This is a genomic window from Haladaptatus sp. DYF46, assembly GCF_021083305.1.
GTDB lineage: Archaea > Halobacteriota > Halobacteria > Halobacteriales > Haladaptataceae > Haladaptatus.
Genome location: NZ_JAJFAY010000001.1, coordinates 1596567 through 1650737 on the forward strand (window position 1 = coordinate 1596567; position 54171 = coordinate 1650737).

The following is a 54171-nucleotide window of genomic DNA, read 5'->3' on the forward strand; positions in this document are numbered from 1 at the left end:
CGAGGAGCGAACCGAGGACCACCCCGAACTGACGGTCGCGCTGGAAAAGTGGGGGCACCGAGCCGCCGTGATAGAACTCCATCCGGAAACCGACCGAACGACCTCGGCACGTCGCGGGAGGGGAAACTGTTTGACTGCGCACGAGAGAGTGTCGGACATGTTCGAGAAATCTTCGTGGATTCGCCTGCCGCGGAACGTCGTGGTGGGCCATGGCGTTCTCTCGGAGACGACGGCGGCCATCGACGAACTGCATCTGCACGGGACGCCGCTCCTCGTGACGAGTCCGACGCCGAACGAGGTGGCGGGACGACGCGTCGCGGACCAGTTCGAAGAAGCCGGGTGGGGAGTCGAAACCGTGGTCATCGAGGAGGCGAGTTTCGCGTCCGTACAGCGGGTCATCGACGTGGCGAACGAGGTGGAACCGGGCTATCTCGTCGGCGTGGGTGGCGGGAAGGCCATCGACATCGCCAAGATGGCGAGCGACGAACTCGGGCGAGGGTTCGTCTCGATTCCGACGGCGGCGAGTCACGACGGCATCGTCAGCGGGCGGGGGTCGGTCCCGGAGAAGGACACGCGCCACAGCGTGGCCGCGGAACCGCCGCTCGCCGTCGTGGCGGACACGGAAATCATCGCGGACGCACCGTGGGAACTCACGACCGCGGGGTGTGCCGACATCATCAGCAACTACACGGCCGTCGAGGACTGGCGGTTGGCGAAGCGGCTCCAGAACGTCGAGTTCCACGAGTACGCCGCGACGCTGGCGGAAATGACCGCGGAGATGCTGGTGGACAACGCCGACACCATCCGACCCGGGCTGGAGGAGTCGGCGTGGGTCGTCGTGAAAGCGCTCGTCTCCTCGGGCGTCGCCATGAGTATCGCCGACTCGTCGCGACCGGCCAGCGGAGCCGAACACCTGTTCTCGCACCAACTCGACCGAATCGCGCCGGGGGCGGCGCTGCACGGTCATCAGGTAGGCGTCGGGTCCATCATCACGGAGTACCTCCACGGCGGCGACTGGCGGGGCATCCGCGACGCGCTCGCGACCATCGGCGCGCCGACGACGGCGGAGGGGTTGGGGATCGACGCCGACACCGTGGTCGAAGCGCTCACGACGGCCCACAGGATTCGGGACCGGTACACCATCCTCGGAAACGGAATGAGTCGAGCGGCCGCGTTCGAGGCGGCGGAGACGACGAAAGTAATCTGAATAGTACGCGTTGGATTTCGTTCGAATGGAACGTCGATTCGTGAACCCCATACGAGTACTACGGAATCGATACCGGCAGGAACGTGACGGATTACGGAGTCGATAGCCGTTCGGTTCGGAGATTGAACGCACTTCGTTCCAGTAACGTTTTTCGATGAGACGACGGCGATTATGCTCGAATTTGGCAACAACATTGAATACCCCAGCGTAACTGATTTCTCGTGGTGGTATCGAAAACATATGAGTTCCATCGTTGAGATTTCGATATCCGCCGACGAATTTGCACTCGGCCGCGCGTTGCGTGCGGATTCGCAGGTGCAAATCGAACTCGAACGTGTCGTCCCGGTAGGAATGTCGATGTTCCCTTTCTTCTGGGCGCGCGGTGACGATATCAGTCGGTTCGAGGCGGCAGCACGCACCGAACCGGCCGTCAACACGCTCACAAGGATCGACACTCGGACCGATGATACGTTGTTCCACGTCGAATGGAACGACGAGATCACGAACCTCGTCCACGGAGTCGAAGAAGCCAACGCGACTATCGTGGAAGCGAACGGGACGGCGGACGACTGGACGTTTCATCTTCGGTTTCCGGCACAGGAGGAGATGTCTACGTTCCAGACGTTCTGTCAACACGAGGAAATTCCGCTGCAGGTCGAACGGGTATACTCCATGCAGGAACGGGCGGTTCACGATTCCGCGGGTGTCACACCCGCACAACGGGAAACGCTCGTCGCTGCCTACGAGGGGGGATACTTCGAACAACCGCGCGGAATCACGCGTGAAGGGTTAGCCGACGAACTGGGAATCTCTCCACAGGCCGTCGGTGGTCGTCTTCGACGCGGATATGCGAACCTCATCGCCGGATTACTCCGTCCGATGAATGGATAGCTCGTTGAATCAGCAAGGCACTTAAGTGTGTTTCGTAGGAAACATGTGGTCTCAACTACTTCGGGCCACATCGTTTCTACGTGACCGGACGCTCGGAAACGGCGACGATGGTGGGCACTTTCATCCGCATTACAGCCACACCGTTAGGGGTACGTCCGAAACTCTCGAAGAGATTCAGCCCTTCCACCCGCGGTCGGAAAGTGGAACCCTCCATAACGAACAGTGGACAACGCCATCGTCCGTATCAGTCCGGAATCCGTCCGTCCATCGACCGGGAGACCACGAATGAGTGACCACCGAATACTCGTCGTCGACGACGAACAGCCGATTGCCGACCTGTTTGCCCGGTGGCTCGAAGACGAGTACGACGTTCGAATCGCATACAGCGGTGCGGAAGCGCTCGCATCGCTCGACGACTCGCTCGACGTCGTCCTCCTCGACAGAGACATGCCCGAGACGAGCGGCGACGACGTTCTGGAAACGATTCGAAGCCGCGGCATCGACTGCCGGGTCGGGATGGTGACGGCCGTCGAACCGAGCTTCGACGTGCTCGCGCTGGGCTACGACACGTACGTCGTCAAGCCCGTCACCGAACCGAGCGAACTACACGACGTCGTGAAGAGTCTCCTCCGCCGGTCGACCTACTCGACCGACGTTCGGAGACTCCTCGCGCTCTCGTCGAAGCAGGCAGCCCTCCAAACGCGAATCGGCCAGTCAGAACTGGAGAACCACGAGGAGTACCAAGCACTGATCTCGGAGATACGAAGCCTGAAACGGTCGCTTTCGACGACGGTGGACCGGATGGACGACGCCGAGTTGGACATGGAACTGACCACCAACGCTGTCGCTCCCGAAGGGACGTAAGGCGAAAAAATCCATTCTGACGGGATTCGTTAGCTGATGTCCGCGCGTTCGAACCGCCAGTAGCCGAGCGCGACGGGAACGACCAACCAGAACGCGAGGATGACGAGCGAGAACCATCCTTCGAGGTAGAAGGGGGCGCTGCCGTTGACGAGCTCCGCGTACAAACTCGGGGCGCTCGGGTCGGAGAGGAAGCCCGCCGCGACGCTGTAGGCGTTCGTCGGATTAATGATTTGCAGGAGTAAATACCACGAAGGGAATCCTCCCGCCCCGCTCGGCATTCCGCCCTCAATGAGGTAGTAGACTCCAAGCGGAATGACGCTCCAGACGAGTTCGAACAGGAAGAACAGGCCGATGGCTCCCGCCATCGCCCGCGACCGGGTGGCCGCCATCGACGAGAAGCCGATGGCGATTCCCACGAACACCATTCCGAAGATGAACGTGACCACTCCCTGAACGAGGAAGTCGGTCACGGGGAACGACCCGTACTGGACGAAGAGGACGATGGCTCCGGCGATGAACGCGATGATGGTCGCGACTCCGACGATGCTCGAACGGCCGATGAGTTTGCCCAGAACCACGTCTCGTCGGGTGTGTGGCAACCCGAGCAGCAGTTTGATGCTTCCCGACTCGCGCTCGCCCGCGATGGCGAGGTACGCGACGACGAGCGCCGCGAGGGGGACGAGGAGGGTTGCGGGCTGACTGAGGAGTCCGATGGCTTGTTTCGCGGTGAAGTCGTCGGTGAACGCACTCACTGCGTACATCACACCGGCCGTTGCCAGCACGAACAGAACCGTGATACCCCACAGCATCTTCGAACGGGCGGCGTCCTCGAAATCCTTGCGCGCGACGACGGCCCAACTCATGCGTGGGCCTCCGATTCGAGACGCTGGCTATTCGAACCGGTCGTGTAGGCCTCGAAGAGGTCTTCGAGCGAGGACTCCTTCGTCCTGATGTCGGAGACGGTTGCACCCGCCTCCTCGACGGCGTTGATGACCTTCGCCTTCGCACCCGCGTCGGTGTACGTGACGTGAATCTCGTTGCCCTCGACGGCCGTGTTCGTGACGCCCTCGACGTTCTCCAATCCGACGTTCGGAACGGTGTCGACGGTCAGGATCATCGTGGCACCGGTTCCGGCCGCGTCCCGGAGGCCGTCGATGGTATCGACGGTGATGAGTTCGCCTTTGTTCATGATGGCGACGCGGTCACACACCGCCTCGACTTGACTCAAGATGTGGCTGGAAAAGAACACGGCCGTTCCGCGGTTCGCCTCCTGTTGAATGATTTGGCGCATCTCCTTGACGCCGTGCGGGTCGAGGCCCGAGGAGGGTTCGTCCAGAATGAGCAGGTCCGGGTCGCCGACCAGCGCCATTCCGAGAACGAGGCGCTGGCGCATCCCTTTCGAGTACCCGCCCGCAGCACGCGAGGCGTCGTCGGCGGAGAGGCCGACGCGTTCGAGTATCTCGTCCGCGTCCTCGTCCGTCCCCTTGGAGTCGATGGCGAACTGGATGTGTTTTTTCCCCGACAGCCGTCCGTAGAGGTCCGTCGCGTCGGGAAGAATTCCGATGCGTTCGTGGATCGCCTGTGTCTCCGCTTGGGCGTCGTAGCCGAGGACCGTCGCCGTCCCGTCCGTCGGGCGGATGTAGTCCATCAGCATGTTGATCGTCGTTGATTTTCCGGACCCGTTCGGACCGAGGAAGCCGAACACTTCCCCTTCCTTTACTTGGAGGTTCAGGTCACGGACCGCGACCACATCACCGAACCGCTTGGTGAGACCAGTCGTTTGTATGGCGGCCATAACGGTCATATAATTCCTAGGGTAGTTAAATGTATGCTGCCATGATAATTCATCGCACACACGTTCATCCAAGGTCAGCGCGCTCGAACCGCCAGTAGCCGAGCGTGAGGGGGACGACCAGCCAGAGGCCAAGGATGACCAGCATGAACCACTTCTGGAGGTAGAACGGTACGGTGGCGTCCTGTGCGAGTACACGGAAGTAGTAGAGTTGCTGTTGGGTGAACACAAGGTCCGCGGCGCGCTGGAACGCGTAGGGCGGACTGATGAGATACACGAACTCGTAAACCTGGGCGGAGAGGTGCATGCCGAGCGTGTCGTCGGCGACGAATCGAAGCGCCGCCGATGGCGATATCGCCGGAATCGTCCAGAGGACGTTGAAGACGAAAAAGACGCCCACCGAACTCGCCATCGCCCGCGAGCGGGACGCACACGCGGCCGAAAGGCCGACGGCGATGGCGATGTACGTCACCGCGAAGAAGAGGAACAGCACGAAGAACTGCGCCAAAGCGGCGATATCGACCGATGCGAGGAGGAGGGACCCTTCGACGGCTGCGATGGCGAACGCCAACAACAGGCCGAGGGAGACGACGGCCGACCGGCCGACGAACTTTCCGACCACGAGGTCCAGGCGCGTGTTCGGGAGTCCGAGGAGGAACTTGATGCTCCCCGATTCGCGTTCGCCCGCGATGGCGAGGTACGCGATGACCAGCGCGCTGATGGGGATGATGAAGATGCCGACGAGCGCGATGAGTCGGAGCACGTTCGTCATGGTCACGTCCGACGGCGCGACGTAGACCGTCAGCGCCAGCACCGCGACATAGAGGGCGATGAGCGCCCACAGTCCCTTCGAGCGTCGGGAATCGATGAAATCCTTTCTCGCGACGGAGACCCAGCTCATGCGGAGACCTCCACGCGCGCGTCGGGTTTCTCGCCGGAGTCGTCACCCGTCGTGTAGGAAGTGAACAGTTCTTCGAGCGACGCTTCCTCGGACTGAATGTCGGTGATGGTCCCCGCCGCGTCCACCCGCTGGACCACTTGCGGTTTCGTCGCGGGGTCGGAAAACGACACTCTGAGGGTGGATTCCTCGACGGACACGTCGGAGACGCCCTCGATGGAGGTCACGTCGAGGCCCGTGGGAACCCGTTCGACCGAAAGGAGGAGTTGCGAGCGGGCGCCGGTCAGTTCTCGAAGTCGGTCGATGGTGTTCTGTGCGACGAGTTCGCCGTCGTTCATGATTCCGACGCGGTCACACACCGCATCGACTTCGGAGAGGATGTGGCTGGAGAAGAACACGGCCGTCCCGCGGTCCGCCTCCCGCTGGAGGAGTTCGCGCATTTCGGCGATTCCGTGCGGGTCAAGGCCCGAGGAGGGTTCGTCCAGAATGAGCAGGTCCGGGTCGCCGACCAGCGCGGCGGCGAGCGCGAGACGCTGGGTCATCCCCTTGGAGTAGCCGCCGACCTTCCGGTCGGCTTCCTCCTGTGTCAACCCGACGCGGTCGATGAGCGTCGCAGGGTCATTGGTCGCGCTCTTCGCGTCGATGGCGAATTCGAGGTGTTCGCGCGCGGTCAATCGATCGTAGAGGTGATAGCCGTCGGGGAGGATTCCGATTCGGTCGCGGATGGCGCGGGAGTCCTCCTGTGCGTCGTAGCCGAGGACCGTCGCCGTGCCGCTGCTGGGACGCATGAAATCCAACAGCATGTTGATGGTGGTGGATTTCCCCGCTCCGTTGGGACCGAGAAAGCCGAATATTTCGCCTTCCTCGATCGTCAAATCGAGGTCGCGAACCGCGACGACGTCGCCGAACCGCTTCGTGAGGGACTTGGTTTCGATGGCGGCCATGGCGGGACTTTCGATGCCGCCTACAAAAGTTTTCTCCTGATTGACAGCTACCGACGTGTCGGTTGATAGCACGAGACATCCCCTCGAAAGGACTATTGACCGACAGGAGCCACCACCTCGAATGGTCACGCCCGAACTTCGTCCCGCACGACCGACCGACGCTGCCGCGATTCGGCGCGTCGCCCGCCGGTCGTGGCATGCCGCCTACGACGACATCATCGGCACCGAGGCAGTGGACGACACCATCGACCGGTGGTACGACCCGGACCGACTCCGCGAGAGTACGCGGGAACCGACCCACGAGTTCTTCGTCGCCGAACGCGACCACCCTGTCGGGTTCGTCCACGTCGCCCCGGACGACGGGGAAGGGACCTTCGAACTCCGCCGCATCTACGTCCTCCCGGACGAGTGGGGCACGGGGCTGGGAACTCGCTTGTTGACCCGCGTCGAACGGCGATTGGAAGAGCGTACCGCCGACCGACTTCGGCTGGTCGTCCTCGCCGACAACGACGTCGGCGTGGGGTTCTACGAGTCCCGCGGCTTCGAGCGAGTCGAGGAACGGGAAGACCCGACGCTCGGCGTTCGGGAGTACGCGTACGAGAAGGAGTTGTGAATCCGAAAACCGACCGCCGTTAGACGTACTCCTCCAGGAACGCCGCAATTTTCGTGTACGCCTCGATTCGGTTCTCTAGTTTCGAGAAGCCGTGGCCCTCGTCGGGGAAGACGAGTTTCTCGACGGGGACGCCCTGTTCGGCGGCCTCCTCCGCGATCTGTTCGGCCTCGCCGACCGGAACGCGCGGGTCGTTTTCGCCGTGCAGGACGAGCAGTGGCGCTTCGATGTGTTGGATGTTGTTGATGGGGCTGACGGACTCCAAAAAGTCGCGGTCGTCTTCGAGCGACCCGTACTCGGCCTCCCGGAGTTCGCGCCGCCAGTCGCCCGTGTTTTCGAGGAACGTGACGAAGTTGGCGATGCCGACGATGTCGATTCCGGCGGCCCACAGGTCGGGGTACTCCGTCAGCGCCGCGAGGACCATGAAGCCGCCGTAGGAGCCGCCCATGGCGACGATTTTGTCGGGGTCCACGACGCACTGGTCGTTGAGCCATTCGACGCCTGCCTCGACGTCGGCGACCGAGTCCATCCGCTTTTCCACGTCGTCCAGATGGGTGTACTCCTTGCCGTAGCCCGACGACCCGCGGACGTTGGGTTCGAAGTAGGCGTAGCCGCGGTTCAGGAAGTACTGTTTGACCGCGCCGAACGACGGGCGGCGCTGGCTCTCGGGACCGCCGTGGATGTCCACGATGACGGGTGTTTCGCCCGCCGTTGCGCCGTCGGGGACCGAAAAGAACGCGGGAATCGAGCGGTCGTCGAAGCTCTCGAAGTGGACGAGTTTCGGGCGGACGAACGAGTCGGCCGGGAGTCCGGCGGTCGACGCGTCGGTCCAGCGCTCGGCCTCGCCGGTTTCGGTTTCGACGACGTAGACGTTGGTGTTGCTCGCGCTACCGGTGACGGAGATGGCGAAGCGTTCGGCGTCCGGGCCGAAGCTGACTCCTCCCGCGATTCCGCGCGGCAGGTTCGGCGTCGGGAACTCGCGGATGGTCGTCCCGTCGGTCAACTCGCCGACGGTGAGTTCCGTGTAGCCGTCCTCGTTGCGCGAGTAGACGAGTCGCCCCGTTTCCTCGTCGAGCGCACAGCCGTCGACGTTCCAGTTCCCACCCTCCTCGACGAGTTCGATGGCGTACGTGTCGAGGTCGAGGCGGGAGAGATACATCGTGTCGGCACCGTCGTCGGTGACGAGGTAGAGCGCGTCGCCGTCCGGCCCCCAGTTGATGCCCTGATATCGGACGTTCCCCTCGTGCGGCGTGACGTGTTCGGCGTCGCCCGATTCGATGTCGAGGACGTGGAGGTCGCGGTCGAACGAGGAGTGCGATTCGACCACCACGAGGCGGTCATCGTCCGGACTCCATCCGGCGAGCGAGAGCCATCCGTCGCCCTCGTACACCATCTCGGCGTCGTCTCCGGTCCCGGTGCGGTCCTGTACGTACACGTCGAAGACGGCGTTGTCCCGTCGGTTCGAGGCGAAGGCGAACTGCGACCCGTCGGAGTTCCACCCGCCCCACCGGTGTTTGGCGTCCGGCATCGCCGTCAGCGGCGTGACCGTTTCGCCGTTGCCGTCGAGTCGGAACAGTTGCTGGCGTTCGTTCCCGCCGTCGTCCATCCCGAAAGCGAGTTCGTCGCGCTCCGGCGACCACGAGACGAACGTCACCCGCTCGTCGTAGAACGTCGATTGATTGGGCCACGTCCGTGGGCCGTCCAACTGCCACACTTGTGGGACGCCGGTCGTATCCAAGAGGAAGCTAAGCCGCTTCCCGGCCGAGTCGAAGGACGCACCGTAGGCGTTTCGAACGTTCAGGTAACGCTCGAAATCGTAGGAGGTCATCGTCGATGGGTTTCGGTGCCGAGGGGATAGTCCTTTGCGCGCCGGAACTCGCGCGTTATTGATCGTGAGAAAATAGACAGATTAAACACATTTCATGATACTTAAAGAATGGAGATACAAAGGCACAGACTTTGAACGACCGATAACTTGATTTGTACTACGTTTCGTGATATAGTATGGATACGACATCTCAAAATTCTCATAATGATTCGGATTTGATACACCAGTTCTCGTTCGATAGCGCTGAAACCGACAGCATCGTCGTCGCTGTCAGCCTCGCGGTGTCGGAGGTAACGGGGACGCCGATGGAGAAGATGCCGCCGCTACAGGGGACGCTCGACTGCGACGCGCTGGAATCGTTGTTCGACTCGTTCGATGTGGACGACATCCCCGGTATCGGGACGGTACAGTTCCCGTTCCACGGATGTACGGTGCGCATCGACACGACCGGGATGGTACAGGTGTACGACGACACACCTCGATTGGGTGCTGGCGGCACCAGGTGCTAGCGCAGTGGTGACCGAACTGGAACTCCTCTCGGTGGCCGAATTCGAGGACGAACTCGGTCAACTGCTCGAAGTGAGCGCACAGAACGGAATCGACTTCGACCGGTCGTGGACGTTCCGACTCCCCAGCGATGACGTCCCCGACGTGATGGTCGAAATCACGTGTTTGCGAAAGCCTTCTTCTGATCCTGTGGAGCAGTAATGACGCAGTTCGACGCGTAAATCCATCGTTTCCCTCCGGTAGCCGGTGTATAACAAAAACCCCTGCGTGAGACGCCCGGACGCCATGCAGACGAAAAAACGACGCGTCCTCGTGACGGCCGTCATCTGCCTGTGTATCGCCGGAAGCAGCGGCGTCGTCGGGACGACGCACGGACACGCTACCCACGAACAACGGCACGCGACGAACGCGACACACGACGCTATCAGGGTCGAGTTCGTCAACGATTCGACCGCCGTGGTGTACGGCACGGCAGAACGCGTCGGCGTCGGAACCGCGTGGAACGCGCCGGACGGTGCCGCAACGTCGTACTTCCAGTACGGCCCGATGAACGGGACGACGCGTATCGCCGTGCCGCGCCAGGGTATCGACACCACGATAACCTACGTTACCGTGTACGACGACACGCACGCGACGCCGGTGCTGACGAGGCAACACGGTGCCACCGCGGGGAGTTCGACGAACGCGACGGCCACATCGAGCTGCCGAACGTCGCCGTCGGCCCGAGAACGCGTCGATACTGGACGATAGACGAACACGGCAGGAGTACAGCCGAACGCGGCGCTTTTTCGCGGGATCGACCAAGAATGGTGCTGTTTTCTCAGTCCAATCGACAGGTAACAGTCGATTGAGTGGCCAGTTCCCGTGAAAACGCGTCGTCCGCACTTCCTCCGAGTCGGCCGGGTCGACCCCGCGTTTGTCAGACGATAAACGGTTTATGGCGGCGGGACATCGCCGGATACGGGGTAAACGGAGTCGCTGATTTATGCGGTATCTCGGCGTCTACGCCCGACAGGGTGGGAAGAATGAATACGACACATTCGCGGGAGCGCGCTGACCGGACACGGTCACGTGCGTTTTCAGAACAGGAGGTGTACGATGCGGTGAAAAACTTGCGACGGAGGTACGTTCTTTACTCGCTCAACCGGCAACAGGAGTCCGTCGAGTTGGGGGAACTCGCGGAGCAGATCGCCGCGTGGGAGAACAACATCACGCGGGAGGAGGTGACGCCGGAACAGCGCAAATCGGTGTACAGTGCGCTGTATCAGACGCACCTCCCGAAGTTGGAAAACATCGGTATCGTCAGTTACAACCGGGATTCAAAGGAGGTGTCGTTCACCGACAGCGCGCGGGACTTCGAACTGTATCTCGCAACCGACGCACAGACGACGATTCCGTGGCACAAACTCTACGTCGCGCTCTCTGCCGTCAGCGCGTTTCTCCTCGTGCTCGCGTGGCTCCGCTTCGTTCCCGCATCCGGGTTCCAACTCGCGGGGCTCGTTCTCGGTGCGTTCGGTGTGACAGCGCTCGCACACTTTTACGACCGCCACTGTTGGCAACGACGATTTCAGGGTGCGACCCCGGATCTCGCCGTGGAGTTCGGCGACGATGGCTGGTTCCAGTGAGCCAGTTCCGACAGATCAGGGAAGTCCCACTATCGGCATCCAGATGAAAGAAGACTTTTACTTTCTCGTTTCGTGGCGGGGAGTATGCGCGTCGCGTTCGTCGCAGAAGTGACGGCCCAACACGAAGACACGGAGAGAACCCGTCGACTTCGACGTATTGCGGAGTTGCTCGCGAACCGCGGCCACGAGATAACCGTCTTCTGTGCTCAGTGGTGGGACGGCGACCACGGGACGTTCGAGCAGGACGACGTGGAGTACCGCGCGGTGACGAAGGACCCGCCGGGTCAAACGCCGTCGCGACGCTTCGCACTCTCGCTTCCGGGCGCGCTCCGCCGGACGAAACCCGACGTGATTCACGCCGCCACGGTGCCGAAACACGTCCTCGCGGCGAAGACGGCGAGCAAACTCGCGCGCGCACCGCTCGTCGTGGACTGGTACGAATCGCCGTCCGAAACGATCGGAACGTCCTCGAAGTCGCTCCGAATGGCGGCACGGACACCGGACGAAGTCATCACGCCCTCCGAGACGATACGAACCCGCGTCCGGGAATTGGGCGCGGACGGGAACAACGTGCGGGTGATTCCGAACAACATCGACATGGACGCCATCCGCGAGGCGCAGGTGGTCGAGGGAGCCGACATCGTCTACTCGCGCCGTCTGGACGAGGATGCCAACGTGGAGAGCCTCTTTCTCGCGCTCGCCGAGATCCGTGATAAGGGATGGCACGCCGTCATCATCGGCGACGGACCCGAGCGCGAGGGGTACGAGCGACAGGCCTCGGACCTCCGTATCGACGACCGCGTGGAGTTCACCGGCGCACAACCGGTCGAAAAACGGATACCGGTGTTTCGCGGCGCGCACGTTTACGTCCAGACCGCCCGGCGCGAGGCGTTTCCGACCGACCTGTTGCGCGCGTTGGCGTGCGGCTGCGTCGGCGTGGTCGAGTACCACGTCGAATCGAGCGCGCACGAGTTAGTCGAGCAGGAGGACCGTACCTTCCGAACCACGAGCGAGCAGGAGCTCACGGAGGCACTTCGGTCGGCCGCCGAACTCCCTCAGATGACGGAAAACGAGGAGTTCGAGCGCTACGACACCGATCCCGTGTTGGAGCAGTATCTCGATTGCTACCGCGACGTACGGGACTCGTACGGTTTCTTCTAACGGAACGTCCAGCGGGTCAACGACGGACTATAGAGCGGGTGAAAGGCCTACCGCCGACTAACGAGGGGGTTCGAGCGGTGGCGATGGGAATATCGAGCATCGATACCGTCCGGAGGAGGATTCAAAGCCGTGTCCCCCGTACCGGCGGACGACGCATGGGGACCAAACTCGAAACCGAACGACTCACGCGGGTCGTCGCCGGGGACCGAATCGTCGATGGCGTTTCCATCTCGGTGTCCGAGGGGGACGTACTCGCGGTGCTCGGACCGTCCGGGTCGGGGAAATCCTCGCTCCTCCGGCTCCTCAACCGCCTCGACGAACCAACGGAGGGAACCGTGTTTCTCGACGGGACGGATTACCGCGACCTCCCGCCGCGGGAGGTCCGGCGGCGAATCGGAATCGTCCCCCAGTCGCCCGCGCTTCGTGACGGAACGGTGTTCGAGAACGTGACCATCGGTCCGCGACTTCGCGGCGAGACGGTCGGACGGGAAACCGCGGAGGAGTTGCTGGCACGGATGAACCTCGACGGCTACGCGGACCGCGACGTCTCCGACCTGTCCGGCGGCGAAGCACAACGCGTCGCCATCGCCCGGACGCTCATCACGGAACCCGAGGTACTCCTGCTCGACGAACCCACATCGAGTCTCGATTCGGCGTCGGAAGCGAAAGTCGAGACGCTCCTCGAAGGACTCATCCACGAAACCGACCTCACGACGGTCCTCGTCACCCACGACGATTCGCAGGCGCGTCGGTTGGCGGACCGCGTTGCGATGCTCGAAGACGGGCGGGTCGAATCGGTCGGTCCGGTGTCGGAGGTGATGGCGTGAGCTTCTTCGACCAGTTCGGGAACCCGGACGTGCTACGAGGTCTGATGCAGGTCGCCGTCGCCTCGGTGCTGGCGCTCGTCGTCCTCGGCGTCTCCGCCGTCCGAAGCCTCGACCTCGAAACGGAACTCGGTCGGTCGTTCGTCCGCGGGTTCGTGCAGGTGATCGCGATGGGGTCGGTCATCGGAATCCTCTTCTCGGTGAGTCTGGCGTGGAGCGCGCTCGTCCTCGCGGCGATGATGGGAATCGCCGCGTGGATTTCGAAGGACCGCGGCGAGGACGTTCCCGGCGTGTTTCGCGTCTCGCTCGTCGGCATCGCGTTCGGGTCGGGACTCGTCATCGTCACGATGGTCGCCGCCGGTGCGATAGAGGCGTCAGTCCGGAACCTGATTCCCGTCGGCGGGATGGTCATCGCGAACGCGATGAAGACGAACTCGCTCGCGCTCGACCGGTTCAAAGGCGAGATAGAGTCGAACCGCGCGGAAATCGAGGCGGTGCTCGCGCTGGGCGTCGCCCCCGAAAACGTCGTCTCCGAGTACGTGACGACGAGCGTGCGGGCGTCCCTGATTCCGATGGTGGAGTCGCTGAAAAGCCTCGGTCTGGTGTACATCCCCGGCATGATGTCCGGGATGATTCTCGCGGGCGCGAACCCCATCTACGCCGCCGAGTACCAGTTCGTCATCATGGCCATGCTGTTCGCCGCCGGCGGACTGACGAGCATGGCGAGCACCCTCCTCGTCGGTCGCTACGCGTTCACCGAGGCGGAGCAGTTGAAGCGGTTCGGCGGGTCGGAAACGAGCGCGGGATAGCGTCGATAGCAGTTTCTATTGATGCCTAACTCGGTGTATATCTTAACACGGATACATAACATTCATTTAAAGCTAGATAATATTTTAATAATATTACTTCAAATATGAATCTGGTCAACACCAAATGACACACAAACGGACGCGTCGAAACTTCCTCAAGAGTGCCGCAGTCGCATCAATCACCATCCCCACCATCTCGGCGACCACGAGCGCCGCGTCGGCCGATTTCGTCTGGCCGGTGTCCGGTCAGATCACCTCGGACTACGGGTGGCGAACGATCAACGGTGAGAGCGACTTCCACGACGGACTCGACATCGGCGGCTCGCTCGAAACGCCCATCTACGCCGCCCGGAGCGGCACGGCGTACATCGCCGACTACCCCGGGAGTTACGGAACGCTGGTCTACATCGAACACGGCGACGGCTATCGAACCGAGTACGGCCACGTCAACAGTTATGACGTGTACGACGGCGAGTACGTCAGCCGCGGCGAGCAAATCGCGGGCATGGGCGCGGAAGGCAACTCGACGGGCGTCCACCTGCACTTCCAAGTCGAACGGAATGACAGCGCGTTGTCGCTCCCCGGCAACGTCGGCGACTACATCACACACGGCACTGGGATTCCGAAAGACTTCCCCGGTATCGGTGGCGACAGTGGTGGTAGTTACAGTTGGCCCGCCCTCGTTCGCGGCGACAACGAAGAGGCGGTCTACTCCATCCAGTACCTCCTCGAAGCACACGGCTATGATCTCTCCCACGATGGCAGTTTCGGCCCCGAGACGGAGAGCACCGTGAAGAGCTTCCAGAGCGCAAACGGGCTCACCGTGGACGGCTACGTCGGCCCGAACACGTGGAGCGAACTCATCATCTACGTGACGGGCACGGAAACCCCGCACTGGCCGACGTACGCCGCACAACACCACCTGCGCGACGGCGAGGGCTACTCGCTAGACGTGGACGGCGACTACGGCCCGGAGACCGAGAGCGTAATCAGGGATTTCCAGTCCGACGCCGGAATCACCGTAGACGGCATGGTCGGACCGAACACGTGGCAGGCGCTCATCGACATCGGCAACTGAGTGGCGATCGAAAAGTGAATCGACCGACGATTTTTCGACCAAAAACGGGAGGCGAGTCCTTACTCCTCGCGTTCCGCGTTCGCCGCCTCGACCGCACGGACGGCGGCGACGTTCTCTTCCACGTCGTGAACCCGGACGATGTCCGCGCCGCGTTCGGCGGCGATGGTCGTTCCGGCAATCGTCGCGGCCGTTCGGTCCTCGTCCGCGACGTCGTCGAACATCGACTTGTGCGAGTGACCGATGAGGACGGGACAGTCGAGGGCGTGGAGTTCGCCCGTCCGACCGAGGAGGGAGAAACTCTCCTCGGGACGCTTGCCGAACCCGAGACCGGGATCCACGATTATCTTGTTCCGGTCCAGTCCGGCCTTTTCCGCGAGTAAAACGCGCTCTTCCAGTTCCGCGATGACGTCCTCGACCACGTCGTCGTATTCGACGGTGTGGCTCGGAACGACAGGCGCGTCGAGGCTGTGCATGACCACCAACGGCGCGTCGTACTCCGCGGCGACGAAGCGCATTTCGGGGTCCTCCAACCCGGACACGTCGTTCAGGATGTCCGCGCCGGCCTCCAGCGCCGCGCGGCCGACCTCGGCCTTTCGGGTATCGACCGAAATCATCGCGTCGAGGTCGCTGATTCGCTCGATGACGGGGACGATGCGCTCGATTTCCTCCTCGTTCGAGACCTCCTCGGCACCGGGTCGCGTGCTCTCGCCGCCGATGTCGATGATGTCCACGCCCGCTTCGACCATCCGTTCCGCGCGGTCGATGGCGTCCTCGTGTGCCTCGTACTGTCCGCCGTCGTGGAAACTGTCCGGGGTCACGTTGAGGATACCCATCACCGCGGTTCTGCCCTCCCACGGGTAGCCGTGGCCGTTCGAGTCGTCGTCGGTCAATTGCTGGATTCCCAGCGTCTCGCGGAGGTCGTCGGCGAAGACCGACAGTCCGTAGGGGCCGTCGTCGAGCGTTTCGGCGAGTCGTTTGTACTGGGCCAGCGTCCCCATCAACAACACGTCGATGTTCTCGTCGTTCCGCTCCTTGAGTCCGGAGCGGGCACATTCGCCGCCGAGGGCCACCATCTCCTCCTTGAGACGTTGTGCCTGCCGGGTCTGGACGCGCGTTTTCACCACTCGGTGGACCGCTTTGCCGCGCGTTCGAACGCTTTCCGTGTGCCCGACGTGGCTGGCCTCCAGCGCGTCGCGCGCGTCGTCCACGTCGGCGATGCGTTTCGGAATCTCCGCCCGCGTCCAGCGGGTCCGCGCCTCCGCCACGGCGAACAGCGACCCCACGACGAGGACGAAATCGTCCTCGTCCGCCGCCGCGAGCACACCGTCGAGCGCGCTTTCGACCGAGCGGACGCGTTCGACGCGTTCGACGCCGCGGTCCTCGAACACCCGTGCGACGACCGCGACGTCCTCCGCACGGTCGATGTTCGCGTGAGTGGCGACGACGTGGTCCGGCGTCGGAAGCGCGTCCGCCATCCCCTCGATGTCCTTGTCGTGCATCGCGCCGAAGACGAAATGGAGGTCGTCGTAGTCGAACTCGGCGATGGTGTCGGCGAGGGCTTCACACGCACCGGGATTGTGCGCCCCGTCGAGCGCCACGAGCGGGTCCGACCCCATCACTTCGAACCGACCGGGCCAGAACCCCTTTCGGAGTCCGCGGGCGAGTTCGGCTTCGGTCACGTCGGCGACCTGCCGGGCGAGCACCGCCGCGATGCCCGCGTTTTGGGCCTGATACTCGCCGAGGAGCGGAATCGAAGTTTCGACGTTCCAATCCGGACCCGACAGCGAAATCGCGGCCTCGGTGTGGTTCGTCCGTCCCTCGTAGATGGCCTGTACGTCGTAATCCTCGCCGTCACCGACGACCAGAACGTCGCCCGCTTGTCTTCGAATGGCATCGAGAGCGTCCCCCGTCGCGCCGGTGACGAGCGGCGCGTTTTCGGGTGCGACGTGGGCTTTGTCGGTGGCTATCTCTTCGACCGTCTCGCCGATGATACCCGTGTGTTCCAGCGTGACGCTCGTGACCGACGAGGCGACGGGGTCCACGACGCTCGTCGCGTCGTACCGTCCGCCGATGCCGACTTCGAGGACGGCGACGTCCACGTCCTCGCGGGCGAAATACCAGAGCGCCATCGCGGTCATCCCCTCGAAGAACGTCGGCGAGTCCCCACGAGCCGCCCGTTCGGTCACGTACCCCGAGACGGCTTCGACGTACTCGACTATCGCCGTCTCCGTTATCTTCCGCCCGTCGACCGTGATTCGCTCGCGAACGTCATCGAAATGCGGCGACGTGTACAACCCGACCGACAGCCCCGCTTCGCGGAGGATTTGTTCCGTCATTCGGGCCGTACTGCCCTTGCCGTTCGAACCCGCGACCTGTACGAAGCGTCCACCCTCGTGCGGGTCACCGAGGTGTGCGAGGAGGTTGGCGGTGGAGCCCGTCCCCGGCTTCGGGCGGAACCGCCGCAAGTCGAAAAGAAAGTTCGCCGCCTCGTGGTAGTCCATATCTGTGAGGACAGAAGCCGAGCGCTTTAGATTGTCGGAGTTGGAGTCGAGTCTTCCCGCCGCCGGGTCAGAACTCCCGTTCGAACTCGCGGCTCCTCCGTCCGTCGCCGCGTCGGGTTTTCGTCCGTTCTCGTTCTCCTTCCTCGTCGTCCATCAACCGCATCATACGCCGTTCGAACTCGTGTTCGCCGATTTCGTCGGCGACGTACTTCGATTTCAGTTCCTCCATCCGGTCCCGCTTCGTCGGTTCGACGCGTTCTTCGAGGCCGAACTCGCGGGCCTTCGGGGAGAACCGCTCGGCGATGCGGGCGAATACGGCGAGGCGGTCGCTTCGCGGCATCGAAACACGCCGCGCCGCGCTCCAAACCATCCAGACGAACAGGACGGTGGCGAGGAGTCCGTCCAGTAGAAACGTGACGATGTACGGAAACCCGGCACGGAAGAACGCGAAGAGGAGCGGCGTGTTCGCGTACGCCGGACTCCCGAGGGCGGCGAGGGTCGCAACCGTGCCGAACACGGCGATGCCGACGAGGAGGACGAGCGAGAACACGAACCCCGCGAACAGCGTCTTGACCTTCGTGCTGGAGAGCGCTCTCATCGCGTGGAACTCCGTCGCCGTTCCACTTCAACTCGTCCGTTCCGTTTGTCAGCGGCCGGGGACATGCCGGTGAGGGGTCGGAAACCGTCCCGAGATGGGGCCGGGTTCAGTGTTTTTGCCCGTCCGTGGCCTATGGTCTCCACCATGTCGTACGCACGGTGTAACGGAGCCGACCTGTACTTCGAGGACGAGGGAGACGGAACGCCACTCGTGTTTCTCCCCGGCGTGATGACGGGGGTTCGTTTCTTCACCCACCAACTGGCGTCCTTATCGGACGACTACCGGATCATCGCGCTCGACTACAGGGGCCACGGGCGCTCCGAGAAGACGGAAACCGGTCACACGGTGCCACAGTACGCTCGTGACCTACACGCGTTCCTCGGCCACCGAGACCTGCACGACGTGATTCTCGTCGGGTGGTCGATGGGCGCGCTCGTGTCGTGGGAGTACCTAGACCGGTACGGGGCCGACCGAGTTCAGGCACTCGTCGACGTCGATATGTCGGCATCGGCGTTCGCGTGGGATGACTACGGCCACGGGAACAACGATTTGGGACGGCTTACCGAAACACTCGAACTCGTCCAGACGAGCCACGAAATGCTCATCGAGGGGCTCATCGGAGCGGCGTTCGCGGATCCGCCGTCCCCCGAGACGAGAGTGCTGGTGTTCGACGAACTCTCGCGCACGCCGCCACCCATACAAGTCAAGAGCGCGATTCTGTTCGACTACACGATGCGCGACTACCGCGACGTGCTTCCCGACATCGAACTTCCGACGCTCGTCTGTGCCGGAAGGGACGAAAAATGGCGAACCGTCGCCGCCGTCCGGGACGTCGCGGACCGCCTCCCGAACGCCGAGTTCGAACTGTTCGAGGAGAGCGGCCACTGCATCACCCTCGAAGAACCCGAACGGTTCAGCCGTCGCGTCGAATCGTTCGTGGAATCCCTGTGAGGACGGCGGGGATTCGCGTTTCCATCGATTTTTACCCGTCAGCCATCGACCTACCACAGTATCCACAGAACGCATCGCTCACGGTGTTCCGTGCGCCGCACTCCGGACAGTTGCGTTTCGGCTCCGTCGGCGTCGCGTCGAACAGACCGCTCCAATCGGCCAGTTTGATGACGGCGAGGACGAGGAGAACGTCGAGAATCCACCCGACGGGACCCATGAACGCGAACAGGACGAAGAAGGCTCCGACGACGACTGCGAGCGCGAGGTAGACGCCGTGTTCCGCTCGGAAATTCATAGATGATGGTCAAGGAGAGCGGGCATAAGTTTTCTCTCAGTACGTCCGGCATGCGTTGACATAGTCACCGTGCGTTTTTGTATCGAACAAACATTTGAAGAACGAATGTTGCACTTCTGTCCACGGTGCAGGAACGCCGACGTCGAGAAGCCGGTTCTCGATTCAGCGAACGGGTACGCGACCGCCGAGTGTCCGGAGTGTGGCGAGCGCTTTCGGTTCCGATATTTCCCCTTGTATACGTTGGAAGGAGCGCCGGGCGTCGGAAAATCCACGACCGCGGGTTTTCTGGACGGAGAAATCTCCCCGTCGATTTACGAGGGCGACCTACACATCGATTTGACGAACGGAAACCTGTCGTGGGAGGCCATCTGCGACCTCGATTTCCGCATCTGCATGACGCTCCACGCGACCGGAAAGCAGGCGCTCTTCGTCGGCGGCGTCCACCCCCACGACCTCACCGACAGCCCCGAGACGCGCTATTTCTCGGGTATCGAACGCTGTGCGCTCGTCTGTGACGACGCCGACCTCGAAGAACGGTTACGCGAACGGTCGATGGCACAGGAGGGAATCGATTTCATGCTCGACGTCAACCGCTGGTACCGAGAACGGGGGGCTGACCGGGATATCGAAGTCATCAACACCACCACCGCTGACCCCGATACGGTCGCTCAACGGGTTCGCACGTGGCTCGAAAAGAACGGGAACCGGTAGTCGATTCGCTTCGCTCAGTCGTAGCGAAAACACCGTCAGAGCACGCTCTGACGAGCTTCAGACATTCCTCGCTTCGCTCGTCATGTCTGAAACCGCGCGAGACGGTCGCCCTCCGGGTGCTGCGTCTCGCTGGCTTCCGGCACTCAATCGCTTCGCTCAATCGTGCCGGAAGCACCTACTCCCGGTGAACACCATCGCCATTCCGTGTTCGTTCGCGGCCTCGATGACGTCGTCGTCGTTCACCGACCCGCCGGGTTGGATGATGGCCTCGATACCCGCCTCGGCGGCCTCCTCGACGGCGTCCGGGAACGGGAAGAAGGCGTCGCTGGCCATGACCGCGCCGTCAGCGTCCTTGCCCTCGGCGTCGCGGTCAGCCTTCATTTTGGCGATTTCCACCGCGTCCACGCGGCTGACCTGTCCCGCGCCGACGCCCACCGTCTCGGTGCCCTTGGCGAACAGGATGGCGTTGGACTTGACGTGTTTGATGGTCTGCCACGCAAAGAGCAGGGAATCCAATTGCTCCTCGGTCGGTTCGCGCTCGGTGACAATTTCGAGGTCCGCACGGGTCGGGTCCTGCATGTCGCGCTCCTGCACGAGTCGGCCGCCCACGAGGTCCTTCTCGGTATGCGTTTCCGTGATTTCGCCGAGGTCGGAGACCTCCAACACGCGGAGATTCTTCTTCTCGCAGAGGGTCGCCAGAGCGTCGTCGGTGTATCCCGGCGCGACGACGACTTCCTTGAACGAGTCCACGATCTGGGTCGCGGTGGCGTCGTCACACTCGCGGTTCAGGGCGACGATGCCGCCGAACGCGCTCTTCGCGTCCGTCGAGAGGGCGCGCTCGTAGGCCTCGGCGAGCGAGTCGGCGACGGCACATCCGGCGGGGTTGGTGTGTTTGATGACCGCACAGGCAGGGCGGTCGAACTCCTTGACGAGGTTCAGCGCGCCGTTGGCATCGTTGTAGTTGTTGTACGACAGCGCCTTCGCGCCCTCGTTCAACTGCTCGGCGTGGACCACGCTGGCCTCCTCGCACGTCGCGTCGGCGTAGAGCGCGGCGTCCTGATGCGGGTTCTCCCCGTATCGGAGGGTGGCGGTGCGGTCGAACGATTCGACCTTTCGAGCGGGGAGTTCCTCGTCCGTATCCGCCTCGACGTGGACCTCGTTCGCGTCGAAATCGACGTCGACGTCTCCTTCAGCGAACCAACGCACTGCGCGCGGATACGCCTTGAACTCGCCTTGATAGAGGACGCGCTCCTTCAGCGTCTCGTCGTCGTCACCCTCGTACACCGGAACCGGTTCCTGCGTGACGATGGGGCCGTTGTCGACCTTCGAGCGGTCCACCTCGCCCGCGTCGTCCGTCGCGTCGGTGACGACGTGAACCGTGCAACCGGTCGTGCTCACGCCCGCGTCGAGCGCGTCGCCCCACGCGTCCATGCCGGGGAACGACGGGAGCAAGGACGGGTGGACGTTGAGCGTCGTCGGCGCGCCGTCCAAAAACTCGTCCGAGAGGATACGCATGTAGCCGTCGAGACAGACGAGGTCGAACTCGTAGTCCGCGAGCGCATCGAGGACTCGGCGTTCGTGTTCCTGCCGCGATTCGTCGTCGCCCCGTTCGACGACTTCCGTGGGAATCCCCCGCTTTTCGGCCTCGTCCAGTACCGGCGCATCCGCGCTGTTAGTGAGGACGACAGCCAGTTCCGCCCCGCCCGGCGCGAGGTCCGCGATGTGCATGAGGTTTCGGCCTCGGTTCCCGGCCATACCCGCAATCCCTGTCATACGAAAAGGACGGCGGGGCGAGGCCAAAGTAGTTGCGGTCCAGCGACGTATTCTATGCAATATCGTGTATATATCCCGGAGCCGTATCGTTATTTTTCGGTTTTGTATGCATACTTGTGCGTCACCGGACCGACACGCTTTTGCCGAACCGAACGGCAGGCACACGTATGGACTCCCTTTACGCCGTCTCGCCGATAGACGGGCGCTACGCCGGTCGAACCGCGCCGCTCCGCGACTACGCGAGCGAGGCCGCACTCATGCGTGCCCGCGTGCGAGTCGAGATAGAGTACCTCATCGCCCTGTCCGACCTCGACGCGACGCCGTTCGACATCAGGGCGGACGACCGCGACGAACTCAGCGCCGTCTACGAGGAGTTCGACGCCGAGGACGCCGAAATCGTCAAAGCGCTCGAAACCGAGGGTTACGAGGACTACCCCGCGACGAACCACGACGTGAAGGCGGTCGAATACTTCGTCCGTCGCTCGCTCCCCGACGGACTGGACCTCGGGTCGTGGATCCACTTCGCGCTGACGAGCGAGGACGTGAACAACCTCGCCCACCGTCTGCTCGCCAAACCCGCCGTCGAGGAGGTCCTACTCCCCGAACTCGCCGCCGTCCACGACGAGTTGGCGGACATGGCCCACGAGTACCGCGACGTTCCGATGCTCGCCCGGACCCACGGACAACCGGCGACGCCGACGACGTTCGGCAAGGAAATGGCCGTCTACGCCGCCCGTCTCGGACGAGCGGTCGGCGAAATCGAACGCGCCGCCGAATCCCTCTCGGGCAAACTCGCGGGCGCGAGCGGCACCTACGCGGCCCACGTCGCCGCCTATCCCGACGTCGATTGGCGGGCATTCTCCCGCGAGTTCGTGACGGGTCTCGGCCTCTCCCACACCGCGCTCGCCACACAGGTCAACCCGTGTGACGACCTCGCGGAACTGTTCGACGCGCTTCGCCACGCCAACACGATTCTTCTCGACATGGACCGCGACATCTGGCTCTACGTCAGCGACCGCTACCTCGGGCAACTGACCACCGAAAGCGAGACCGGCAGTTCGACCATGCCCCACAAGGTCAACCCCATCGACTTCGAGAACTCGGAAGGCAACCTCTCGAAGGCCAACTCGGACCTCACGTTCCTCGGCGACTATATCACCACCTCCCGTCTCCAGCGCGACCTCTCGGATTCCACCGTCAAGCGAAATATCGGGAGCGCGTTCGCCTACTGCCTCCTCGGCTACACGAAGGCCCAAGACGGCCTCGGAAAGGTCGTCCCCAACGAGGAGGTCATGCGCGAGGAACTCGAATCGACGCCCGAAATCATCGGCGAAGCGGTACAGACCATCCTCCGACGCGAAGGCCACGGCGACGCCTACGAACGCGTCAAGGCGCTCACCCGCGGGAAACGGGTCACGCTCGACGACTTCCGCGACCTCTTCGACGAACTCGACGTGGACGAGGACGTGCGCGAAGAACTCCACGCGCTGACGCCCGCCGGGTACACGGGAATCGCCGCCGACCTCGCGGACGACCTCGACTGAGTTCACCGAGCCAACGACCGAATTCTTCGACCCGAACGAGCGACTTTCCAGCCCAAACCGTTACGCTCGCTCCCGTCGTCACCCGTTTTCATGCCGTCGAAATTCGAGCGACGCCGCCTATTGGAACCCTTCATCGCGGTCGTCGCGCTCGCATACTGGTATTTCGTTCGTCCGTGGCACTTGCGGTGGGGTGCGACCGACGAGGAAGTCGACGGGTCCCTTCCGGGCGACGACTTGCTCCGTGACCCCAACGAAGAGATCACCCACGCCGTCACCATCGACGCACCCGCGGAGGACGTATGGCCGTGGCTCGTCCAAATCGGGCAGGGACGCGGGGGCTTTTACAGCTACGACGTGCTGGAAACCCTCATCGGTGCGGACATCCACAACGCCGACCGAATCGTTCCCGAGTATCAGGACCTCGAAGCGGGGGACACCGTCCGGCTCGCGCCGGAGGACTATCCGGTACAGACGCCCGAATCCGCGCCCGAAGCGGTGGTCGTCGACCCCGAGCGTGCCGTTGTGCTCCAACCGCCGGGTCCATCGCCTCGATGGACGTGGGCGTTCGTCCTCCATCCGATGAACGACGGGACGACTCGGTTCGTCGTTCGGATGCGCACGCGGGGTAAACGAACCCTCCGCGGCAAAGCGGCAGATTTCCTGTTCTGGGAACCTGCCCACTTCGTCATGGAGCGAAAGATGCTTCTCGGGGTGAAACGGCGTGCCGAGTCGACGACGTGAAAATCGGGAGAGAGCGGGGACCGAGCCGACTCGCGTCGGGTTACTTGTAGTAATCGCGCTTGCCGTATACGTAGGCCAACAGCAGAACGCCGATGATGATACTGATGATGGCAAAGCCGTTCCCCGTCAGTAGTTTGAACACGTCAGACAGAAGGCTCAGCCCGTAGACGATCAGCGTGAGCGTCCACGCCCATGGTTGGAGCGTCCAGAGACCCCACGCGACGACGAGTTGGGCCGCCGAAAGCACCATGGCGACAATTCCGACGATGAATCCGACGGGAGAGGAAAACAGCGCGACGAAACCACCGAAGAGTCCGAGGACGCCGCTGATAACGGCGAGAACGCAGAGTATCTTGATTCCGAGCGGGGCGGTGCGGGGTTTGTTTCCGTACGTGGAGTGAGTTGTACCCATACGTATCGATAGAAAGTGAAGTGTAATAAGCTTCGTTGACGTATCGACCACGAAGTATTTATCCATCGGATACGCATTCCTCGCCGTATGGACCCCGATACACACGGTACCTCCGGCTGCCCGAAATGCGGTCACACCGAAGTAACCACGGACTCCATCTCGACCACCGGCGGCGGGTTGAGCAAGATGTTCGACATCCAGACGAAGAGTTTCACCGTCGTCTCCTGTTCCAACTGCGGCTACTCCGAACTGTACAAGGACGTCGGCAACCGCGGAAGCGACATCGTGGACGTCTTCTTGGGCTGAAGCGCTACCAACCGCCGTGTTCCATCATACCAACATGACAAACAGCGATTCCATCATTCACGCGCTCGTCGGAGCGGTCGTAACCACAGTCGTGTTCTTCATCCCGTTTTCCCCCGTCATCGGCGGCGCTGTCGCGGCCTATCTGGGTCGAACGACGACTGGCGACGGAATTCGAGTCGGTGCAATCTCGGGTGTAATCGCGACGATTCCGATGGCACTCGTCGGACTGTTCGCCGTAAGTATCCTCTCTTTCGCGTACATTCCGAACGGGTTCTTGATTCTAATCGTCCTTTTTGGCACCCTCTCGATGCTCTATACGGTCGGACTGAGCGCACTAGGTGGTTTCCTCGGCGCATATCTGGTCGACGAGTTCGAAGACACGCGACGCCACCGCGAAAAACACACACCACGGCGAGATTTTAAATAGGAACACGCGACCACCCCGTGGCGTGGTAGTCGAACCGGTCGAAGGGATTTTCGTCGTCCTCGCATCTCTGCTGTCTGTCGGTATCGATGGCGAGCGACGGCGTTTCCGAGTGCGATCCGCCCCGATTCCTTCGCGAATGACAGGATTGCCGATTACCACCGACCCGTCACGGATATTCGCTCTCGACCGTCCACCGCCGGGCGTGCTTCCGTCAAAGCGATGTTCGCCAACCCACCGAGAGTGCCAACAGTGTCCCCGTCAGCGAACGAGCGTTCGGAGCGTCCGTTCCACCGCATCCGCGGCAGCACGTACCTCGTCGACATCGACGTACTCCCGCGGGCCGTGTGCGACGGCCCCGTTGTCATCGGATAGGACGCCCGGCCCGAAGACGACCGTCGGAGCGACCGCCGCAAAATAGGACGCCTCGGTCGCCGCTCCGAAGGGGCGGACGTCGCCGCCGCTGGCGTCGCGGAGCGTTCGCACCACCGTCGAATCGGCGGGCGTGTCGAAAGCTTCGAGAAACGGCGTTTCGCGTTCGGCGAGCGAAACGTCCACCTCGACGGACCCCGATACGGCGTCCCGAAGGTGTGATTCGAGGGAACGTCGGAACTCCTCTGCACCCTCCGGCGGGACGCTACGCCGGTCGATGACGAACGAACAGTTCGCGGGGATTTGGTTCGTCGCCGTCCCCCCGCTGACCGTCGTCGGCGTGAGCGTCGGCGCGCCGAGTTCGGGGTGTTCCCGGTCGGAATCGAACGTGGAGAGCGCCGTCAACACGGGGCTCAACCCGCGTATCGCGTTGACACCCGCTTCGGGATGAGCGGCATGTGCGTTCTCCCCGCGGATCGTCACCGTTCCCTGAAATCGGCCACGTGCGGCGTTACACACGTCGAGACCGGTTGGTTCGCCGACGATGACGCCATCGGGGGGCATCTCGCTCTCACCCCTGCCACCGTTCGAGGAGAGGAAATCGAGCGCGGCCGCGCCCGTCGAGTCCGTCTCCTCGTCGGGCGTCACGGCGAGCGTCACCCGGCCTCGGTTCGGTTCGACCGCGAGAAGGGCATCGAGAAGCGCCGCGAGCGGTCCTTTCGCGTCACAAGAGCCACGGCCACGGATCCGGCCTCCGTCGCGCGCAAACGGAACGTGCGGCGGGACGGTGTCGATATGGGTGTTCAGGACGATGTGCGGGCCGTCTTCGTCGCCGATACGCTCTGCAAGGACGTTTCCCGCGTCGTCAACAGTCGCCTCGACACCTTCGGATTCGAGGGTTTCGACGAGAAGGGTTCGCATCTCGTCAACCGACTCGTGCGAAGGCGTTTGGACGGCCGTTTCGAGGAACGAAACCGGGTCGAAATCGACCACGGTATCAGGCCTCTAAATCGAATCGACCGGCGTTCGAGACGCGAAGGTCGCCCCCGAACTCGCGTTCGACGGGACCGGTGAGCGTCGCGTTTCGGTCGCTGACCGTGACTTCGAGTTCGCCACCGGGTGGCGACACCGACACTCCGTCGCCGTCGACGAGTCCGAGTCGGCGTGCGGCAGCCGCGATAGCGACCGCGCCGGTTCCACACGAGCGGGTTTCGCCCTCGACACCGCGCTCGAACGTGCGTTGGTCGAACCCATCGTCGCGCGGCGAGGCGAAGGTGACGTTCGCCCCCTGCGGGAAGGCGTCCGCGTGACGAATCGGTGGCGCATCCCGTTCAAGATTCACCGCGTCCACGTCGTCCACGAACGCGACGGCGTGCGGGACGCCCGTGTTGACCGCCGTCACGTCGTAGTCGCCGACTCGGGATTCGATGAGCGGTTCATCGCCCGCGAGCGGAACGGCCTCCGGAGCGAACGCGGGCGCGCCCATCTCGATGGTCGCACCGTCGTCGTGTATCGCCGCGTGGCGGGTTCCGGCGAGCGTGTCGATCATCACTTCGTCCGCGTTCGCCCGCTCGGCGGCCCAAACGGCAGCACAGCGTGCGCCGTTTCCGCACATCTCCGCCGTGCTTCCGTCGGGTTGAACGAGGGTCATGATGATCCGCGGCGGTCGGAAATCGGGTTCGAGCGCCAGAAAGAGGACGCCGTCCGCGCCGATTCCGTCCGCTCTGTCACAGACCCCTCGTGCGAACCGCGATCGGTGGGGAACACACGCGTCCGCGTCCACGATGACGAAATCGTTCCCGGTGCCGTGGTACTTCTCGAACGAGAGGTTCATTCCCACGGCACCTCCTCGGTCGCGGTGACGTCGGCGAGCGTTTCGCGTCGATGGGCGACGCCGGTTCGGTCGCCGTCCACCGCCACGACCGCCGGACGCGGCCGCGAGTTGTACTGACTCGCCATCTCGTAGCCGTATGCCCCCGCGTTGCCAATGGTGAGGAGGTCGCCACGGGTCGGAGCGGCGAGCACGTGGGTCCCGAAGGTGTCCGAACTCTCGCAGATGGGTCCGGCGACGGTCGCTTCGACGGTAGAACCGTCCCCGTCTCCGGCGACGGTCCTGATGTGGTGATGGGAGTCGTAGAGCGCGGGGCGAGCGAGCGTCGTCATCCCGGCATCGACCCCGACGAGAACCGTCTCCGGCGTGTCCTTCACCGTGTTCACACGGGTCAGAAGGACCCCGGCATCCGCGACGAGATAGCGACCCGGTTCCACGACGAGCGTGGCCTCGATATCGCCGAGCGCGTCCCGGGTTGCATCCGCGACCGATTCGAGGTCGAGCGGTGGGTCGTCGGGGTGGTACGGGACGCCGAATCCGCCGCCAACGTCCACGAATTCGAGGTCGAGATCGATGGTCCGGGCCAGTTCGCCCATGCGCGAGACGAGTTCGCGGTGGTTCCCGAGGTCATCACCCGAGATGCCGCTGCCCGCGTGGGCGTGGATTCCAACGACGTCGAACTCGTCCGCGGCCGATTCGAGCAGCGATGCGGCCCGGTCGTAGGGGACGCCGAACTTCGCGTCCGCGCCGGTTCGCACCTTCTCGTGGTGGCCCGCACCCACGCCGGGGTTGACGCGGAGGCAGAGACGGCCGTCGTAGCCGCGTTCGGCCAGCCGTTCGATGGTGTCCGCCGCACCGGTCGTAACCGTCAGTTCCGGATTGTGCGCGGCGAGTTCGACGACCCTATCGAGGTCGGTTCCGGGCGGGTTAACGGCGGTGTAGTGGACACGTTCGCCCTCGAATCCGGCGGCGAAAGCCCGCTCCGTCTCGCCAGCGGACGCGCACTCGATGCTCGCACCCTCGGCTTCGAGGGTTTCGAGGACCGCCCGCGACGTGTTCGCCTTCGCGGCGAAGTGCACGTCCGCGTCCGGGAACGCGGCGGCGAGTCGGGCGTAGTTCTCCCGAACCCGTTCGAGGTCGACGACGTACAGCGGCGTATCGTAGTCGTCGGCGAGTTCGGCGAGCCGAGCGTCCGACCAGTCAGACAGCCGCCGCACCGGCGGATTGCCGTCCGAAACGGTTGCGCTCATCGCAACGCCTCCTCGCGTTCGACCTGTTCGAGCGTGTCGTCCTCCACGTCGAGGGCGACGACGGCGGGCTTGTACGCACCGCCGTCGAACAGGTCATGGTCCCCGAGGCTCGACTCCACGAACCGGGTGAACGCGCGGCGATTCGGCGGTAGGTGGCCGTACAGTATCTCCTCGTCCACGAGGTCGTAGACGGGGATTCGAGGCGTGAGGAGCGTGTTCTCGGCGACGATGCTCCCTTCGCCGACGACGAACCCGGACGTGACGCGACAGCCAGCGCCGAGGCTCACGTCGTCCTCGACGATGACGGGCGTTCCCTCGACGGGTTCGAGGACGCCGCCGATGAGGACGTTCGCGCCGATTTTGACGTTCGCACCGATTTGCGCACACGAGCCGACGGTATCACACGAGTCCACGAGCGTTCCGTCGCCGATGGAGACGCCGATGTTGACGAAACTCGGACTCATCAGGATACAGCTCGATCCGACGTGTGCGCCACGTCGAAGGACCGTTCCGTCGGGCGTGTTGCGGGTTCCCCTGCCGGGAAGGTCGTCCGTCCGGCGGAGCGGCAGCACGTCGTGGTAGGTGACGTCGCCGTACTCCCGGCCCTCGATGTTCCGCAGGCCGAAGTTCAGTAAAATACCCTGCTTCACCCACTCGTTCGCTTCCCAACTCCCGTCGCGCTTTTCGGCGGCGCGAACCTCGCCCGCCTCCAACGCGTCGAGGAAGGTTTCGAGGAGTTCGTGTTCGGTCGGTCCGGCACTGTCCGCGTTTACCTCGCCGGAGTCGTATCGTTGCCACAGTTCCCGTACGTCGCTTCGTATGTCACTTTCACGTCTCATTCGCTGATCACCTCGCTGAACTCGTACCGTCCCGGTTGCCGTCCGGCCACCCATGCCGCCGCGTCGAGAGCACCGTCGGCGAACACTCCCCTGTCGGCCGCCCGATGGGAGAGTCGAAGGTCCTCGTGGTCGTTCGCCAGCAGGACCTCGTGTTCGCCCGCGATACCGCCCGCACGACGGGCGTGGACGCCGACTTCACCGGATTGCCGCGGCGCGTCACCGTCGCGTCCGTGAACGCGCTCGTCGGGCCCGCCCGCCGCCGCGATTCGGTCGAGAATCGTCTTCGCGGTCCCGCTCGGCGCGTCTCGCTTGCCGTTGTGGTGCGTTTCCATCAGTTCCACGTCGTAGCCGGGAAGGTCGGACACGGCACCTTCGACGGCTCGGAGGAGTGCTTGGATTCCGCGGGAGAAGTTGCTCGCTACGAGGACGGGGACCGATTCGCTCGCTTCGCGGAGGGCGGCCTCGTCGTCGTCCGTGAATCCGGTCGTGCCGACGACGCAAGCGACGCCTGCGTCCGCACACGCGGCGACGAACTCCCGACTCGCGTCGGGGGTCGAAAAGTCAACGAGGACGTCCGGTTCGTGCTGAGCGAGGACGGTTTCGAGTTCGTCCATCGGTTCGAGCGGAACGCCGTCGATATCTCCCGACGGGTCGCGACTGACGCCCGCGACGACGTCCACGTCATTTCGTCCGGCGGTCGCTTCGATGACGGCCCCGCCCATCCGCCCTGTGACGCCGCCGACGAGGACCCGCGTCACGCGCGCCCCTCCAGTTCGTCGAGTACTGCCGCGAGTTCATCGCGGTGTTCGTCGGAGAGTTCCGATAGCGGCAGTCGGAGGCCGCCCGGTCCGTAGCCGCGGTGTTCCATCGCCGCCTTCACCGGAATCGGGTTCGTCTCCACGAACAGCGTGCGGAACAGCGGCCCGAGTTCGAACTGGAGTTCCTGTGCTCTGGCGTAGTCACCGGAAAGTGCCGAGTCGACCAGTTCGCAGGTCCGCTCCGGTTCGACGTTCGCGGAGACGCTGATGGTTCCCGCCGCGCCGATGGAGAGCATGGGGAGCGTCAACGCGTCGTCGCCCGACAACACGGCGAACGCCTCGTTCTGGGTCCGTTCGATGATTTCGCTTATCTGTCCGAGGTCGCCGCTGGCGGCCTTGTATCCGAGAATGTTGTCGTGTTCGGCGAGGGAAACGGTCGTCTCCACGTCGACGTTGATTCCCGTTCGGGACGGGACGTTGTAGACGATTTGGGGGAGGTCGACGGCGTCGGCGATGGCGCGATAGTGTGCTTCCATCCCCGCCGGTTCCGGCTTGTTGTAGTACGGCGAGATGAGAAGGAGGGCGTCCGCGCCGGCGTCCGCGGACCGTCGCGCGAGGTCGAGGGCCTCGCGGGTCGCGTTGCTTCCCGCGCCTGCAATGACGGGGATATCGACGGCGTCCACGACGGTTTCGACGACTTCGACGTGTTCGTCGTGGCTCAGGGTCGCGCTCTCGCCGGTCGAACCGACGGGGACGAGGCCGTCGACCCCGGCGCGTTCGAGGCGTTGGGCGTCGCTACGGAGGAGTTCGTGATCTATGCTGTCGCCCGCAAAGGGCGTGGTCATCGCGGGGTAGACCCCGCGGAACGGTGTATCTGTGTCTGTCATCGGTTTGTGTCGGAAATCGGTTGTCGCGCGCTGCAAAACGAGAATGGCTCGAAACGGGGGTGCCACGCCCGCCGCGAACCTCACGCCGCACGTTTTGTCCGTTTTCCGACTGTGCTGTCGCTCGGTCGCCGATACGCGAACACGGCGTGCGCCACAGCACGAGGCATGTTCCATTTGCTGTTACGTGGTGACTTATGCCTTACGCCGACGGCAGAGTCTGTCGCCGGAGTTCTTGTCTCATCTGACTCGTCGCTCGAAACTGGTCGAAGTCGCGAGGAAATCGGTTGAAAGTGGCCGATCGATGAAAACCAAGCGACCGTACAGAAAATATTTACCGCTAAATGAAGGAGATTCAGTATGAACTGGTCCCTCATCGCACGGTGTAGCCTCCGATACGCGCTCGTCTACGGGGGACTTACGGTAGGTGCCGTGTTCGCCCTCACCGATTCGGAACTCGCGTTCATCTACTTGCTCGGGGTCGGACTCATCGTGCTCCTGATCGCGGTCGGCGGAACCGGAGCGATTCGGGTCGGAACGACCACGGCGACCGCGGACTCGATGGGGTTACGGAGCACCATCGCGGACCCCGAAGACCTCCGAGTAACCCAGTTGCAGAGCGACGTCAAGGTGCTCTTTTACGGCGTCGGTCTCCTCGTCTGCACCATCGCGGCGCTCGTACTGATCGGGTAGGAAGGGCCTGTGTGCTCTTGCCACACAGGACGATCCGGCGGTCTTATCATACCTCCATACATATTTTCGGAAAATGCTCGTCCTCGGAGACGCCCACGCCGACGACCACGACAACCGGCGCGCACTCTTCGCGGCGTACCGCGAGGCGGACCCAGACGTGACTCTGCAGTTGGGAGACCTGATGTTCTACGACCTGCCCGCCCCGACGTGGTTTATCGGCGGGAACAACGAGAATTTCGACACCGTGGAGGCGCTACGAAACGGACTGGTTTCGAACTCGCACGTCAGAAACGCACACCTGCTCGCGAGTACCGCCGTCGAACTCGACGGCCTTCGAATCGCCGGTCTGTCGGGGAACTTCGCGCCGACGCAGTACGACCGACCGCGCGCCAACCTCGTCGGCGACCGCCGCCGTCACTTCACCCACGAGGACATCGAACGGGCGATGGAGCTCGGTTCCGTCGACGTGTTGCTGACTCACGAGGCACCCCACGGCCTGCCCGTCGCCGAGGAGTACGATGTCGGCTGCTCGTACGTCGACGACCTGCTTTCCGCCCTCTCCCCCGACCTCTGTCTCATCGGCCACCACCACCAGCACGCGGAGACGACCATCGGCGACACGAAGGTCGTCAGCGTGGCACCGACGTGGGAACGGTACTACGTTCTCGACCCGGAAACGCTTGCCCTCACGTGGCACGAAACGCCCACATCGTGACAGTATCGGACAGGCAACTTCTTTATGCCAGTAGTTATCACACTAACCTATGACGGAGATCCATCCGGGTCAGCGTGTCACGGTCTTAGCCGACGCGCAAAACCTCTATCATACTGCTCAAAGCGTCTATAGTCGGAATATTGACTACTCCTCTCTTCTCTCGAAGGCAACCCAAGACCGGGAGTTGACGCGCGCTATCGCCTACGTCATTCAAGCCGATAGCCCCGACGAGGACAGGTTTTTCGACGCGTTGAGCGACATCGGGTTCGAGGCGAAGATAAAGGCCATCAAGACGTTCGGCGACGGGTCGAAGAAGGCCGATTGGGACGTCGGCATCTGTCTCGATGCGATCACACTCGCGCCGAAAGTCGATACGGTCGTTCTCTGCACCGGCGACGGCGACTTCGCACAACTGGCGACGCATCTCCGTCACGAGGGGGTGCGCGTGGAAGTGATGGGGTTCCAAGAATCGACCGCCGAAGAACTCGTCACCGCCGCCGACAGTTTCATCGACCTCAGCGAACGGACCGAAACGTTCCTCCTTTAGACCGGACGGCCGCCTTCGGCCGTTCCGTACATCAGTGCGCCCGCCGCGAGGGCGATAGTGGCGATTCCGGCGAGAGCGTTCCCCACGAAGGTGCCGATCATCGAGATGACGCCGAAGATCATGACGCTCCCGACGATGAGAAGCGCGATCCCCAGCAGTTCTTTCGTGTTCATACGCCGTCTTCGGACTCCCTCCTAATAAATCGCTCTCAAATCGATAGCCAGGCCCATGGTAATGCGAATCAATGTCATGCTAAAGCGAGGCACGAAATCGGATGTCGAAGGCCTTTCACCCACCCGCGCCGAATCCGGGGCAATGACCGAAGACGAGGATTTGCCCGCGCTCCGTATCACCGCGGATTACCAGTTCGGCGCGGGCGCCGGTACCGCGCTGTTCCCGCCCGAGGAGGACCTCGAAGTTCGCCACTCGTCGTCCGGGCGACCACAACAGGTACACGCAGACGGACGACGACTCGTCACCTACGCCACCGACGGCCGGTTCACGCTCGGACTCGCGGGGGGAAGTCGTATCGCCGACGCCCTCGAATCGCCCGCTGGCCGCGTTATCGTCGGCGACGAGAGCGAACCGTTCGTCCGGGACGGCAAGAACGTCTTCGCCAAGTTCGTCGGCGACGTGGACCCGGACGTTCGCGCCGGTGACGAGGTGTTGGTGACCCACGAGAACGGCGACCTCCTCGCTGTGGGCCGGGCCGAACTCGACGCCGACGCCATGTCCGATTTCGACACCGGGATGGCCGTGAAGGTGCGCGACAGCGCGGGCGAGTGAGACGCAAGCGGGAAGGACCGTCCGGATGACGACGGCGAATGAGCCAACCGTTTGCGTCACGTTTTTGCCTGTTCGCTCCGACGGTTCGGGTATGTTTGGAGGAGGCGGCGGTGGGCTCGACCCACGCAAGATGCAGCAGATGATGAAGCAGATGGGTATCGACGTGGACGACATCGACGCCGAGGAAGTCGTCATCCGCACGGCGGACGGCGAAGAACTCGTCTTTAGCGACCCCGACGTGACCCGAATGGACGCGCGCGGCCAGCACACATATCAGATCGTCGGCGACGCCGAAACGCGCGAAGCGTCCGGTTCGTCCGGATCGGCTGGCGCGGTCGAATCCGGGTCGGCTGACGGTGCCGATGAGATTCCGGACTCCGACGTCGAAATCGTCGTCCAGCAGTCGGGCGCGACGGAAGACGAGGCCCGCGAGGCGCTGGAAGCGGAGAACGGCGACCTCGCGGCGGCGGTAAACCGACTGAAGTGACGGTTTTACTCGTTCACGGCGACCGCGAGTACCTCCGCGACCCCGGCGAGGAACTCCAGACCGATCTCGGCGTTCTCACCGTTCCCAAGGACGTCCAGCCCGGCGACGTTCTCGCCACCCACTTGGACGAGGAGTTCACGGTGCGGCGACTCCGCGGTCCCGACCTGTTCCATCATTTCGACCGAACCGGCGCGCCGATGCTCCCGCGAGATATCGGCCTCGTCGTCGGCGAAACTGGCGTCGCGGCGGGCGACAAGGTGTTGGACGCAGGAACGGGGACCGGCGTCCTCGCGGCGTATCTCGGCCGTATCGGCGCCGAAGTCGTCACCTACGAACGAAAGGAGGACTTCGCCGAAGTAGCCCGCGACAACATCGAGATGGCCGACGTGGCCGATTCGGTCGAGGTCCGAACGGGCGACATAACCGACGAACTCGACGACCTCGGGGAGTTCGACGTCCTCACCCTCGACACGCCGGACGCGGCGGACGTCGTCGCACATGTGCGGGATCTGCTCGCGAACGGCGGGTCGCTCGGCGTCTACGCACCGTTCGTGGAGAGCGCCCGCGACGTCGAAGCGGCCGCCCGCGAAGCGAATCTGGACGACGTTCGGACGATGGAGACCATCCAGCGCGAGATGGACTTCGACGAGCGCGGAACGCGCCCGTCCACGAGTCCCGTCGGCCACACCGGCTATCTCACCTTCGCGCGGAAGTCGTAGCGCGAAACGGCGATTTGCTATCGCTTCTTTCTTTCGACACCCCGAAGAGCGTTCGCTGTTCGGGACTGCTCGTAACGGCCGATGAAAACGGCGGGCAGTCAGTGTCTGCCGGTGTCGTACTTGTACGTCGCTTCGTCGGGGTCGATGCCGAACTCCTCGGCCATCTCCTCGGCGTCGTCCTCGTCCGATGGCTCGACGTCTTGCGGTCCCGCGTCCTTGAACCGCTCGCGGAGGCGGTCTGGCATGCGAAAGGAGGAGACGGAGAGGACCATCGGTATGGCGTCGGGTTCGATTTCTTCCCGTTTCGCTTCGAGTCGGTCGTGGAGTTTCGGGGGCAGTTCGTCCGTTTCGATGGGTTCGAACCCGAACTGGGCGAGGTAGTCGGGCACGCCGACGAGGGCGTACACCTCCTCGAAGTCGTCGTCGCTCGCCTTGTCGATGAGGCGTTCGACGACGTGCGCGCCGACGCCCTGCCCCCGCCACCGTTCGACGACGCCGATGCTCGTCAGTTCACAGATTTCGGGGGCATCGTCCGGCTTGTGGATTCGAATCCGCCCGAATCCGGCTTTTTCGCCCGAGGTTTCGTCCACGACGACGACGTAATCCCGGGACCGAAAGGCGGTATCGTCGAGTCCCATCGCCTCGATACTGTCGAGCAACCAAACCTCCTCGCGGTTTTTGGCATCCCGGACGTACATGCTGTGGAATACGTTCGCTACCGACAAAAAGTCACCCGTGGTCCGAAGATTGATGCGGTTTGCTGGCGAATGACAAATATTCGATGGGTTGGTCGAAACTCACCGACCGGTGGGATGTCGCTCTGGTCGTCGCGGTCGCCGCGGTGCAACTGTGCTCGTCGGGTACAGTTTGCTCGCCGCGAATCCGGTCTCGGGGACGGAATCGACAAAATTCTGGAAGGCGCAGGGATATTGCTGTACGCGGCCCAACTGCGAACGACGCGTTCAGAGCCCCTCCAGCGAGCGTAGTTTCTGTTCGACGTCCGGCGGCGCGGCACTCGGCCCGTCGCGAACGCGATGGTCGGGGACCAAAACGGGGGCGGGGTTCGCGTCGAGCGCCGTCCGAACGAGTTCCAAGTCGGCCTCCTCGGAGTGGTCGATTCCGGAACTCATCCGGGCGATGGTTTCGACGTTCACCTGCTCGCCGTAGGGGACGCTTCGGACGGATTCGAGCACGTTCCGTTGGTCCGTCGGGAGCGTGAGCGCGACCTGTACGTCCGAAAAGTCGTCCTCGACGCCCTCCAGATACGCCATGATTCGGTCGAGGACGGCGTGGTCCTCCAGTGCGTCGTCGTCCGCCTCGCGTGGAAACGCCACGCGCAACACGCGCCCGCTGGCGACGCCGATCTGCACGGCGCGCTCCAGGTACGGGGATTGCTGTGCGTAGATTCCGGCAGTCTCGTCCATAGCCACGGAAACGAACCTCATGACCTTCAAGATTCGTCCCGCGGACGCAAACCTTATGTACAAACTAGTCCGTTGATGTACTACAATGAACGTAGATGGTGCGCTCGCACCCGCGGTCGAGTCCATCCTCCGGGCCGCACGGGAACGAACGCCCGAGACGACGGGGCGTGTGTCCGTGGACGCACGCTCGTTTCCGGACGCGCTCGCGGACGCGGAGGAAAACGGACGGATGCCGCTGATCGCGGAAGTAAAACCCACCAGTCCCACGACGGACGGTAAACGAACCGACGACCCGGTCGAACTGGCCGAAACGATGGTCGAGAACGGGGCGACCGCACTCTCGGTCCTCACCGAACCCGAGCATTTCGGCGGCAGTCCGGAGAACCTCCGGCGGATCCGGGAGGCCGTCGACGTCCCGGTTCTCCGGAAGGACTTCATCGTCCGGGAGGAGCAACTGGACGTGGTCGCCGCGGACCTCGTGCTTCTCATCGTTCGCTTCGTGGACGACTTGGAGGGACTGTTGGCCGCCGCCCGCGACCGCGGTTTTCAGGTCCTCGTCGAAGTCCACGACGGGGACGAACTGACGGACGCGCTCGATGCGGGCGCGACCATCATCGGCGTGAACAACCGCGACCTCGCGCGATTGGAGGTCGATTTGGGAACGTTCGAATCGGTCGCACCCGTGGTCCCCGCGGACACGACGCTCGTCGCGGAGAGCGGTATCGCGACGACGGCCGACGTCGAACGAATGCGCGATGCCGGGGCGGACGCCCTGCTGGTCGGAAGCGCCATCATGGACGGCGACGTCGGCGACAACACGCGGAGGTTGGTGAACGCATGAGCGAAACGAACGGGATAAACGAGACGAAGTTCGGCGAGTACGGCGGCCAGTACGTCCCCGAGGTGCTGATGCCCGCAATCGAGGAACTCCAGTCGGCCTACGAACGCTACGTCCTCGACAACGAGGACGGCTTCATGGACGAGTTCCGCCGCCACCTTCGCGATTTCGGCGGCCGACCGACGCCGCTCCAGCACGCCGACGCGCTGAGCGAGCGGTACGACCGCGACATCTACCTGAAACGCGAGGACCTGCTCCACGGCGGCGCGCACAAATTGAACAACGCACTCGGACAGGTATTGCTGGCGAAGTACATGGGAAAGGATCGAATCGTCGCCGAGACCGGTGCCGGCCAGCACGGCACCGCGACCGCGATGGCCGCCTCGTACCTCGATATCGACTGCGAGGTGTTCATGGGCCGCACCGACATCAACCGCCAGCGCCCGAACGTCTTCCGAATGCGGACCCACGACGCCGAGGTGAATCCCGTCGACGTGGGGTCGGGAACGCTGAAGGAGGCCATCAACGAGACCATGCGCGACTGGGCGACGAACGTGGAGGACACCCACTACGTCATCGGAAGCGTCGTCGGGCCGCATCCGTTCCCGAAGATGGTCCGCGACTTTCAGTCGGTCATCAGCGAGGAAGCCCGTGAGCAGATTCGAGAGCAGGCCGGTCGACTCCCGGACAGCGTCGTCGCCTGTGCGGGCGGCGGGTCGAACACCATGGGCGCGTTCCACAACTTCGTAGACGACGCGGAACCACGTTCCGCGAACAGGTCGAGCGGGCACGGCCCGCGAGACGACGAAGGCGTTTCCCTGTTCGCCGTCGAAGCGGGAGGCTCCGGCCTGACCATCGACGAGGACGAGGGCGTCGCCCCGCACTCGGCCTCGCTGGGAACGGGCCGAGACGGCGTGCTTCACGGTGCGCGGACGAGACTCCTCCAGAGCCGTGACGGCCAAATCCTCGAATCCCATAGCGTGAGCGCGGGACTCGACTACTCCGGCGTCGGTCCGGAACTGGCCCACCTCGTCGAAACGGGGCGGGTGACGCCGGTCAGCGTCGGCGACGACGCGGCGCTCGAAGCCTTCCACCGACTCTCGAAACTGGAGGGAATCATCCCCGCACTGGAGTCGAGTCACGCGGTTGCCTATCTGGAACGTGCGGCGCAACGCTCCGCGGACGGTTCGAGCGGGCATGGCACGCGAGACGAAGCCGACGACCTCGGCGACCTCGTTATCGTCAACGTCTCCGGACGCGGCGACAAGGACCTCGATACGGTCATCGAGGAGAGCGCGAAACGCGGTATCGACGCGGCACCCAGTATGGAGGTCTTCGAATGAATTCCTCCGCTTCGGACCTCGAATCGGCCTTTTCCGACGGCCCGGCCCTGATTCCGTACGTCGTGGCTGGCGACCCGGGTATCGAAGAAACGAAGGAGTACGTCCGGGCGCTCGTTCGCGGCGGCGCGGACGTGGTGGAACTCGGCCTGCCGTTCTCGGAACCCATCGCGGACGGCCCGACGATTCAGAACGGCATCCAACGCGCGCTTTCCGGCGGAATGACGCCGGACGACTACCTCGAACTCGTGTCGGATGTGGACGCGGACGTGCCTATCGTCTGCATGACCTACTACAACCTCATCTATCAGTATGGGGGCGAGGAGGGGGTCGAAGACTTCGTTTCCGCCGCCGCGGACGCCGGTCTTTCTGGGCTCATCGTCCCCGACCTGCCGGTCGAGGAGAGCGGTCCGCTCCGCTTGGCGTGTGACGAATACGGACTCGATCTCGTGTTCATCGTCGCGCCGACGACGACGGACGCGCGCAAACGGCGCATCTCCGAACAGGCGTCGGGATTCGTTTACGTGCAGGCCCGGATGGGAACGACGGGCGCACAGGCGGACGTGAGCGGCGATACGCACGACAGTCTGGAACGATTGGCCGGAAGCGATTTGCCCAAAGCCGTCGGCTTTGGTGTGAGCGAAGGCGAACACGCGAGGGAAATCGTCTCGGCGGGCGCGGACGGCGTCGTCGTCGGAAGCGCGCTCGTGGACATCGTCGCGTCCGGGGAGAACGTCGCGGAACGCCTCGAAGCCAAAGCCGCGGAACTCAAATCCGGGGCACGTGAAGGGGAACAAGAGATACCGGAACCGGAACGGACTTCAAACTAGCTTGCTACAGAGTCACATACAATGAACACAGGAATCACAGCGCGCCTCGACCGAATCGGGTCCGACGGGCGCTACATCATCGTCCCGATGGACCACGGCATTACATTGGGCGCGGTAAAAGGACTGAAGGACATCGAATCGACCATCGACGCGGTAACGCGGGGGGGTGCCGACGCCGTTCTCACGCAGAAGGGAATCGCACCGCGCGTGCATCCGAACAAGAACGACGCGGGGTACATCGTCCACCTGAACGCCTCCACGACCATCGGCCCGGATTCGAACGACAAACGCATGACCGGGACGGTACAGGAGGCAATCGCGGCGGGTGCCGACGCCGTCTCGCTCCACATCAACGTCGGCAGCACGTACGAACCGAAACAGATCACCGACCTCGCGGAGGTCTGTGACACTGCGAGCAAGTTCGGGGTTCCCGTCCTCGCCATGTCCTACGCCCGCGGACCGGGTATCGACGAGCACGACGCCGAAAGCCTCGGGCACGCCGTTCGACTCGCCGAGGAACTCGGAGCGGACGTGGTGAAGACGGCCTACAGCGGCGACGCCGCGAGTTTCGAGCACGTCGTGGAGTCGACGCGACTCCCCGTCGTCATCGCGGGCGGCGCACCCGAGGGCGACAAGGCGACCCTCGATGCGGTTCGCGGCGCGATGGACGCGGGCGGCGCGGGCGTCTCCATCGGACGGTCCGTCTTCCAGCACGACGACCCGGAGGCAATCGCCAGAGCGGTTGCGGGCGTCGTCCACGACGACCTGTCCGCCGACGATGCGCTCGATCAGGCGGGGTTGTCGGTCGAAATATAGCCCGACTGTTTTGTTCAGCCACATAAAATTATTTACTGAGGGGACGTATCTCTCGGACATGAATACCGTCGCCGAAACCAACGGATTCGCGTTCGGCATCGTCGTCGCGAGCCTCCTCCTGTTTCTCGCGTACGTCCTGCTCGGAACGCCATTCCTTGCCATCCCACCGATTCTCCTCCTGCTCGGGTGGTGTGTCGTCCGCTACGCCCCGGAGGATCAACGCGTACGGTTCGCGTTCCTCGCGGCGATAAGCGTGGGTCTCGCAGGGGCCATCGTTCCCACGCTCGTCTTCGAATCCGACTGGACGCGATCGCTCGACAGCAGTATACTGTTGGTCGCGGCACTCACCGGGTCGCTCGCCGTCCTCTGGGCCAGCGTGGAGACGACGAACCGACTGACGCCGACGGCCTAACTCGTTCTTCGCACCCTTCTTCGTTAGAGGAGACTCGGAAATTCCGCGAGCGACGAAAGCGTGTACGTCGGTTCGGGTGCGGAGTCGGTGACTCGCTCCTCGTTCGGCACCCAGACGGAGTCGATACCGAGGGCGTTCGCACCGGCGACGTCCGCCCGTAACGAGTCGCCGACGTGAAGCGCATCGTCGGGCGTCGCGCCGAGTTCGGTCAGCGCCTTCTCGAACGGTGCCGCGTCGGGTTTCGGCGGGACGCCGTTTCTCGGGTCCACGAAGACGAGCGTATCGAACGTATCGGCGATACCCAACGCGTCGAGTTTGGTACTCTGTGTCGTCTCGTCTCCGTTCGTCACGAGTCCGAGACTCGTCCCGTTGGCGGCCTCCAACGCCGCCTCGGCACCCGGGCGGAACGAAACCGCCGAGTGGTCGAGACACGCCTCGTACGCCGTGGCGAGGTCCGAGGCGTGATGTTCCTCGACGCCCGCGTCTCGCGCCGCGGCGGCGAAACAAAACTCGTAGAACTCGTGGGGCGTTTCCGCTGTCGGAATCCCGTCCACCGCGGCGATGATGTCGTCCAGCGTGCAGTACTGCTCGACCGGAACCCGGTCGAACGCATCCGCGATGAGAGCCTCCTCGTTCTGGTCGGAGACGCAGAGCGTGGAGTCGAGGTCGAAGAGAACCGCATCGAAATCGGTCATTCGCTAGTGGTATTCGAGCGCGACCGAAAAAGGTGCCGCGTTCGTCGGCGCGAGGTACGCGAGCGGAATCCGCCGACGAGCGGGGTACTTCGTCGACGGGGAGTACAGAGAAGTTGCGGATTCCGCCACGTTCAAGCCGTGGGCCTACGAGCGATTCAGCATGACACGCTCCGTATGGTTGAAGGCCGACTCCACGGTCGGCGACTGGGACACCCGACGCAAACGAATCACGGCCGGTTTGGAAGCCGGTGTGGACTGGATTTTGGTGGACGACGGCGACGTAGAGCGCGTCCGAGAACTCGGCGAGGTGAACGTCGCGGCGTTTCGCTCCGAGGGGGACGTCCACGTCTTCGACGCCGAAGAGAACGAGAGCGGATGTGCCGACGCCCGAATCGTCGGCAAAAACGGGGAAGGGGACGGGACGGTGGACCTCCCGTCCGACTTCTCCGGGTCCGCCGACCTCTCGACACTTCGCCGGGAAGACGAGGCCGAGGGTGCCTACGTTCGCATCCTCAGCGAGGAGTACGAAGCGTTCGCCGAGGCGGCGGCGGACGACGCGGAGTACACCATCGTCGTCGGCGAGGATTGGACCATCATCCCGCTCGAAAACCTCATCGCACGGATCGGCGAGGAGACGGACCTCGTGGCGGGCGTGACGAACGCGGAGGAGGCACGAACCGCGTTCGAGACGCTGGAACTCGGCGCGGACGCCGTCCTGCTGGACAGCGACGATCCGGACGAAATCCGCTCTACCGTGGAGGTTCGTGACGCCGCAGAACGCGAAACGCTGGACTTGGAGTGGGGCGAAGTCCTCACCATCGAACAGACCGGCAGCGCGGATCGCGTGTGCGTCGATACCGGGTCGCTGATGGAACACGACGAGGGCATGCTCGTCGGGTCGATGTCGCGCGGCCTCTTTTTCGTCCACGCCGAGACGGCGGAGTCCCCGTACGTCGCGTCACGACCCTTCCGGGTGAACGCAGGGGCGGTCCACGCCTACGTTCGTACCCCCGACGGCGGGACGAAATATCTCGCGGAACTCCAGAGCGGCGACGAGGTGCAGGTGGTCGATACCGACGGCAAGACGCAAGAAGCCGTCGTCGGTCGGGTGAAAATCGAGAAACGGCCCATGTTTCGCCTCGAAGTCGAGACGGCCGACGGGGACCGCGTGGAGACGCTTTTGCAGAACGCCGAAACCATCAAAGTCGCCACGCCGGACGGACGAAAAGCGGTGACGGACATCGAAGTCGGCGACGAGGTGAAACTGTTCCTCGAAGGCGGCGCGCGGCACTTCGGCGAGAGCGTCGAAGAGAGTATTATTGAGCAGTAGCGTCGGTTTCGAGCGACGACGTACACCACTGACAGAAGTCGAGGTCGTCGTCCACCTTTCTCCCGCAGTGTGGACAGCGTATCGTCCCCTCGGCGGCGTCTTGGACGGCGCGGTTGTTTCGAACCCCGGACCAGTAGGCGTCGAGGATGTTACACAGCGAGACGAACAGAACGGGGAGGGTCTGTTCCCAGTGGAGGTTTTGGCTCGCCTGCACGTAGCCGGACCATCCGCTGCTCTCGACCGCCTGAACGACTTCCGGCGGGATGAACAGGTAGGCGGTCAGGAACGCGAATCCGAACCAGAGAAACGCGCGAAGCCACTCCCGAAGGTAGACATGGCCCGCTCCGGGATAGATGAGCGCGCACAGGGCCGCGAACCACGGGCGTTTTTTCTTCCGTGTCACTAGTCGTTGATAGCTGGTGGAACGTGTTAAACCCTTCCGATACGGTGTTTTACCGGACGAACGCCGTGAGCGAACCGTAAATCGACGGCAAACGGTCGGTATCGAGAACGGTTCGGGACGAAAATCCGGAAACGACCGCTTCGAACGGATTCGATCCAGCAGCATCCGACCGAATGGGTGAAACTACTCGCCGCGAAGCTCGCCGATAAGCCGCGAGAGCGTGGCGACGTCGTACTGACCCGGTGCGGTCGCGTCGGCGGGGTCGAGCGGCGCGTAGCCGATTTTCGACCCGTACAGCGGAGCGATGGCACGCGAGTGACGGCCGACTTCGCCCATGGCCATCGTCGCGACGGTTTTCCCGCGCTCCGTGAGACGGTTCGTGACGCGGAACAGGTCGAGGACGTCGGATTCGGACTGGGCGGTGACGGCGAGTTTGCCCACGTCGGCGTGGTCCGTGCAGTTTTCGAGGAGTTCGCGCATCCGCTGTTGTGACGGGGTTTCCTCGAAGTCGTGAACCGAAGCGACGACGAGTACATCGTTGTCGCGGGCGTGGTCGGCGAGTTCCCCGCCGGGCGCGGTGAACAGCGTCTCCAATTCGAGATCGATTGCGCCCACCGCCGGATGGTCGACCGCTTCGCGGAGGGCGTCGAGTCGCTCGTCGCCGGTCGCTTCGCCACCTTCCCACTCGGCGCGGTTCGTGGCGAGAATGGGAAGTTCCCCGTCGTAGGACGCGAGCGTCGAAAGCGGGTCGTCGGCGAGGTCCATGCGGAATTCGACGATATCGGCGTGCTCACGGGCGCGGGGTTCGTCGGCGAGGTCGGCCGTACTCACCGCGAGCGAAAAGGAATCGAAGTCCATACGCCGACTTCGACCCGGCGAATAAAAGGCTACTCGGAATGGGGCTCGTGAGTGGCGAAAAAGTGCGCCCCGTCGCGCGTCACGTCTGTCACGTCGTAGAATAGTATATCGCGCTCTTGAGACGTCTTGACCGGGAAATCGTAGTTCGTGGCGTCGTATTTGAGCGCACCGTCGTACCCTTCGACGAACTCCCGGTGGTCGTCCAGTCGCCGACCGACGACGGTTCGGGAGAGTTCCGGTGCGGCCTCGACGCGCTCCGCGAACAGTTCGGCGAAGTCGGCTTCCAGTTCGTAGCCCACGGAATCGCGACCGGCAATCATCGCGGCGAGCGACGTGGTTCCGGTACCCCAAAACGGGTCCAGAACGGTGTCACCGTGGACGGAAAACATCGAGATGAGGCGGTACGGCAGTTCGAGGGGAAACGCCGCCGAGCGCTCGCGGAGGTCGCCGTGGTCGAGGAGTTGTTCCTCGCCGCGAACGTTCGTCCAGAGGTCGGAGAACCACTGGTTTCGCTCCTCCCAGAAGTACGCCGACTCGTAGCGATGGTCGACGCCGGGTTCGAACCCGCGAGTGTCGCCGTTTCGGAAGACGAGGAGGTACTCGTGTTCGAGGGCGGCGTAGGCGTTCGGCGGCAGCATTCCCGATCCCATGAACTTCGTCAGGCGATTCGAGGGCTTTCGCCAGAGGATGTCGGGAAGCGGATTCAGACCGCGGTCGCGGAGGTGACGGAGTACGCGGGCGTGGTTCGGAAACGATTGAAACGTGCCGTCCACCTTGCGGGTCGCGTCGCCGACGTTTATCACCGCAATGCCGCCGGGTTTCAGGACGCGGACGAGTTCGGCCCACACGGCGTCGAGTTCGTCGTGCATCAACTCGAACGCCGTGTCGCCGTCGCCCGCCGCCAGCGCCGACCCGATTTCGGGGTTCGACTCGGCGAACAGGTCGTCCCACATCTCTATCATCGGATACGGAGGCGACGTGACGACGAGGTCTATCGAATCGTCGGGAAGCGAACTGTCGCGCGCGTCACCGACGTGAATCTCGTGCTCGGTTTCCATTGCGGTAGCTTTCTGAAGCTATCGGCGCAACATAAAAACCTCTTTTCAAACTCGTTTACAGCGCGACGGTTCCTTCCTCGGCTTCGAGGAGTTCGTGGTACCGATTGCGAATCGTGACCTCGCTGATGTCGGCCACGTCGCTGACTTCCGCCTGCGTCGTCTTCTCGTTGGTCAGGAGCGCGGCGGCGTAGACGGCGGCCGCGGCGAGTCCGACCGGCGACTTGCCGCTGTGGACGCCCAGTTCTTTCGCGTTTCGGAGGAGTTCGCGAGCGCGGTGTTCCGCCTCGTCGGAGAGTTCGAGGCCGGACGCGAAGCGCGGGACGTAGCTCTCGGGGTCGGCGGGTTTGACTTCGAGGCTGAGTTCGCGGACGACGTAGCGATAGGTGCGCGCGACTTCGCTTTTATCGACGCGGCTGACCTCGGTGATTTCGTCCAGACTGCGCGGGACGCCGGCCTGCCGCGCGGCAGCGTACACACAGGACGTCGAGACACCCTCGATGGAGCGCCCCGGTAGCAGGTCCTCGTTCAGCGCGCGGCGGTAGATGACGCTGGCCATCTCGCGGACGTTGTCCGGCAGGCCGAGCGCGCTCGCCATGCGGTCGATTTCGCCCAGCGCCTGCTTGAGGTTGCGCTCCTTGCTGTCGCGGGTGCGGAAGCGCTCGTTCCACTTGCGGAGTCGCTGCATCTTCTCGCGCTGACGGGAACCGAGCGAGTTGCCGTAGGCGTCCTTGTTCCGCCAGTCGATGTTGGTCGACAGCCCCTTGTCGTGCATCGTGTTCGTCGTCGGGGCGCCGACGCGGGACTTCTCGTTCTTCTCCTTCGCGTCGAACGCGCGCCATTCCGGACCGCGGTCCACGTTGTCCACCTCGACGACGAGGCCGCAGTCCTCACAGATGGTTTCGCCGTGGCCGGAGTCGGCGATGAGCTTACCGCTGCATTCGGGGCAGGTTTGACCCTTCTGTCCGCTTTTCTCTACTTCCTTCTCTTCGCTTCTCGTTCGGATAGTCGTGTTTTGCATGTGCAATACCTCCTCTGAGGGAGAGCGTCGGCTACCGGGCAGGTGAATCCTGAAAAACCCGGGTGCCGCTAGTCTTAACACGTCGTTAGGACGAAAGGTACTTAAACGATTCGTTTTTGAGACGCGATGAGTTCGTGAAACACTCACACACGGCGTGAAATAGCCGTCCAGCGTCAACCGATCGAAATATTTAAGAGTGGATTTCGACACGGTAACGAAACGTTAACCGGGTTCGGATCGAACCGCGACCAATGGCAACGAACCGGGTCGTCTCCCTCGCACCCAGCGCGACCGAAATCTGCCGTGAACTCGATGCTATCGACCGACTCGTCGGCGTCACCCATCATTGCCCGCTCGACGTTCCCGCGGTCGGCGGCTGGCTGAACCCGGATTTCGATGCGGTCGAAGAGTGTGACCCGGACCTCGTTCTCACGACCGACTCGTTGCAGGCGGACCTGCGCGACGAACTCCGTGACCGCGGCAATCGCGTCGTCCACGTCGAACCGGAAACGCTCCCGGAGGTCGTCAAATCGTTCGCCGCGGTCGGACGCGCGGTCGGAAAGGCGGACGACGGGGACGAACTCGCGTCACGCGCTCGAAGCCGAATCGAGCGCGTTCGACGACGTGTCGAGGGACGACCCGAACCGGTCGTCTACTGCGAGGAGTGGTCCTCCCCGCCGACGGCCGCCGGAAACTGGGTCCCCGACGCGGTTCGCGCCGCGGGTGGCGAGTACCCGTTCCTCCCGGCAGGCGAACGGTCCCGCGAAGTAGCGGCGGAAACCGTCGAGGAGGCCGAACCGGAACACGTCTTTCTCCACGTCTGCGGCCGGGGCGAGCGAAGCGACCCCGACGCCGTCCTCCGTCGCGACTGGGACGTTCCCGCCATCGAAACCGGTTCCGTCCACGTCCTCGACGACTCCCTGCTGAACCAGCCGAGTCCGCGACTCCTCGACGGCATCGAGGCGATGGCGCGAACGCTCCATCCGGACGCGTTCGAGTAGCAACCCCCAAGTCGGAACGGAAGAGAGGGCCACCATGCACGTGGGCGTTGGCAGCGGAAATCCGGTGAAGGTAGCCGCGGTGAAGTCCGCCCTCGACGGGCGGTTCGATGCGCGAGTCGAGTCCGTGGACGTCGAATCGGGCGTCGCGGAACAGCCGTTCGGCGAACCGGAGACGATAGCGGGCGCGGAAAACCGCGCTCGACGCGTCGTGGAGTCGGGGAACGGCTACGAACTCGGCGTCGGACTGGAAGGCGGCGTCGCCGAAGTGCCCGGAACCGACGGGCTCTATCTAATCATGTGGGCCGCCGTGACCGACGGCGAGACGACCGGCCGCGGTGCGGGACCGCGGCTCCGTCTCCCCGAATCCGTCACCCGCAGAATCCGGGACGGCGAGGAGCTAGGGCCGGTGATGGACGACGTCCTCGGGGAGGACGACGTGGCCAAAAAGCAGGGCGCGGCGGGCGCGCTCACGGACGGAATCATCGACCGACAGGAAGCGTTGGAAAGTGCAGTCGCCGGGGCGCTCGCCCCGTTCGTCACCGATTTTTACTAGTCTAGTCGTCGAGCGAGGCGGGTTCCTCGACGGACACGTCGCGTCCCTCCTCGACCGCTTGGGTGAGCGAGACGTTGAGCGAGAACATCGAACCGACGCCGCCGACGAGCGTGACGATGTTCTTCACCGCGTGGTCGAGGATGGCCGCACCGAGGGCCACTTCCCACGAAATCGGCGTCAGACCCGCGACGAAGACCGTGAACGCGGCCTCGTACAGTCCGACACCGCCGGGCGAGAGCGGGAGGACCTTGGCGAGGTTCCCGACGCTCACCGCGAAGAACCCGATAGCGACCAACGTGATCGGGTCGAGCGACACCGACGGGAACGCCACTAGGACGAGGATGGCCGTCAGCACGTCGAGCGACCAGATGGCGAGGCTACTCGCGCCGACGCGGGCGAAGGCCGCCCGGTCGCTTGCCACCGTCTGGACGTCACCGGTGAACCGCTCCACGATACCCGCGACGTGGTTCGCGTACGAATCCGAACTGATCTTCGTCATGAGCGAGCGGACGAGGTTGCTGTCGGAGCGTGCGCTGGCGACGATGACGCCGACCGCTGCGATGGCAGCGACACCGACGCCTGCCGCGACGTAGACCGCGGTTCGTGCGGCCTCGGCGTGTTTTGCCCCCGTAATGGCCTGTACGATGTCCGCCGCCTGTCCCGTCACGGTCAACCCGATGAGGACGACACCCGCGAGGACGGTTATGGTGAGCAGATCGAAGACGCGCTCGACCGCGAGCGACGCGAATCCGGACGGGTACGGGATGTTGCGTCGGGCCTTCATCACGTAGGCACGTACACCATCGCCGAGTCGTGCGGGGAACACGAGGTTCCCGGTCTGGCTGATGAATATCGCGCCCGTGAGGAACCCGACGCTCTCCGTGAAGCCGAGTTCTTCGAGGATGTTCTTGTACCGGGCACCGCGAAGCGGCCACGAGAAGACGTAAATCACGGCCGCGGCACCGACGAGCGCGAGGTTCGCGCTCTCCATCTGGTTGAGGACCTTCCCGAGCGGGAGGTACTTGCCCATGAGCATGACGGCGATGATCGTCAGCAGGATTCCGACGGAGATGGATACGCCGCGCGTGATACGCGGTTCGACGGAGAACTCCCACCAACAGCGACCGATTTGGCTTCCCATCCCGAACACGTCCCGAACGAGGTCCACCTTCGTGTCCCCCTTCGGCGTCCAGTCCACGGAGAACTCCTTGATTTTGTACCCCTTCCGCTGTGCGCGGACGAGGACTTCCGTGTCCCAGAACCAGTGGTTGTCCTCGACGCCTTCGAGCACGTCGAACAGGGCGGATCGGTCGAACGCCTTGAACCCACACTGGTGATCCCGCAGGTCGGACTGAAGGAACAGTCGTGTCAGCCCGTTGAATCCGCGGCTGGCAACGTCACGTTTCGCCGGTCGGTTGGCGACGTTTTCCGGCATCCAGCGCGAACCGGTGGCGAAGTCGTAGTCGCCGGAGCGAACGCTCTCGACCAACTCCTCCAGATGGTTCATATCCGTCGCCAAATCCGTATCGAAGTAGACCAGCGTCTCCCCGTTCGCGGACTCGAACGCCCGATTCAATGCTCCCCCACGCCCCAACCGTTCATCGCTGTGAAAGTGACGGACGCGACTGTCACGTTCTGACATTCTGTCTGCGATTTCCGGCGTTCGGTCATCACAGCCGTCTTCGGCAACGATCACTTCGAAACTATCCGGAGGGAGGAACGATTCCAATGTGTCGAGAGTCGTCTCGACGGTGTTCTCGATTGTCGCCTCCTCGTTGTACGACGGGAGGACGACACTCACCTCTACAGGACCACCGCTCATTATGAAACTTTCTCACCCTCGCACCGTAAGTAGCTTCTGGGCCACGTCTGTCACGATTTGACGGACACGTCTTCGTACAACCCGGCGTTAACCAACCGTACCAACCACCCCCACGGGAGGTATTATTTTCACACAATCAGCGATCGAAAACACACGACGGAGCGATGTTAACCGCTCGTACCAAACCCACTAAGGTCGTATCCTCCCACTGTAGAGGTATGAGCACCACCACTGCTGGCACGACTACGCTTACTGACAAACAACAGCGTATCCTCCACTACCTTCGTGAAAACGGGGCGACAAAAACCTACTTCAAATCCCGACTCATCGGGGACGAACTCGGCCTCACCGCGAAGGAAGTCGGTACGAACATGACCGCCATCGCGGACGGGAACTTCGACGTCGAAGTCGAAAAGTGGGGATACTCCTCCTCCACGACGTGGAAAGTCAGCGCATAGGAACGCCGCGTCGTTCCAGTCGGGGTCGTCGGTTCGGCTACTGTCGTCTATTTTCACCCTTCGGAAACGAATCTGATTCAAACAGACATGTCGAGAACGGGGGAGGGAAACGACCGATTTCAGGGGTCGAACGATATCAGATTCGCCGCCTCGGCCGCGAACGTTTCGGCGTTCGCATCGAACGAGTCGGCGTATCGAACCAATAAAGTGATGAGCGTTTCCGGGTGGCGGACGGCGTAGCCGTCTTCACGCGAGAGGAGCCCCTTTTCGTCCAAGTCGGCGGCGTACTTGCTCACCGTGGGCCGGGAAACGTCGAGTGCGGTCGCGAGGTCGCCGCCGGTCGCGTCGGGGTTGCGAAGCAGTTCTATCATCATTCCCCGCGGCGTGTCGCGTCGGAGGTAGCTCAAGGCCACCTGTTCGAAGGCGGAGAACTGTCCCGAAGGGAAGAACCGCCGGTAGTCGCCGTCCCGGTGGCTCTCGACCACGCCGAGTTCGACGAGTTGTCGCAAGTGGTGTTGGGTCTCGCCGGTTCCGAGTTGGAGGTCGTCCCGTACCTTCGAAAAGTGAGCGCCCGGTGTCGTCGTGACGTAGCCCGCGATCGCATCGCGGGCCTCGCTTCGCTCGCCGCTGTGGTTTCCGTCAGCGAGCTTCGTCAATGGCGTCGCTGCTCCCAAAACCGCGAAGCGGCGGAGCGTTGCGCGCTTATTTTCATCGACGTTACCGGGCTGAACCATCTACACACCGTACAACTGGGGAACGTAAAACAGCTTCGCTTGGTAGACAGTTACAATCGAGTGATACCGAGAGGGGAGAGCGGTACAATAGGTCTCGAAGTATCAGTAAACAACTCATCCCCGGGTTTCGGGAGTTTCCTCTGGGTTCGAAAAACAACCGCGAAACGCCGCGACCGATTACGACGAAAAACGGTACGACTCTCCGCCAATCCGGCCGGAAAAGCAGGGGAGGGCAGCTATTCGACTTCGGTTTCCAGTTCGTCCTCCGACTCGGACGATTCGTCCTGCGTGGACTCCATTTCGGCGTCCATCTCCGATATCACTTCGTCCGCGCTCTTGATGTTCGCCTTGTCCTCGCCCTCCTTGATGGCCTGTGCTTCCTTTTCCATCGCTTCGACGTCCATCTCCGCTTCCTCGTCGATCTGACCGAGGATTTCGTCGATGTCGTCGAGTCCGAGGAGTTCGCGGGTCTCGGAATCGAAGTCGAGGCTCTCCAAGTCCTGCTTGTCGTCGATGGCGACGTCGCTGCCGGTGAGGTGTTTGCCGTAGCGGCCGACGAGCGAGGAGAGTTCCTGCGGCAGGACGAACGTCGTGGACTCGCCCTCACCGATGGCTTGGAGCGTTTCCATGCCCTTCTCGATGACGGCGCGTTCGCCCATCGACTCGGCGGACTTCGCGCGCAGCACGGTCGAAACGGCGTCACCCTGCGCTTCGAGGATCTGGCTCTGCTTTTCACCTTGCGCGCGGATGATGTTCGACTGCTTGTCACCCTCCGCCTTCTCGATTGCACTGCGGCGTTCACCTTGTGCTTCGAGAATCATGGCACGGCGTTTCCGCTCCGCGCTCGTCTGTTGCTCCATCGCCTGCTGAACGTCCTTGGACGGGTTGACCTCGCGGACCTCGACGCTCTCGACGCGAATACCCCACTCGTCCGTGGGTTCGTCGAGTTCGCGGCGGATCTTCGCGTTGATCTCCTGTCGCTTGTTGAGCGTGTCGTCGAGTTCCATGTCACCGAGGACGGCACGGAGCGTCGTCTGCGCGAGGTTCGAGACGGCGCGTTTGTAATCCTCGACTTCGAGGAACGCCTTCTTCGCGTCCATCACCTTGATGTAGACCACGGCGTCGGCGGTCACGGGCGAGTTGTCGCGCGTGATGGCTTCCTGTCGCGGCACGTCGAGCGTCTGTGTCCGCATATCGAAACGGTACGTCTTGCTGACGAACGGCGGCACGAAGTTGATACCCGGTTCGAGGAGTTTGCGGTACTCGCCGAACACGGTCAGCGCGCGCTTTTCGGTCGCCTGCACGATCTCCACCGCCTGCCAGATGACCACGACGGCCAGCATCAGCAACACCAGTGCGACTATCATGAACCCATCCGTGGCGGGTACGCTTTGTAGGGGGATTCCAGGCAGCATTACGTCCGGATGTTGGGATAGATACTTGTTAAGTATTCTGCTACTTTATCCCGCATTGGCTGACATGACAGGTGGTGGGCAAAAGGGAACGCAACTACAACTCTTCTGTTTCGCGTTCCGTGTTCGTTCCTTCCGTATTCGTCCCGTCCGTGTTCGCCCGTTCGCGTGCGAGTTCGCGGTCGATAGCGTCCTCGATGAAGTCTATCGGTTCGACAGTGACGACGTTGCCGCCGCCGGGGTCGATGACCATCACTTCCGTTCCCTCCGGGATTTCGCCGTCCATCGACCGGGCGGCGAAGTAGGGACTGAATCCGCCGCCGTCTAATTTCACCTGCCCGCCGGAGCGCGTCACTCGCTCGGTGACGTGGCCCGTCGTCCCCTTCAGCGAGTCGGAGTCCTTCGTTCGCCCGGAGCCTTTGCCACCGTAGATGTCCAAGTGACGGTAGCCGTAGAACGCCAACCCACCGAACGCGAGGACGAGGAAGGCGAGGACGAACGGTTGCGCGAGCGGCGGAAAGGCGAGCGCGAGAAGTCCCGTGAGAAGGAGGGCGATACCCAGGACGATGAAGTGTGCACCCGGGATGAGCGCCTCCGCGAACGCGAGTGCTGCACCCGCGAGGACGAGCAAAAGCGCGAGCGAATCGAAGGGCGAAGCCATGGATGGGCCTTGGTGTCGAGCGATTAAGGGTTTGTGGGTCAGGCGACTCCGGAGACGTGGAGGAACATGAACACGACGGTGAGGGCACCGAGCAGGACGAACAGGACGTTTTCAGCCGAGGGCGAACCGGGTTCGAGGGGTTCTTCGTCGGCGAAGATGTCGGGCGATGCGTCGTCTGCGTCTTCACCGACCTCGTCCACGTCGTACTTCCAGTCAGACATACGAAACGGTACGCGACCCGCGACCAAAAGGCTGGCTACGACCGCTCGTACGAGCGGACGTCACCCTCGTAGACGACGCCGCGTTCGGCGTCGAGAGTGATTTCGTCGCCGTCGCTGACCGACGGCCCGAGCGGTGCGCCGCTCACCATCGGAATTTCGAGTTCGCGCGCGATGAGCGCCGGATAGCCGGTCATGCCGGGACGCGAATCGACGATACCGGCGAGGCGGGCAGTCTCGCCCGTGAACTCCCCGTCGAAGTCGGGTTCGAGGACGAGAATCGCACCCGTCGGAACCTCCGAGAGGTCTCCCGTCGAAGAGCGCGCCACCGGTCCGACGGTTTGGCCGCGAACCACGCCGCGTCCGGTCGCGATGGTTTCCGCGGCGACGTGAACCTTCAGCATGTTCGCCGTATCCGACCCGTCGAGTTCGCTCATCATGCCCGAGAGGACGACGACGGTATCGCCGCTCTCCGCGACGCCGGCGTCGAGTGCGGCCTGCACGCCGTCCTCCACGATGGTTTCGACGCTGTGGCCGAGGTCGGTGAACTGGGAGTTGACGCCCCACGAGAGGGCGAGTTTGCGTCGGACTCGGTCGTTCGGCGTCGTCGCCACGACCGGCACGCCGGGCCGGAACTTCGCCACCTTCAGCGCGGTGTATCCGGATTCGCTGGCGGCGACCACCGCGCTCGCGCCGATGTCACGGGCGAGATACCGGGCCGAGCGCGCGATGGCGTCGGTTCGCGTGTCGTCGCTCGTCGGAACGCGCTGTTCGAGCGTCTCGGCGTACTCCTCGCTCTCCTCGACTTCGCGAACGATTCGGTCCATCGTCTCCACGACGCGAACCGGATGCTCGCCGATGGCCGTCTCGCCCGAGAGCATCACGGCGTCCGTCCCGTCGAGGACGGCGTTCGCCACGTCCGACGCTTCGGCCCGTGTCGGCCTGCGTGAGTGAACCATCGAATCCAGCATCTCCGTCGCGGTGATGACCGGAACCCCGGCCTGCTGGCACGTCCGGATGATTCGTTTCTGAATCATCGGCACGTCCTCCATCGGACACTCGACGCCGAGGTCGCCGCGCGCTACCATCACGCCGTAGGCCGCATCGACGATTTC

Annotated in this window: 64 protein-coding genes (1 of these 64 cut by a window edge); 33 read left to right on the forward strand and 31 right to left on the reverse strand. The window is 63.4% G+C overall.

All coding sequences use genetic code 11. The features are described 5' to 3' along the window. The first annotated feature begins 157 nt into the window (after window positions 1–157). The 3 genes from LJF34_RS08750 to LJF34_RS08760 all read left to right on the forward strand — a co-directional run bounded on the left by LJF34_RS08750 (window position 158) and on the right by LJF34_RS08760 (window position 2962). Window positions 158–1207: an NAD(P)-dependent glycerol-1-phosphate dehydrogenase gene (locus tag LJF34_RS08750; protein ID WP_231184576.1), complete on the forward strand. Its 1050-nt coding sequence runs from the start codon at window positions 158–160 to the stop codon at window positions 1205–1207. A gap of 240 nt (window positions 1208–1447) precedes the next feature. Beyond that, window positions 1448–2098, forward strand: a complete 651-nt coding sequence (locus tag LJF34_RS08755; protein WP_231184577.1) for a helix-turn-helix domain-containing protein — start codon at window positions 1448–1450, stop codon at window positions 2096–2098. 285 nt (window positions 2099–2383) lie between these two features. Beyond that, entirely contained in the window at window positions 2384–2962 is a 579-nt protein-coding gene (locus LJF34_RS08760; RefSeq protein ID WP_231184582.1) for a response regulator, read from the forward strand. A gap of 29 nt (window positions 2963–2991) precedes the next feature. Here LJF34_RS08760 and LJF34_RS08765 read toward each other — a convergent pair whose 3' ends face one another. The 4 genes from LJF34_RS08765 to LJF34_RS08780 form a co-directional block, all read right to left on the reverse strand. Then, entirely contained in the window at window positions 2992–3825 is an 834-nt protein-coding gene (locus LJF34_RS08765; RefSeq protein WP_231184584.1) for an ABC transporter permease, read from the reverse strand. After that, on the reverse strand, window positions 3822–4757 hold the full coding sequence (locus LJF34_RS08770; protein WP_231184586.1) for an ABC transporter ATP-binding protein: 936 nt from the start codon (window positions 4755–4757) through the stop codon (window positions 3822–3824). Before LJF34_RS08770 ends, LJF34_RS08765 begins: the two co-directional genes overlap by 4 nt. 64 nt (window positions 4758–4821) lie before the next feature. After that, window positions 4822–5655, reverse strand: a complete 834-nt coding sequence (locus tag LJF34_RS08775; RefSeq protein ID WP_231184588.1) for an ABC transporter permease subunit — start codon at window positions 5653–5655, stop codon at window positions 4822–4824. Further along, window positions 5652–6596, reverse strand: coding sequence for an ABC transporter ATP-binding protein (locus LJF34_RS08780; protein WP_231184590.1), 945 nt, complete (start codon window positions 6594–6596; stop codon window positions 5652–5654). Before LJF34_RS08780 ends, LJF34_RS08775 begins: the two co-directional genes overlap by 4 nt. Window positions 6597–6717: 121 nt before the next feature. Between LJF34_RS08780 and LJF34_RS08785 the strand changes: the two genes are divergently transcribed. Then, complete coding sequence (locus LJF34_RS08785) at window positions 6718–7209, forward strand: GNAT family N-acetyltransferase (RefSeq protein WP_231184591.1); 492 nt, start codon at window positions 6718–6720, stop codon at window positions 7207–7209. 19 nt (window positions 7210–7228) lie between these two features. On the opposite strand, the gene LJF34_RS08790 is transcribed toward LJF34_RS08785, so the two are convergent. Beyond that, a complete protein-coding gene (locus LJF34_RS08790) occupies window positions 7229–9034 on the reverse strand; it encodes a S9 family peptidase (RefSeq protein WP_231184592.1) in 1806 nt (601 codons plus the stop codon). A gap of 215 nt (window positions 9035–9249) precedes the next feature. Here LJF34_RS08790 and LJF34_RS08795 point away from each other — a divergent pair, with 215 nt between their 5' ends. The 8 genes from LJF34_RS08795 (at window position 9250) to LJF34_RS08830 (ending at window position 15038) form a co-directional block, all read left to right on the forward strand. Beyond that, entirely contained in the window at window positions 9250–9543 is a 294-nt protein-coding gene (locus LJF34_RS08795) for a HalOD1 output domain-containing protein (protein WP_231184593.1), read from the forward strand. A gap of 4 nt (window positions 9544–9547) precedes the next feature. Continuing rightward, window positions 9548–9742 carry a hypothetical protein gene (locus LJF34_RS08800; RefSeq protein ID WP_231184594.1) on the forward strand — a complete coding sequence of 65 codons (195 nt, stop codon included), beginning with the start codon at window positions 9548–9550 and terminating at the stop codon, window positions 9740–9742. An 84-nt stretch (window positions 9743–9826) separates the two neighbouring features. Then, window positions 9827–10291 (forward strand): hypothetical protein, encoded by a 465-nt coding sequence (locus LJF34_RS08805; protein WP_231184595.1) that lies wholly within the window; start codon window positions 9827–9829, stop codon window positions 10289–10291. Between the two features lie 275 nt (window positions 10292–10566). After that, window positions 10567–11166 (forward strand): hypothetical protein, encoded by a 600-nt coding sequence (locus tag LJF34_RS08810; RefSeq protein WP_231184596.1) that lies wholly within the window; start codon window positions 10567–10569, stop codon window positions 11164–11166. 84 nt (window positions 11167–11250) lie between these two features. Beyond that, window positions 11251–12327, forward strand: coding sequence for a glycosyltransferase (locus LJF34_RS08815; protein WP_231184597.1), 1077 nt, complete (start codon window positions 11251–11253; stop codon window positions 12325–12327). A gap of 155 nt (window positions 12328–12482) precedes the next feature. After that, a complete protein-coding gene (locus LJF34_RS08820) occupies window positions 12483–13154 on the forward strand; it encodes an ATP-binding cassette domain-containing protein (RefSeq protein WP_231184598.1) in 672 nt (223 codons plus the stop codon). After that, window positions 13151–13960, forward strand: a complete 810-nt coding sequence (gene fetB, locus LJF34_RS08825; RefSeq protein ID WP_231184599.1) for an iron export ABC transporter permease subunit FetB — start codon at window positions 13151–13153, stop codon at window positions 13958–13960. The genes LJF34_RS08820 and fetB overlap by 4 nt, the downstream gene beginning before the upstream one ends. Before the next feature lie 124 nt (window positions 13961–14084). Further along, complete coding sequence (locus tag LJF34_RS08830; RefSeq protein WP_231184600.1) at window positions 14085–15038, forward strand: peptidoglycan-binding protein; 954 nt, start codon at window positions 14085–14087, stop codon at window positions 15036–15038. A 59-nt stretch (window positions 15039–15097) separates the two neighbouring features. Here LJF34_RS08830 and folP read toward each other — a convergent pair whose 3' ends face one another. Then, the gene (gene folP, locus LJF34_RS08835; RefSeq protein ID WP_231184601.1) at window positions 15098–17539 is read right to left on the reverse strand and encodes a dihydropteroate synthase; all 2442 of its coding nucleotides are present in this window, start codon (window positions 17537–17539) and stop codon (window positions 15098–15100) included. A 67-nt stretch (window positions 17540–17606) separates the two neighbouring features. After that, window positions 17607–18137, reverse strand: coding sequence for an SHOCT domain-containing protein (locus LJF34_RS08840; RefSeq protein WP_231184602.1), 531 nt, complete (start codon window positions 18135–18137; stop codon window positions 17607–17609). A gap of 144 nt (window positions 18138–18281) precedes the next feature. On the opposite strand from LJF34_RS08840, the gene LJF34_RS08845 reads away from it, so the two are divergent. Next, window positions 18282–19088, forward strand: a complete 807-nt coding sequence (locus tag LJF34_RS08845; RefSeq protein WP_231184603.1) for an alpha/beta hydrolase — start codon at window positions 18282–18284, stop codon at window positions 19086–19088. Between the two features lie 31 nt (window positions 19089–19119). Here the strand turns inward: LJF34_RS08845 and LJF34_RS08850 are convergent, their stop codons facing one another. Continuing rightward, complete coding sequence (locus tag LJF34_RS08850; RefSeq protein WP_231184604.1) at window positions 19120–19383, reverse strand: zinc ribbon domain-containing protein; 264 nt, start codon at window positions 19381–19383, stop codon at window positions 19120–19122. Window positions 19384–19488: 105 nt separating this feature from the next. Here LJF34_RS08850 and LJF34_RS08855 point away from each other — a divergent pair, with 105 nt between their 5' ends. Then, window positions 19489–20094: a hypothetical protein gene (locus LJF34_RS08855; RefSeq protein ID WP_231184605.1), complete on the forward strand. Its 606-nt coding sequence runs from the start codon at window positions 19489–19491 to the stop codon at window positions 20092–20094. A 156-nt stretch (window positions 20095–20250) separates the two neighbouring features. On the opposite strand, the gene purH is transcribed toward LJF34_RS08855, so the two are convergent. After that, the gene (purH, locus tag LJF34_RS08860) at window positions 20251–21867 is read right to left on the reverse strand and encodes a bifunctional phosphoribosylaminoimidazolecarboxamide formyltransferase/IMP cyclohydrolase (RefSeq protein WP_231184606.1); all 1617 of its coding nucleotides are present in this window, start codon (window positions 21865–21867) and stop codon (window positions 20251–20253) included. A gap of 167 nt (window positions 21868–22034) precedes the next feature. On the opposite strand from purH, the gene purB reads away from it, so the two are divergent. Continuing rightward, window positions 22035–23411, forward strand: coding sequence for an adenylosuccinate lyase (purB, locus tag LJF34_RS08865; RefSeq protein WP_231184607.1), 1377 nt, complete (start codon window positions 22035–22037; stop codon window positions 23409–23411). 90 nt (window positions 23412–23501) lie between these two features. Further along, complete coding sequence (locus LJF34_RS08870; RefSeq protein ID WP_231184608.1) at window positions 23502–24152, forward strand: hypothetical protein; 651 nt, start codon at window positions 23502–23504, stop codon at window positions 24150–24152. 40 nt (window positions 24153–24192) lie between these two features. Here the strand turns inward: LJF34_RS08870 and LJF34_RS08875 are convergent, their stop codons facing one another. Further along, a complete protein-coding gene (locus LJF34_RS08875; protein ID WP_231184609.1) occupies window positions 24193–24564 on the reverse strand; it encodes a hypothetical protein in 372 nt (123 codons plus the stop codon). 87 nt (window positions 24565–24651) lie between these two features. On the opposite strand from LJF34_RS08875, the gene LJF34_RS08880 reads away from it, so the two are divergent. Together LJF34_RS08880 and LJF34_RS08885 are read left to right on the forward strand one after the other, a co-directional pair. Next, window positions 24652–24870 (forward strand): zinc ribbon domain-containing protein, encoded by a 219-nt coding sequence (locus LJF34_RS08880; RefSeq protein ID WP_231184610.1) that lies wholly within the window; start codon window positions 24652–24654, stop codon window positions 24868–24870. A 34-nt stretch (window positions 24871–24904) separates the two neighbouring features. Beyond that, on the forward strand, window positions 24905–25297 hold the full coding sequence (locus tag LJF34_RS08885; protein WP_231184611.1) for a DUF5518 domain-containing protein: 393 nt from the start codon (window positions 24905–24907) through the stop codon (window positions 25295–25297). 258 nt (window positions 25298–25555) lie between these two features. Here the strand turns inward: LJF34_RS08885 and LJF34_RS08890 are convergent, their stop codons facing one another. Genes LJF34_RS08890 through dapA form a run of 6 tightly spaced genes read right to left on the reverse strand, consistent with a single transcriptional unit; the run spans window position 25556 to window position 31231 of the window. Then, a complete protein-coding gene (locus LJF34_RS08890; protein ID WP_231184612.1) occupies window positions 25556–26659 on the reverse strand; it encodes a M20 family metallopeptidase in 1104 nt (367 codons plus the stop codon). 4 nt (window positions 26660–26663) lie between these two features. Beyond that, entirely contained in the window at window positions 26664–27500 is an 837-nt protein-coding gene (dapF, locus tag LJF34_RS08895) for a diaminopimelate epimerase (RefSeq protein WP_231184613.1), read from the reverse strand. Then, on the reverse strand, window positions 27497–28747 hold the full coding sequence (gene lysA, locus LJF34_RS08900) for a diaminopimelate decarboxylase (RefSeq protein WP_231184614.1): 1251 nt from the start codon (window positions 28745–28747) through the stop codon (window positions 27497–27499). The genes dapF and lysA overlap by 4 nt, the downstream gene beginning before the upstream one ends. Further along, on the reverse strand, window positions 28744–29586 hold the full coding sequence (locus LJF34_RS08905) for a 2,3,4,5-tetrahydropyridine-2,6-dicarboxylate N-succinyltransferase (protein WP_231184615.1): 843 nt from the start codon (window positions 29584–29586) through the stop codon (window positions 28744–28746). Before LJF34_RS08905 ends, lysA begins: the two co-directional genes overlap by 4 nt. Beyond that, on the reverse strand, window positions 29583–30344 hold the full coding sequence (gene dapB, locus LJF34_RS08910; protein ID WP_231184616.1) for a 4-hydroxy-tetrahydrodipicolinate reductase: 762 nt from the start codon (window positions 30342–30344) through the stop codon (window positions 29583–29585). The genes LJF34_RS08905 and dapB overlap by 4 nt, the downstream gene beginning before the upstream one ends. Next, window positions 30341–31231 (reverse strand): 4-hydroxy-tetrahydrodipicolinate synthase, encoded by an 891-nt coding sequence (gene dapA / locus LJF34_RS08915; protein WP_231184617.1) that lies wholly within the window; start codon window positions 31229–31231, stop codon window positions 30341–30343. Before dapA ends, dapB begins: the two co-directional genes overlap by 4 nt. 357 nt (window positions 31232–31588) lie before the next feature. Here dapA and LJF34_RS08920 point away from each other — a divergent pair, with 357 nt between their 5' ends. From LJF34_RS08920 to LJF34_RS08930, 3 genes are all read left to right on the forward strand, one after another. Further along, a complete protein-coding gene (locus tag LJF34_RS08920) occupies window positions 31589–31921 on the forward strand; it encodes a hypothetical protein (protein ID WP_231184618.1) in 333 nt (110 codons plus the stop codon). 73 nt (window positions 31922–31994) lie between these two features. Then, window positions 31995–32636 (forward strand): metallophosphoesterase, encoded by a 642-nt coding sequence (locus tag LJF34_RS08925; RefSeq protein ID WP_231184619.1) that lies wholly within the window; start codon window positions 31995–31997, stop codon window positions 32634–32636. A gap of 49 nt (window positions 32637–32685) precedes the next feature. Continuing rightward, window positions 32686–33183, forward strand: a complete 498-nt coding sequence (locus LJF34_RS08930; RefSeq protein ID WP_231184620.1) for an NYN domain-containing protein — start codon at window positions 32686–32688, stop codon at window positions 33181–33183. Here LJF34_RS08930 and LJF34_RS08935 read toward each other — a convergent pair. Continuing rightward, complete coding sequence (locus LJF34_RS08935; RefSeq protein ID WP_231184621.1) at window positions 33180–33356, reverse strand: hypothetical protein; 177 nt, start codon at window positions 33354–33356, stop codon at window positions 33180–33182. The two genes, LJF34_RS08930 and LJF34_RS08935, sit on opposite strands and share 4 nt — an antisense overlap. Before the next feature lie 142 nt (window positions 33357–33498). Between LJF34_RS08935 and LJF34_RS08940 the strand changes: the two genes are divergently transcribed. The 3 genes from LJF34_RS08940 to LJF34_RS08950 all read left to right on the forward strand — a co-directional run bounded on the left by LJF34_RS08940 (window position 33499) and on the right by LJF34_RS08950 (window position 35175). Next, window positions 33499–33969, forward strand: a complete 471-nt coding sequence (locus tag LJF34_RS08940; protein ID WP_231184622.1) for a PUA domain-containing protein — start codon at window positions 33499–33501, stop codon at window positions 33967–33969. Between the two features lie 91 nt (window positions 33970–34060). Next, on the forward strand, window positions 34061–34456 hold the full coding sequence (locus LJF34_RS08945; RefSeq protein ID WP_231184623.1) for a nascent polypeptide-associated complex protein: 396 nt from the start codon (window positions 34061–34063) through the stop codon (window positions 34454–34456). Next, window positions 34453–35175 (forward strand): methyltransferase domain-containing protein, encoded by a 723-nt coding sequence (locus LJF34_RS08950; RefSeq protein WP_231184624.1) that lies wholly within the window; start codon window positions 34453–34455, stop codon window positions 35173–35175. The genes LJF34_RS08945 and LJF34_RS08950 overlap by 4 nt, the downstream gene beginning before the upstream one ends. 98 nt (window positions 35176–35273) lie before the next feature. Here the strand turns inward: LJF34_RS08950 and LJF34_RS08955 are convergent, their stop codons facing one another. Beyond that, window positions 35274–35873 (reverse strand): GNAT family N-acetyltransferase, encoded by a 600-nt coding sequence (locus LJF34_RS08955; RefSeq protein WP_231184625.1) that lies wholly within the window; start codon window positions 35871–35873, stop codon window positions 35274–35276. 264 nt (window positions 35874–36137) lie between these two features. Next, on the reverse strand, window positions 36138–36599 hold the full coding sequence (locus tag LJF34_RS08960; protein ID WP_231184626.1) for an MGMT family protein: 462 nt from the start codon (window positions 36597–36599) through the stop codon (window positions 36138–36140). Window positions 36600–36684: 85 nt separating this feature from the next. On the opposite strand from LJF34_RS08960, the gene trpC reads away from it, so the two are divergent. The 5 genes from trpC to LJF34_RS08985 are packed head-to-tail and all read left to right on the forward strand — an operon-like array spanning window position 36685 to window position 40835. After that, window positions 36685–37440 carry an indole-3-glycerol phosphate synthase gene (gene trpC, locus LJF34_RS08965; RefSeq protein ID WP_231184627.1) on the forward strand — a complete coding sequence of 252 codons (756 nt, stop codon included), beginning with the start codon at window positions 36685–36687 and terminating at the stop codon, window positions 37438–37440. Beyond that, window positions 37437–38780 (forward strand): tryptophan synthase subunit beta, encoded by a 1344-nt coding sequence (gene trpB, locus LJF34_RS08970; protein WP_231184628.1) that lies wholly within the window; start codon window positions 37437–37439, stop codon window positions 38778–38780. Before trpC ends, trpB begins: the two co-directional genes overlap by 4 nt. Continuing rightward, window positions 38777–39607: a tryptophan synthase subunit alpha gene (gene trpA / locus LJF34_RS08975; RefSeq protein WP_231184629.1), complete on the forward strand. Its 831-nt coding sequence runs from the start codon at window positions 38777–38779 to the stop codon at window positions 39605–39607. The genes trpB and trpA overlap by 4 nt, the downstream gene beginning before the upstream one ends. A 21-nt stretch (window positions 39608–39628) precedes the next feature. Further along, the gene (locus LJF34_RS08980; protein ID WP_231184630.1) at window positions 39629–40423 is read left to right on the forward strand and encodes a 2-amino-3,7-dideoxy-D-threo-hept-6-ulosonate synthase; all 795 of its coding nucleotides are present in this window, start codon (window positions 39629–39631) and stop codon (window positions 40421–40423) included. 58 nt (window positions 40424–40481) lie between these two features. Then, the gene (locus LJF34_RS08985; protein ID WP_231184631.1) at window positions 40482–40835 is read left to right on the forward strand and encodes a hypothetical protein; all 354 of its coding nucleotides are present in this window, start codon (window positions 40482–40484) and stop codon (window positions 40833–40835) included. A 23-nt stretch (window positions 40836–40858) separates the two neighbouring features. Here LJF34_RS08985 and LJF34_RS08990 read toward each other — a convergent pair whose 3' ends face one another. Together LJF34_RS08990 and LJF34_RS28905 are read right to left on the reverse strand one after the other, a co-directional pair. Continuing rightward, window positions 40859–41530: an HAD family hydrolase gene (locus LJF34_RS08990; RefSeq protein WP_231184632.1), complete on the reverse strand. Its 672-nt coding sequence runs from the start codon at window positions 41528–41530 to the stop codon at window positions 40859–40861. Between the two features lie 3 nt (window positions 41531–41533). Continuing rightward, window positions 41534–41659 (reverse strand): hypothetical protein, encoded by a 126-nt coding sequence (locus tag LJF34_RS28905; protein ID WP_255665797.1) that lies wholly within the window; start codon window positions 41657–41659, stop codon window positions 41534–41536. A 31-nt stretch (window positions 41660–41690) separates the two neighbouring features. Between LJF34_RS28905 and LJF34_RS08995 the strand changes: the two genes are divergently transcribed. Continuing rightward, window positions 41691–42860: a 3-dehydroquinate synthase II gene (locus LJF34_RS08995; protein WP_231184633.1), complete on the forward strand. Its 1170-nt coding sequence runs from the start codon at window positions 41691–41693 to the stop codon at window positions 42858–42860. Here the strand turns inward: LJF34_RS08995 and LJF34_RS09000 are convergent. The 4 genes from LJF34_RS09000 to LJF34_RS09015 form a co-directional block, all read right to left on the reverse strand. Beyond that, complete coding sequence (locus LJF34_RS09000) at window positions 42847–43263, reverse strand: zinc ribbon domain-containing protein (RefSeq protein ID WP_231184634.1); 417 nt, start codon at window positions 43261–43263, stop codon at window positions 42847–42849. The two genes, LJF34_RS08995 and LJF34_RS09000, sit on opposite strands and share 14 nt — an antisense overlap. 183 nt (window positions 43264–43446) lie before the next feature. Then, complete coding sequence (locus LJF34_RS09005; protein ID WP_231184635.1) at window positions 43447–44121, reverse strand: type I 3-dehydroquinate dehydratase; 675 nt, start codon at window positions 44119–44121, stop codon at window positions 43447–43449. A 29-nt stretch (window positions 44122–44150) separates the two neighbouring features. Beyond that, the gene (locus tag LJF34_RS09010) at window positions 44151–45179 is read right to left on the reverse strand and encodes a site-specific DNA-methyltransferase (protein ID WP_231184636.1); all 1029 of its coding nucleotides are present in this window, start codon (window positions 45177–45179) and stop codon (window positions 44151–44153) included. 55 nt (window positions 45180–45234) lie between these two features. Then, on the reverse strand, window positions 45235–46197 hold the full coding sequence (locus LJF34_RS09015; protein WP_231184637.1) for a transcription initiation factor IIB: 963 nt from the start codon (window positions 46195–46197) through the stop codon (window positions 45235–45237). A 251-nt stretch (window positions 46198–46448) separates the two neighbouring features. Here LJF34_RS09015 and LJF34_RS09020 point away from each other — a divergent pair, with 251 nt between their 5' ends. Beyond that, window positions 46449–47198: a helical backbone metal receptor gene (locus tag LJF34_RS09020; protein ID WP_231184638.1), complete on the forward strand. Its 750-nt coding sequence runs from the start codon at window positions 46449–46451 to the stop codon at window positions 47196–47198. Between the two features lie 34 nt (window positions 47199–47232). Further along, window positions 47233–47751 carry an inosine/xanthosine triphosphatase gene (gene yjjX, locus LJF34_RS09025; protein ID WP_231184639.1) on the forward strand — a complete coding sequence of 173 codons (519 nt, stop codon included), beginning with the start codon at window positions 47233–47235 and terminating at the stop codon, window positions 47749–47751. 1 nt (window position 47752) lies between these two features. Here yjjX and LJF34_RS09030 read toward each other — a convergent pair whose 3' ends face one another. After that, complete coding sequence (locus LJF34_RS09030) at window positions 47753–49573, reverse strand: flippase-like domain-containing protein (protein WP_231184640.1); 1821 nt, start codon at window positions 49571–49573, stop codon at window positions 47753–47755. A 218-nt stretch (window positions 49574–49791) separates the two neighbouring features. Here LJF34_RS09030 and LJF34_RS09035 point away from each other — a divergent pair, with 218 nt between their 5' ends. Next, entirely contained in the window at window positions 49792–50031 is a 240-nt protein-coding gene (locus LJF34_RS09035) for a hypothetical protein (protein WP_231184641.1), read from the forward strand. 119 nt (window positions 50032–50150) lie between these two features. Here LJF34_RS09035 and LJF34_RS09040 read toward each other — a convergent pair whose 3' ends face one another. From LJF34_RS09040 to pyk, 5 genes are all read right to left on the reverse strand, one after another. Beyond that, window positions 50151–50765, reverse strand: a complete 615-nt coding sequence (locus tag LJF34_RS09040; RefSeq protein WP_231184642.1) for a MarR family transcriptional regulator — start codon at window positions 50763–50765, stop codon at window positions 50151–50153. 236 nt (window positions 50766–51001) lie between these two features. Beyond that, a complete protein-coding gene (locus LJF34_RS09045; protein WP_231184643.1) occupies window positions 51002–52180 on the reverse strand; it encodes an SPFH domain-containing protein in 1179 nt (392 codons plus the stop codon). A gap of 94 nt (window positions 52181–52274) precedes the next feature. Next, window positions 52275–52838 carry an NfeD family protein gene (locus LJF34_RS09050; protein WP_231184644.1) on the reverse strand — a complete coding sequence of 188 codons (564 nt, stop codon included), beginning with the start codon at window positions 52836–52838 and terminating at the stop codon, window positions 52275–52277. A 38-nt stretch (window positions 52839–52876) separates the two neighbouring features. Beyond that, the gene (locus LJF34_RS09055) at window positions 52877–53059 is read right to left on the reverse strand and encodes a hypothetical protein (RefSeq protein WP_231184645.1); all 183 of its coding nucleotides are present in this window, start codon (window positions 53057–53059) and stop codon (window positions 52877–52879) included. 35 nt (window positions 53060–53094) lie between these two features. Further along, window positions 53095–54171 carry the 3' portion of a pyruvate kinase gene (pyk, locus tag LJF34_RS09060; protein ID WP_231184646.1) on the reverse strand. It continues 672 nt past the right edge of the window, so the window shows 1077 of its 1749 coding nt (coding positions 673–1749); its start codon lies off the right edge, out of view; it ends in the stop codon at window positions 53095–53097.

Coding starts and splice junctions, on each gene's coding strand:
- LJF34_RS08840 (WP_231184602.1), bottom strand. CDS start 18,137: ATGAGAGCGCTCTCCAGCACGAAGGTCAAGACGCTGTTCGCGGGGTTC.
- LJF34_RS09055 (WP_231184645.1), bottom strand. CDS start 53,059: ATGTCTGACTGGAAGTACGACGTGGACGAGGTCGGTGAAGACGCAGAC.
- LJF34_RS08875 (WP_231184609.1), bottom strand. CDS start 24,564: ATGGGTACAACTCACTCCACGTACGGAAACAAACCCCGCACCGCCCCG.
- LJF34_RS08755 (WP_231184577.1), top strand. CDS start 1,448: ATGAGTTCCATCGTTGAGATTTCGATATCCGCCGACGAATTTGCACTC.
- LJF34_RS08810 (WP_231184596.1), top strand. CDS start 10,567: ATGAATACGACACATTCGCGGGAGCGCGCTGACCGGACACGGTCACGT.
- LJF34_RS08905 (WP_231184615.1), bottom strand. CDS start 29,586: ATGAGACGTGAAAGTGACATACGAAGCGACGTACGGGAACTGTGGCAA.
- LJF34_RS08925 (WP_231184619.1), top strand. CDS start 31,995: ATGCTCGTCCTCGGAGACGCCCACGCCGACGACCACGACAACCGGCGC.
- LJF34_RS08780 (WP_231184590.1), bottom strand. CDS start 6,596: ATGGCCGCCATCGAAACCAAGTCCCTCACGAAGCGGTTCGGCGACGTC.
- LJF34_RS08815 (WP_231184597.1), top strand. CDS start 11,251: ATGCGCGTCGCGTTCGTCGCAGAAGTGACGGCCCAACACGAAGACACG.
- LJF34_RS08930 (WP_231184620.1), top strand. CDS start 32,686: ATGACGGAGATCCATCCGGGTCAGCGTGTCACGGTCTTAGCCGACGCG.
- LJF34_RS08870 (WP_231184608.1), top strand. CDS start 23,502: ATGCCGTCGAAATTCGAGCGACGCCGCCTATTGGAACCCTTCATCGCG.
- LJF34_RS08830 (WP_231184600.1), top strand. CDS start 14,085: ATGACACACAAACGGACGCGTCGAAACTTCCTCAAGAGTGCCGCAGTC.
- LJF34_RS09030 (WP_231184640.1), bottom strand. CDS start 49,573: ATGAGCGGTGGTCCTGTAGAGGTGAGTGTCGTCCTCCCGTCGTACAAC.
- trpB (WP_231184628.1), top strand. CDS start 37,437: ATGAGCGAAACGAACGGGATAAACGAGACGAAGTTCGGCGAGTACGGC.
- purB (WP_231184607.1), top strand. CDS start 22,035: ATGGACTCCCTTTACGCCGTCTCGCCGATAGACGGGCGCTACGCCGGT.
- LJF34_RS08920 (WP_231184618.1), top strand. CDS start 31,589: ATGAACTGGTCCCTCATCGCACGGTGTAGCCTCCGATACGCGCTCGTC.
- LJF34_RS08885 (WP_231184611.1), top strand. CDS start 24,905: ATGACAAACAGCGATTCCATCATTCACGCGCTCGTCGGAGCGGTCGTA.
- LJF34_RS08990 (WP_231184632.1), bottom strand. CDS start 41,530: ATGACCGATTTCGATGCGGTTCTCTTCGACCTCGACTCCACGCTCTGC.
- LJF34_RS09005 (WP_231184635.1), bottom strand. CDS start 44,121: ATGGACTTCGATTCCTTTTCGCTCGCGGTGAGTACGGCCGACCTCGCC.
- LJF34_RS08790 (WP_231184592.1), bottom strand. CDS start 9,034: ATGACCTCCTACGATTTCGAGCGTTACCTGAACGTTCGAAACGCCTAC.
- trpC (WP_231184627.1), top strand. CDS start 36,685: ATGAACGTAGATGGTGCGCTCGCACCCGCGGTCGAGTCCATCCTCCGG.
- trpA (WP_231184629.1), top strand. CDS start 38,777: ATGAATTCCTCCGCTTCGGACCTCGAATCGGCCTTTTCCGACGGCCCG.
- LJF34_RS09010 (WP_231184636.1), bottom strand. CDS start 45,179: ATGGAAACCGAGCACGAGATTCACGTCGGTGACGCGCGCGACAGTTCG.
- dapA (WP_231184617.1), bottom strand. CDS start 31,231: ATGACAGACACAGATACACCGTTCCGCGGGGTCTACCCCGCGATGACC.
- LJF34_RS08850 (WP_231184604.1), bottom strand. CDS start 19,383: ATGAATTTCCGAGCGGAACACGGCGTCTACCTCGCGCTCGCAGTCGTC.
- dapF (WP_231184613.1), bottom strand. CDS start 27,500: ATGAACCTCTCGTTCGAGAAGTACCACGGCACCGGGAACGATTTCGTC.
- purH (WP_231184606.1), bottom strand. CDS start 21,867: ATGACAGGGATTGCGGGTATGGCCGGGAACCGAGGCCGAAACCTCATG.
- yjjX (WP_231184639.1), top strand. CDS start 47,233: ATGCACGTGGGCGTTGGCAGCGGAAATCCGGTGAAGGTAGCCGCGGTG.
- lysA (WP_231184614.1), bottom strand. CDS start 28,747: ATGAGCGCAACCGTTTCGGACGGCAATCCGCCGGTGCGGCGGCTGTCT.
- LJF34_RS08750 (WP_231184576.1), top strand. CDS start 158: ATGTTCGAGAAATCTTCGTGGATTCGCCTGCCGCGGAACGTCGTGGTG.
- LJF34_RS08960 (WP_231184626.1), bottom strand. CDS start 36,599: ATGGACGAGACTGCCGGAATCTACGCACAGCAATCCCCGTACCTGGAG.
- LJF34_RS08805 (WP_231184595.1), top strand. CDS start 9,827: ATGCAGACGAAAAAACGACGCGTCCTCGTGACGGCCGTCATCTGCCTG.
- LJF34_RS08765 (WP_231184584.1), bottom strand. CDS start 3,825: ATGAGTTGGGCCGTCGTCGCGCGCAAGGATTTCGAGGACGCCGCCCGT.
- LJF34_RS08760 (WP_231184582.1), top strand. CDS start 2,384: ATGAGTGACCACCGAATACTCGTCGTCGACGACGAACAGCCGATTGCC.
- LJF34_RS08785 (WP_231184591.1), top strand. CDS start 6,718: ATGGTCACGCCCGAACTTCGTCCCGCACGACCGACCGACGCTGCCGCG.
- LJF34_RS09020 (WP_231184638.1), top strand. CDS start 46,449: ATGGCAACGAACCGGGTCGTCTCCCTCGCACCCAGCGCGACCGAAATC.
- LJF34_RS09035 (WP_231184641.1), top strand. CDS start 49,792: ATGAGCACCACCACTGCTGGCACGACTACGCTTACTGACAAACAACAG.
- LJF34_RS08955 (WP_231184625.1), bottom strand. CDS start 35,873: ATGTACGTCCGGGATGCCAAAAACCGCGAGGAGGTTTGGTTGCTCGAC.
- LJF34_RS08775 (WP_231184588.1), bottom strand. CDS start 5,655: ATGAGCTGGGTCTCCGTCGCGAGAAAGGATTTCATCGATTCCCGACGC.
- LJF34_RS08845 (WP_231184603.1), top strand. CDS start 18,282: ATGTCGTACGCACGGTGTAACGGAGCCGACCTGTACTTCGAGGACGAG.
- LJF34_RS09045 (WP_231184643.1), bottom strand. CDS start 52,180: ATGCTGCCTGGAATCCCCCTACAAAGCGTACCCGCCACGGATGGGTTC.
- LJF34_RS08945 (WP_231184623.1), top strand. CDS start 34,061: ATGTTTGGAGGAGGCGGCGGTGGGCTCGACCCACGCAAGATGCAGCAG.
- LJF34_RS08980 (WP_231184630.1), top strand. CDS start 39,629: ATGAACACAGGAATCACAGCGCGCCTCGACCGAATCGGGTCCGACGGG.
- LJF34_RS08880 (WP_231184610.1), top strand. CDS start 24,652: ATGGACCCCGATACACACGGTACCTCCGGCTGCCCGAAATGCGGTCAC.
- LJF34_RS08985 (WP_231184631.1), top strand. CDS start 40,482: ATGAATACCGTCGCCGAAACCAACGGATTCGCGTTCGGCATCGTCGTC.
- LJF34_RS08940 (WP_231184622.1), top strand. CDS start 33,499: ATGACCGAAGACGAGGATTTGCCCGCGCTCCGTATCACCGCGGATTAC.
- LJF34_RS08855 (WP_231184605.1), top strand. CDS start 19,489: ATGTTGCACTTCTGTCCACGGTGCAGGAACGCCGACGTCGAGAAGCCG.
- LJF34_RS08770 (WP_231184586.1), bottom strand. CDS start 4,757: ATGGCCGCCATACAAACGACTGGTCTCACCAAGCGGTTCGGTGATGTG.
- LJF34_RS08820 (WP_231184598.1), top strand. CDS start 12,483: ATGGGGACCAAACTCGAAACCGAACGACTCACGCGGGTCGTCGCCGGG.
- LJF34_RS08935 (WP_231184621.1), bottom strand. CDS start 33,356: ATGAACACGAAAGAACTGCTGGGGATCGCGCTTCTCATCGTCGGGAGC.
- LJF34_RS08995 (WP_231184633.1), top strand. CDS start 41,691: ATGACACGCTCCGTATGGTTGAAGGCCGACTCCACGGTCGGCGACTGG.
- LJF34_RS09040 (WP_231184642.1), bottom strand. CDS start 50,765: ATGGTTCAGCCCGGTAACGTCGATGAAAATAAGCGCGCAACGCTCCGC.
- LJF34_RS09015 (WP_231184637.1), bottom strand. CDS start 46,197: ATGCAAAACACGACTATCCGAACGAGAAGCGAAGAGAAGGAAGTAGAG.
- LJF34_RS09050 (WP_231184644.1), bottom strand. CDS start 52,838: ATGGCTTCGCCCTTCGATTCGCTCGCGCTTTTGCTCGTCCTCGCGGGT.
- folP (WP_231184601.1), bottom strand. CDS start 17,539: ATGGACTACCACGAGGCGGCGAACTTTCTTTTCGACTTGCGGCGGTTC.